56 protein-coding genes and 1 pseudogene (2 of these 57 cut by a window edge) are annotated in these 55,442 nt (G+C 58.4%); 31 read left to right on the forward strand and 26 right to left on the reverse strand.

Annotated elements, in window-relative coordinates; genetic code table 11:
* The 4 genes from odhB to lpdA all read left to right on the forward strand — a co-directional run.
* A protein-coding gene (odhB, locus tag AC4FIA_RS01115) for a 2-oxoglutarate dehydrogenase complex dihydrolipoyllysine-residue succinyltransferase (RefSeq protein ID WP_490364376.1) crosses the window boundary here: on the forward strand, positions 1-682 show its end. Its footprint begins 848 nt before the window's first position; 682 of the gene's 1,530 nt are visible here — the last part of the coding sequence; its start codon lies off the left edge, out of view; it ends in the stop codon at positions 680-682.
* 67 nt (positions 683-749) lie between these two features.
* The gene (locus AC4FIA_RS01120) at positions 750-1,259 is read left to right on the forward strand and encodes a hypothetical protein (RefSeq protein WP_490364377.1); all 510 of its coding nucleotides are present in this window, start codon (positions 750-752) and stop codon (positions 1,257-1,259) included.
* A complete protein-coding gene (locus AC4FIA_RS01125) occupies positions 1,256-1,651 on the forward strand; it encodes an MAPEG family protein (protein ID WP_490364378.1) in 396 nt (131 codons plus the stop codon). Before AC4FIA_RS01120 ends, AC4FIA_RS01125 begins: the two co-directional genes overlap by 4 nt.
* Before the next feature lie 86 nt (positions 1,652-1,737).
* On the forward strand, positions 1,738-3,126 hold the full coding sequence (gene lpdA / locus AC4FIA_RS01130; RefSeq protein ID WP_490364379.1) for a dihydrolipoyl dehydrogenase: 1,389 nt from the start codon (positions 1,738-1,740) through the stop codon (positions 3,124-3,126).
* A gap of 75 nt (positions 3,127-3,201) precedes the next feature.
* Here lpdA and AC4FIA_RS01135 read toward each other — a convergent pair whose 3' ends face one another.
* Positions 3,202-4,026 (reverse strand): intradiol ring-cleavage dioxygenase, encoded by an 825-nt coding sequence (locus AC4FIA_RS01135; protein ID WP_490364380.1) that lies wholly within the window; start codon positions 4,024-4,026, stop codon positions 3,202-3,204.
* A 309-nt stretch (positions 4,027-4,335) separates the two neighbouring features.
* Here AC4FIA_RS01135 and AC4FIA_RS01140 point away from each other — a divergent pair, with 309 nt between their 5' ends.
* Positions 4,336-5,676 (forward strand): reverse transcriptase family protein, encoded by a 1,341-nt coding sequence (locus AC4FIA_RS01140; RefSeq protein ID WP_490364381.1) that lies wholly within the window; start codon positions 4,336-4,338, stop codon positions 5,674-5,676.
* Between the two features lie 102 nt (positions 5,677-5,778).
* Here the strand turns inward: AC4FIA_RS01140 and AC4FIA_RS01145 are convergent, their stop codons facing one another.
* From AC4FIA_RS01145 to AC4FIA_RS01160, 4 genes are read right to left on the reverse strand one after another with little or no spacing between them, the layout of a single operon-like run.
* Entirely contained in the window at positions 5,779-6,381 is a 603-nt protein-coding gene (locus AC4FIA_RS01145; RefSeq protein ID WP_490364382.1) for a pyridoxamine 5'-phosphate oxidase family protein, read from the reverse strand.
* Positions 6,359-7,102 (reverse strand): lysophospholipid acyltransferase family protein, encoded by a 744-nt coding sequence (locus AC4FIA_RS01150; protein ID WP_490364383.1) that lies wholly within the window; start codon positions 7,100-7,102, stop codon positions 6,359-6,361. Before AC4FIA_RS01150 ends, AC4FIA_RS01145 begins: the two co-directional genes overlap by 23 nt.
* A complete protein-coding gene (locus AC4FIA_RS01155) occupies positions 7,102-7,995 on the reverse strand; it encodes a cell division protein FtsX (protein WP_490364384.1) in 894 nt (297 codons plus the stop codon). The genes AC4FIA_RS01150 and AC4FIA_RS01155 overlap by 1 nt, the downstream gene beginning before the upstream one ends.
* 8 nt (positions 7,996-8,003) lie before the next feature.
* Positions 8,004-8,681 carry a cell division ATP-binding protein FtsE gene (locus AC4FIA_RS01160; protein ID WP_103910459.1) on the reverse strand — a complete coding sequence of 226 codons (678 nt, stop codon included), beginning with the start codon at positions 8,679-8,681 and terminating at the stop codon, positions 8,004-8,006.
* Positions 8,682-8,862: 181 nt separating this feature from the next.
* On the opposite strand from AC4FIA_RS01160, the gene AC4FIA_RS01165 reads away from it, so the two are divergent.
* From AC4FIA_RS01165 to AC4FIA_RS01180, 4 genes are all read left to right on the forward strand, one after another.
* On the forward strand, positions 8,863-9,735 hold the full coding sequence (locus AC4FIA_RS01165) for a zinc-ribbon domain-containing protein (RefSeq protein WP_490364385.1): 873 nt from the start codon (positions 8,863-8,865) through the stop codon (positions 9,733-9,735).
* Between the two features lie 70 nt (positions 9,736-9,805).
* Positions 9,806-10,144, forward strand: coding sequence for an STAS domain-containing protein (locus tag AC4FIA_RS01170; protein ID WP_103910461.1), 339 nt, complete (start codon positions 9,806-9,808; stop codon positions 10,142-10,144).
* Positions 10,134-10,610: an ATP-binding protein gene (locus tag AC4FIA_RS01175; RefSeq protein ID WP_490364386.1), complete on the forward strand. Its 477-nt coding sequence runs from the start codon at positions 10,134-10,136 to the stop codon at positions 10,608-10,610. The genes AC4FIA_RS01170 and AC4FIA_RS01175 overlap by 11 nt, the downstream gene beginning before the upstream one ends.
* Before the next feature lie 229 nt (positions 10,611-10,839).
* A complete protein-coding gene (locus tag AC4FIA_RS01180) occupies positions 10,840-12,411 on the forward strand; it encodes a gamma-glutamyltransferase family protein (protein ID WP_490364387.1) in 1,572 nt (523 codons plus the stop codon).
* Positions 12,412-12,456: 45 nt separating this feature from the next.
* Here the strand turns inward: AC4FIA_RS01180 and AC4FIA_RS01185 are convergent, their stop codons facing one another.
* The 4 genes from AC4FIA_RS01185 to AC4FIA_RS01200 all read right to left on the reverse strand — a co-directional run bounded on the left by AC4FIA_RS01185 (position 12,457) and on the right by AC4FIA_RS01200 (position 15,995).
* Entirely contained in the window at positions 12,457-13,827 is a 1,371-nt protein-coding gene (locus AC4FIA_RS01185; RefSeq protein ID WP_490364388.1) for a glutamate--cysteine ligase, read from the reverse strand.
* A gap of 67 nt (positions 13,828-13,894) precedes the next feature.
* Positions 13,895-14,422, reverse strand: coding sequence for a hypothetical protein (locus AC4FIA_RS01190; protein ID WP_490364389.1), 528 nt, complete (start codon positions 14,420-14,422; stop codon positions 13,895-13,897).
* Complete coding sequence (locus AC4FIA_RS01195) at positions 14,413-15,270, reverse strand: GNAT family N-acetyltransferase (RefSeq protein WP_490364390.1); 858 nt, start codon at positions 15,268-15,270, stop codon at positions 14,413-14,415. The genes AC4FIA_RS01190 and AC4FIA_RS01195 overlap by 10 nt, the downstream gene beginning before the upstream one ends.
* Positions 15,270-15,995 carry a 16S rRNA (uracil(1498)-N(3))-methyltransferase gene (locus AC4FIA_RS01200; RefSeq protein WP_287476647.1) on the reverse strand — a complete coding sequence of 242 codons (726 nt, stop codon included), beginning with the start codon at positions 15,993-15,995 and terminating at the stop codon, positions 15,270-15,272. Before AC4FIA_RS01200 ends, AC4FIA_RS01195 begins: the two co-directional genes overlap by 1 nt.
* A 12-nt stretch (positions 15,996-16,007) precedes the next feature.
* Here AC4FIA_RS01200 and ubiA point away from each other — a divergent pair, with 12 nt between their 5' ends.
* The 4 genes from ubiA (at position 16,008) to AC4FIA_RS01220 (ending at position 20,613) form a co-directional block, all read left to right on the forward strand.
* Positions 16,008-16,967 (forward strand): 4-hydroxybenzoate octaprenyltransferase, encoded by a 960-nt coding sequence (gene ubiA / locus AC4FIA_RS01205; protein ID WP_490364391.1) that lies wholly within the window; start codon positions 16,008-16,010, stop codon positions 16,965-16,967.
* A 57-nt stretch (positions 16,968-17,024) separates the two neighbouring features.
* Positions 17,025-18,941, forward strand: a complete 1,917-nt coding sequence (locus AC4FIA_RS01210; protein WP_490364392.1) for an OmpA family protein — start codon at positions 17,025-17,027, stop codon at positions 18,939-18,941.
* Entirely contained in the window at positions 18,928-19,254 is a 327-nt protein-coding gene (locus AC4FIA_RS01215) for a hypothetical protein (RefSeq protein WP_103910470.1), read from the forward strand. Before AC4FIA_RS01210 ends, AC4FIA_RS01215 begins: the two co-directional genes overlap by 14 nt.
* Before the next feature lie 345 nt (positions 19,255-19,599).
* Entirely contained in the window at positions 19,600-20,613 is a 1,014-nt protein-coding gene (locus tag AC4FIA_RS01220; RefSeq protein ID WP_490364393.1) for a hypothetical protein, read from the forward strand.
* Between the two features lie 53 nt (positions 20,614-20,666).
* On the opposite strand, the pseudogene AC4FIA_RS01225 reads toward AC4FIA_RS01220, so the two are convergent.
* A pseudogene (locus tag AC4FIA_RS01225) lies at positions 20,667-20,795 on the reverse strand (HNH endonuclease); the annotation flags it as partial.
* A gap of 69 nt (positions 20,796-20,864) precedes the next feature.
* Between AC4FIA_RS01225 and AC4FIA_RS01230 the strand changes: the two are divergent.
* Complete coding sequence (locus AC4FIA_RS01230) at positions 20,865-22,061, forward strand: TIGR03862 family flavoprotein (protein ID WP_490364394.1); 1,197 nt, start codon at positions 20,865-20,867, stop codon at positions 22,059-22,061.
* Here AC4FIA_RS01230 and AC4FIA_RS01235 read toward each other — a convergent pair.
* From AC4FIA_RS01235 to leuS, 4 genes are read right to left on the reverse strand one after another with little or no spacing between them, the layout of a single operon-like run.
* Positions 22,058-22,648, reverse strand: coding sequence for a glutathione S-transferase family protein (locus AC4FIA_RS01235; RefSeq protein ID WP_490364395.1), 591 nt, complete (start codon positions 22,646-22,648; stop codon positions 22,058-22,060). The genes AC4FIA_RS01230 and AC4FIA_RS01235 overlap by 4 nt on opposite strands.
* A gap of 20 nt (positions 22,649-22,668) precedes the next feature.
* Positions 22,669-23,697 carry a DNA polymerase III subunit delta gene (gene holA, locus AC4FIA_RS01240; protein WP_490364396.1) on the reverse strand — a complete coding sequence of 343 codons (1,029 nt, stop codon included), beginning with the start codon at positions 23,695-23,697 and terminating at the stop codon, positions 22,669-22,671.
* Positions 23,694-24,182 carry an LPS assembly lipoprotein LptE gene (gene lptE / locus AC4FIA_RS01245; RefSeq protein ID WP_490364397.1) on the reverse strand — a complete coding sequence of 163 codons (489 nt, stop codon included), beginning with the start codon at positions 24,180-24,182 and terminating at the stop codon, positions 23,694-23,696. The genes holA and lptE overlap by 4 nt, the downstream gene beginning before the upstream one ends.
* Positions 24,169-26,742, reverse strand: a complete 2,574-nt coding sequence (gene leuS, locus AC4FIA_RS01250; RefSeq protein ID WP_490364398.1) for a leucine--tRNA ligase — start codon at positions 26,740-26,742, stop codon at positions 24,169-24,171. Before leuS ends, lptE begins: the two co-directional genes overlap by 14 nt.
* A 197-nt stretch (positions 26,743-26,939) precedes the next feature.
* Here leuS and AC4FIA_RS01255 point away from each other — a divergent pair, with 197 nt between their 5' ends.
* Positions 26,940-28,199: a glycosyltransferase family 4 protein gene (locus tag AC4FIA_RS01255; protein ID WP_490364399.1), complete on the forward strand. Its 1,260-nt coding sequence runs from the start codon at positions 26,940-26,942 to the stop codon at positions 28,197-28,199.
* Between the two features lie 11 nt (positions 28,200-28,210).
* On the opposite strand, the gene AC4FIA_RS01260 is transcribed toward AC4FIA_RS01255, so the two are convergent.
* Positions 28,211-28,645: a DUF3576 domain-containing protein gene (locus AC4FIA_RS01260; protein WP_488049456.1), complete on the reverse strand. Its 435-nt coding sequence runs from the start codon at positions 28,643-28,645 to the stop codon at positions 28,211-28,213.
* Positions 28,646-29,009: 364 nt separating this feature from the next.
* Here AC4FIA_RS01260 and AC4FIA_RS01265 point away from each other — a divergent pair, with 364 nt between their 5' ends.
* The 11 genes from AC4FIA_RS01265 to AC4FIA_RS01315 all read left to right on the forward strand — a co-directional run bounded on the left by AC4FIA_RS01265 (position 29,010) and on the right by AC4FIA_RS01315 (position 38,304).
* On the forward strand, positions 29,010-30,092 hold the full coding sequence (locus tag AC4FIA_RS01265; RefSeq protein ID WP_490364400.1) for a porin: 1,083 nt from the start codon (positions 29,010-29,012) through the stop codon (positions 30,090-30,092).
* A gap of 90 nt (positions 30,093-30,182) precedes the next feature.
* Positions 30,183-31,652: a tetratricopeptide repeat-containing sulfotransferase family protein gene (locus tag AC4FIA_RS01270; RefSeq protein WP_490364401.1), complete on the forward strand. Its 1,470-nt coding sequence runs from the start codon at positions 30,183-30,185 to the stop codon at positions 31,650-31,652.
* On the forward strand, positions 31,643-32,296 hold the full coding sequence (locus AC4FIA_RS01275; RefSeq protein ID WP_287476635.1) for a YggS family pyridoxal phosphate-dependent enzyme: 654 nt from the start codon (positions 31,643-31,645) through the stop codon (positions 32,294-32,296). The genes AC4FIA_RS01270 and AC4FIA_RS01275 overlap by 10 nt, the downstream gene beginning before the upstream one ends.
* Positions 32,297-32,385: 89 nt before the next feature.
* Positions 32,386-33,306 (forward strand): manganese-dependent inorganic pyrophosphatase, encoded by a 921-nt coding sequence (locus AC4FIA_RS01280; protein WP_490364402.1) that lies wholly within the window; start codon positions 32,386-32,388, stop codon positions 33,304-33,306.
* A 48-nt stretch (positions 33,307-33,354) separates the two neighbouring features.
* Positions 33,355-33,999: a phosphoglycolate phosphatase gene (gene gph / locus AC4FIA_RS01285; protein WP_490364403.1), complete on the forward strand. Its 645-nt coding sequence runs from the start codon at positions 33,355-33,357 to the stop codon at positions 33,997-33,999.
* Positions 33,999-34,283, forward strand: coding sequence for a DUF1294 domain-containing protein (locus tag AC4FIA_RS01290; protein WP_490364404.1), 285 nt, complete (start codon positions 33,999-34,001; stop codon positions 34,281-34,283). The genes gph and AC4FIA_RS01290 overlap by 1 nt, the downstream gene beginning before the upstream one ends.
* Before the next feature lie 57 nt (positions 34,284-34,340).
* Complete coding sequence (locus tag AC4FIA_RS01295; protein ID WP_490364405.1) at positions 34,341-35,213, forward strand: TIGR01459 family HAD-type hydrolase; 873 nt, start codon at positions 34,341-34,343, stop codon at positions 35,211-35,213.
* 102 nt (positions 35,214-35,315) lie between these two features.
* On the forward strand, positions 35,316-35,759 hold the full coding sequence (locus tag AC4FIA_RS01300) for a MaoC family dehydratase (RefSeq protein WP_103910485.1): 444 nt from the start codon (positions 35,316-35,318) through the stop codon (positions 35,757-35,759).
* 81 nt (positions 35,760-35,840) lie between these two features.
* A complete protein-coding gene (locus AC4FIA_RS01305; RefSeq protein ID WP_490364406.1) occupies positions 35,841-36,773 on the forward strand; it encodes a bifunctional riboflavin kinase/FAD synthetase in 933 nt (310 codons plus the stop codon).
* Positions 36,770-37,243 carry a YcgN family cysteine cluster protein gene (locus AC4FIA_RS01310; protein WP_490364407.1) on the forward strand — a complete coding sequence of 158 codons (474 nt, stop codon included), beginning with the start codon at positions 36,770-36,772 and terminating at the stop codon, positions 37,241-37,243. Before AC4FIA_RS01305 ends, AC4FIA_RS01310 begins: the two co-directional genes overlap by 4 nt.
* A gap of 17 nt (positions 37,244-37,260) precedes the next feature.
* Complete coding sequence (locus tag AC4FIA_RS01315) at positions 37,261-38,304, forward strand: threonine aldolase family protein (RefSeq protein ID WP_490364408.1); 1,044 nt, start codon at positions 37,261-37,263, stop codon at positions 38,302-38,304.
* A gap of 7 nt (positions 38,305-38,311) precedes the next feature.
* On the opposite strand, the gene hspQ is transcribed toward AC4FIA_RS01315, so the two are convergent.
* On the reverse strand, positions 38,312-38,638 hold the full coding sequence (hspQ, locus tag AC4FIA_RS01320) for a heat shock protein HspQ (protein ID WP_103910489.1): 327 nt from the start codon (positions 38,636-38,638) through the stop codon (positions 38,312-38,314).
* 279 nt (positions 38,639-38,917) lie between these two features.
* On the opposite strand from hspQ, the gene AC4FIA_RS01325 reads away from it, so the two are divergent.
* Positions 38,918-39,511 (forward strand): transglycosylase SLT domain-containing protein, encoded by a 594-nt coding sequence (locus AC4FIA_RS01325; protein ID WP_490364409.1) that lies wholly within the window; start codon positions 38,918-38,920, stop codon positions 39,509-39,511.
* Positions 39,512-39,945: 434 nt separating this feature from the next.
* On the opposite strand, the gene AC4FIA_RS01330 is transcribed toward AC4FIA_RS01325, so the two are convergent.
* The 4 genes from AC4FIA_RS01330 to AC4FIA_RS01345 form a co-directional block, all read right to left on the reverse strand.
* Positions 39,946-40,548, reverse strand: a complete 603-nt coding sequence (locus AC4FIA_RS01330; protein WP_490364410.1) for a LolA family protein — start codon at positions 40,546-40,548, stop codon at positions 39,946-39,948.
* Positions 40,549-40,717: 169 nt separating this feature from the next.
* A complete protein-coding gene (locus tag AC4FIA_RS01335; RefSeq protein WP_490364411.1) occupies positions 40,718-43,840 on the reverse strand; it encodes a DNA translocase FtsK in 3,123 nt (1,040 codons plus the stop codon).
* A gap of 35 nt (positions 43,841-43,875) precedes the next feature.
* Positions 43,876-45,054, reverse strand: coding sequence for an aminotransferase class I/II-fold pyridoxal phosphate-dependent enzyme (locus tag AC4FIA_RS01340; RefSeq protein WP_490364412.1), 1,179 nt, complete (start codon positions 45,052-45,054; stop codon positions 43,876-43,878).
* 147 nt (positions 45,055-45,201) lie between these two features.
* Complete coding sequence (locus AC4FIA_RS01345) at positions 45,202-46,533, reverse strand: amidase (RefSeq protein WP_490364413.1); 1,332 nt, start codon at positions 46,531-46,533, stop codon at positions 45,202-45,204.
* 63 nt (positions 46,534-46,596) lie between these two features.
* Between AC4FIA_RS01345 and AC4FIA_RS01350 the strand changes: the two genes are divergently transcribed.
* Positions 46,597-47,847, forward strand: coding sequence for a UbiH/UbiF/VisC/COQ6 family ubiquinone biosynthesis hydroxylase (locus AC4FIA_RS01350; protein ID WP_490364414.1), 1,251 nt, complete (start codon positions 46,597-46,599; stop codon positions 47,845-47,847).
* Here the strand turns inward: AC4FIA_RS01350 and AC4FIA_RS01355 are convergent.
* On the reverse strand, positions 47,844-48,320 hold the full coding sequence (locus AC4FIA_RS01355) for a transglycosylase SLT domain-containing protein (protein WP_490364415.1): 477 nt from the start codon (positions 48,318-48,320) through the stop codon (positions 47,844-47,846). The genes AC4FIA_RS01350 and AC4FIA_RS01355 overlap by 4 nt on opposite strands.
* A 130-nt stretch (positions 48,321-48,450) precedes the next feature.
* On the opposite strand from AC4FIA_RS01355, the gene AC4FIA_RS01360 reads away from it, so the two are divergent.
* From AC4FIA_RS01360 to AC4FIA_RS01370, 3 genes are read left to right on the forward strand one after another with little or no spacing between them, the layout of a single operon-like run.
* Positions 48,451-49,308, forward strand: coding sequence for an SDR family oxidoreductase (locus AC4FIA_RS01360; protein ID WP_490364416.1), 858 nt, complete (start codon positions 48,451-48,453; stop codon positions 49,306-49,308).
* Between the two features lie 47 nt (positions 49,309-49,355).
* Entirely contained in the window at positions 49,356-49,727 is a 372-nt protein-coding gene (locus tag AC4FIA_RS01365) for a hypothetical protein (RefSeq protein ID WP_490364417.1), read from the forward strand.
* A 50-nt stretch (positions 49,728-49,777) separates the two neighbouring features.
* The gene (locus tag AC4FIA_RS01370; RefSeq protein WP_490364418.1) at positions 49,778-50,608 is read left to right on the forward strand and encodes a DMT family transporter; all 831 of its coding nucleotides are present in this window, start codon (positions 49,778-49,780) and stop codon (positions 50,606-50,608) included.
* A 75-nt stretch (positions 50,609-50,683) separates the two neighbouring features.
* On the opposite strand, the gene dxs is transcribed toward AC4FIA_RS01370, so the two are convergent.
* The 5 genes from dxs to AC4FIA_RS01395 form a co-directional block, all read right to left on the reverse strand.
* Positions 50,684-52,609, reverse strand: a complete 1,926-nt coding sequence (gene dxs / locus AC4FIA_RS01375; RefSeq protein ID WP_490364419.1) for a 1-deoxy-D-xylulose-5-phosphate synthase — start codon at positions 52,607-52,609, stop codon at positions 50,684-50,686.
* 39 nt (positions 52,610-52,648) lie between these two features.
* A complete protein-coding gene (locus tag AC4FIA_RS01380; RefSeq protein ID WP_490364420.1) occupies positions 52,649-53,512 on the reverse strand; it encodes a polyprenyl synthetase family protein in 864 nt (287 codons plus the stop codon).
* Positions 53,513-53,518: 6 nt separating this feature from the next.
* Positions 53,519-53,764 (reverse strand): exodeoxyribonuclease VII small subunit, encoded by a 246-nt coding sequence (locus AC4FIA_RS01385; RefSeq protein ID WP_103910501.1) that lies wholly within the window; start codon positions 53,762-53,764, stop codon positions 53,519-53,521.
* Entirely contained in the window at positions 53,761-54,684 is a 924-nt protein-coding gene (locus AC4FIA_RS01390; protein ID WP_490364421.1) for a histone deacetylase family protein, read from the reverse strand. The genes AC4FIA_RS01385 and AC4FIA_RS01390 overlap by 4 nt, the downstream gene beginning before the upstream one ends.
* Positions 54,685-54,759: 75 nt before the next feature.
* Positions 54,760-55,442, reverse strand: partial view of an HNH endonuclease gene (locus AC4FIA_RS01395; RefSeq protein ID WP_490364422.1) — the 3' portion only. Its footprint extends 211 nt past the window's final position; only the last 683 of its 894 coding nucleotides appear in the window; its start codon lies beyond the right edge, outside the window; its stop codon occupies positions 54,760-54,762.

Genomic DNA, 55,442 nt, shown 5'->3' on the forward strand with positions numbered 1-55,442 from the left:
TAAGATGACCCGTCTGCGCCAGACCATCGCGCGCCGTCTGAAAGACGCTCAGAACACCGCGGCGATGCTGACCACCTACAACGAGGTCGACATGACCGAGGTGATGGCACTGCGCAACCAGTACAAAGACCAGTTCGAGAAGAAGCACGGCGCACGTCTGGGCTTTATGTCGTTCTTCACCAAGGCCTGCGTCCACGCGCTGAAAGAAGTGCCCGAAGTGAACGCCGAAATCGACGGCACAGACATCGTGTACAAGAACTTTGTCCACATGGGCATCGCGGCAGGTACACCGCAGGGTCTGGTTGTTCCGGTACTGCGTGACGTCGACCAGAAAAGCTTTGCCGACATCGAAAAAGAGATCGCTGAAAAGGGCAAACGCGCCCGTGACGGCAAACTGTCCATGGCAGAAATGCAGGGCGGCACCTTCACCATCTCGAACGGTGGTGTCTACGGCTCGCTCATGTCCTCGCCGATCCTGAACCCCCCGCAGTCCGGTATCCTCGGCATGCACAAAATTCAGGAACGCCCGATGGTCGTGAACGGTCAGATCGTGGCCCGCCCGATGATGTATCTGGCACTGTCCTACGACCACCGTATCGTCGACGGCAAAGGCGCCGTGACCTTCCTCGTGCGCGTCAAAGAAGCGCTGGAAGATCCTCGTCGCCTGCTGATGGATCTGTAATCTCGATCAAGCAGTCTTAAAACTCCACCCTCTCGCTTATGTGCGGGAGGGTATGAAAGGCGAAAGAATGGAAACCAGCGCGGCAGTTTTCAATCGGGTGCTCAAGCACGTCCTGATTGGCTACGCCTACGCTGTGGGCGTTGTGCTCGCTCTTTTCTACGCCCTTTCAGTATTCCAAAGTTTGTCCAGCTTTTCGCGTTTCTCCTATTCGGGGAATGTGCCTTACAGTGCCATCTTCGCGGGTGTGCTTTTTCTGTTTGCCCTAAGTGTTCTGGGAAACCTTTGGACCAGGAATAAATTTGCTCTAGTCTCCGCAGCGCCCGTGGTTCTTGTTGCCCTGCTGACAGGTCTTTGGGACCTTTGGACCTTAATCCAAAGCCCACCGCGCCCATCGATGGGCTTTGCAACCGAAACCAACTTGGACAGGTCCTTAGTAGAGCAGGTTCTCATGCCAACCGTTGAACAGCATCAAGCCAGCATCAAGCGCTCGATTTCGTTATTGATGTACGCAATTAGTGCAGTAGCGCTGTGGGCGGCTGCTTTGTTCATGCTTCGCAAACGCAAGGTCTTACAATGACCCCTGAACTTACGGCCCTGACGCTTGCTGCACTTCTTCAGTGCGTTCAGTTCGTCATCTTCGCGATCCCCGCAAATCTGGAATTGGGACCGGGCTATACAACGTCCGCCCGTGATCGTGCGCCATCGCGGGAAATGTCCGAAAAAACCGCCCGCCTTCAGCGCGCCATGAACAACCATTTCGAAGGCTTGATCCTGTTCACCATAGCGGTGCTGGTGATCACCTTTTCCGACAAGGGCAACGCCATCACAGCCGCATGTGCGCTGATATACCTCGTTGCCCGGGTGCTTTACGTGCCCGCTTACTATTTTGGCTGGCGTCCGGGCCGGTCACTTATCTGGATGACCGGCTTTGGGGCGACCGTGATCATGCTGATCATGGCCCTGCTCTGAGGCCATAAAAGACACGCTAATTCCTCGGGGGTGGGACCTGCCACAGGCGCAACCATCACCGCCCGTTCAACGAAAGGATAACCGTAATGGCACAATATGACGTCATCGTAATCGGCGCTGGCCCCGGTGGCTATGTGGCTGCGATCCGCTGCGCACAGCTGGGTCTGAAAACCGCTTGTGTGGAAGGCCGCGAAACGCTGGGTGGCACGTGCCTGAACGTGGGCTGTATTCCGTCCAAGGCGCTGCTGCACGCCACGCACCAGTTGCACGAGGCCGAGCATAACTTTGCCAAAATGGGCCTGAAGGGCAAATCCCCCTCTGTCGACTGGCCGCAGATGCAGGCGTACAAGGCCGACGTCATCGACGGCAACACCAAGGGCATCGAGTTCCTGTTCAAAAAGAACAAGATCGACTGGCTGAAGGGCTGGGGTTCGATCCCCGCGGCGGGCAAGGTCAAGGTGGGTGACGAAGTTCACGAAGCCAAGAACATCATCATCGCGACAGGCTCCGAAGTGGCGACCCTGCCGGGCGTCGAGATCGACGAAGAAACCGTTGTGTCTTCGACTGGCGCGCTGTCGCTGAAAAAGATCCCCAAGAAGATGATCGTCATCGGTGCCGGTGTCATCGGTCTGGAAATGGGCTCGGTCTATTCCCGTCTGGGCGCCGAAGTGACCGTGATCGAATACCTCGACACCATCACACCTACCATGGACGGCGAGGTTCAGAAAACCTTCCAGCGCATCCTGAAAAAGCAGGGCCTGAACTTTGTTCTGGGCGCAGCGGTTCAGGGCGTTGAGGCCATGAAGACCAAAGCCAAGGTCACCTACAAGCTGAAGAAAGACGACAGCGAACACACCGCTGATGCAGACGTTGTTCTGGTCGCAACAGGCCGCAAGCCCTACACCGACGGTCTGGGCCTTGAGGCACTGGGTGTCGAGCTAACAGATCGCGGCTTTGTCAAAACAGACGGCCACTGGAAAACCAGCGTCGACGGCATCTACGCCATCGGCGACGCGATCGAAGGCCCGATGCTGGCCCACAAAGCCGAAGACGAAGGCATGGCCGCCGCTGAAGTGATTGCAGGCAAAGCCGGTCACGTGAACTATGGCGTGATCCCGTCGGTCATCTACACAAGCCCCGAGGTATCCTCGGTCGGCAAAACCGAAGAAGAGCTGAAGAAAGAAGGCGTCGACTATAAAGTTGGCAAATTCTCGTTCATGGGCAACGGCCGTGCGAAAGCCAACTTTGCCGCCGACGGTTTCGTCAAGCTTCTGGCAGACAAGAAAACCGACCGCATCCTTGGTGCACACATCATCGGCCCGATGGCCGGCGATCTGATCCACGAAGTCTGCGTTGCCATGGAATTCGGCGCCTCGGCCGAGGATCTGGCCCTGACCTGCCACGCACACCCGACCTATTCGGAAGCTGTGCGTGAAGCGGCCCTGGCCTGCGGCGACGGACCGATCCACGCCTGATCTGCTGCGTAAGGCATGAAAAAACCGGCCGCCCCCAAAAGGGCGGCCGGTTTCCATTTAGCTAGGCAGGCAAGTTTAAGTTTTGCTAGGTACAAACACCTCTGCAGAATTCGTGCCATCTTGTGGACCAGCACCAGAAGGACCACCCGGAGGCGGGCCACCAGCCCCGCCCGGCATGCTTGCAGGCACAGACACCGCATCGGTCGCAACGCCGACAACCAGCGCAGCATCATAGTATTCCGGCTGCTCACGCACCGCAGCATAGGCACCCGATCCCGCCTCGGACGCGATCCAGTCATTGCTGTTGGTGGTGTCCCGCTTGGCTTCACGGTTGTTATAGGGCGCGACGGACTGGAACAGGTATTCTGACAGCGCGTCAGGAAAGAAAATCTGGCTGGTCAGAAGCGTCTTTTCATCCAGATACACCTTGTAATGGATGTGCGTCGTACGGCCCCGATACCAACCGGGGTAGATTGTCTGGAACGTCACGGTACCATCCGCCTTGGTCATCTGCGTGCCACGCAGGAACACTTGATCGGATGTGTCCAACACACCATCACTGCCCTGATTGGCATAACCTGAATAGTTGCCTTCCGCGTCGCAATGCCAGACATCAACGCGCGCGTTTTCGATCGGTTGGCAATCGGCTGTCACCACCTGCATCTGCAACCGCATCGGAATGCCCTGACGGTCTTCCGTAATGTCCGCACGCACCAGATTTTCGTCCAGATAATACGGACCTTCAGTGACCTCGGGCATGACCATGCACACGTTGGGCGTGATCAACCCGATGGCCTGTGCCTGGGCACGGGCGGATGACGGGAAAGCACCAATACCAAGTGATACGATCGGCGATGCGGCCAAGGCTCCAAGCACGTGGCGGCGGTTTACTAGGGACACGACGATAGCTCCTGTTTGCTGTCTGTCTTTAACAAACGTGCAACAGCAAACGTTCCGTCGGGAAAATGGGAAAAAAATTAACCACGCGCCAGAATACCCCTTTTGCACAAATACACCTGCGCACAGCTCATATACCCGCAATAAGAGAAACCACTTGGCTGCGCCCACAACCTCAAGCATATTTTCCAAAGCAGCGGCGGTTTTTGGATACCCTTCGCATCTACGCAAAGGGACGGGCGGGGCATCCCCGTCTATTAGGCTGACCTTAGCAAACACGGCACAACCGCATCTGGGCGTTGCCCAGTATGGGTGGTGCAGAACCGAGACAGGCAAAAACCGTTCGTTGCGCCCGATTTAAACGTTATGAATAAAAACGAATTATCACTCAAACTGACCCACAGCATCACCCGCGGTGAATGGTCGAAAGAATTCATAAAATCCAATCTCTTAAGGCGCCTCCCGCCCGCCGTTCACAAGCTGGTTCCAGCCATTTCAGAGGATCTTGTTACAGAACTCCCCGCCAGATATGCGCCAACCGAAAAATACGTTGCAGAACATCTGTTATATGACCGGAATTTCGACCGCATTTACCGCTATTGCGCCCGCAAAGGGATATGGCCCACTCCGGATTTAAGCCCACCCGCCATGGCCCCAATTTCAGCTTTTCAGCAAATCGATTTGCCACACATTCCCACATTATCCGCATTGGCCGAATTTCTATTCCTGACACCGGAACAGCTTGAATACCTCGCGGACCGAACTGGCCGGCACGAAGAACATGGCGATATGGCCGTTAACCATTATCACTATGTGTTGAAGCCAAAACAGACGTCAGGCTTTCGGTTAATAGAAGCCCCCAAAGAGCGTCTGAAAGCCATCCAACGTCACATCCTGCGCAGCATTCTGGACAAACTTCCGGCACATCCCGACACCTTCGGCTTTGTCAGGTCGCGCAACTGTCTTCAGGGCGCAAACCGACACGCTGGCGAACAGGTGGTCCTGCGCTTCGATCTGAAAAACTTCTTCCCCTCGATCAGCGCTGGCAGGATTTTCGGGGTGTTCAGATGTCTGGGATATCCCCACCATGTGGCTGTGTACCTGACCGCCCTCTCAACCACCAAAACTCCGGCCCGCGTGCTCGAGCGGCTCACTTATCCGGACCGTGGCCTCTACAATACACCCCACCTGCCCCAAGGCGCGCCTCTGTCCCCGGCCCTCGCCAACCACGCAGCTTTCGGTCTGGATCGCAGACTTGCAGGATTGGCGAAAAGGCTGAATGCCAACTATAGCCGCTATGCGGACGACCTGACCTTCTCGGGCGACCGCACCATCACATCCAACCTGCTGCGCCTTGTCCCACAGATCGTCAAAGACGAAGGCTTTGTCCTGAACACATCCAAAACCCGTGTGCAGCCGCAAACCACCCGCCAAACCGTGACTGGCATCGTCGTAAACAACCACCTGAACATCGACCGCAAAACGTTCGATCACTTCAAAGCCGTCATTCACGCCTGCCAAAAGGAAGGCGACCATCGCCTGTCCGACCCCGCCTTCCGCGCCTCCCTCGAAGGAAAAATCGCGTGGGTAGAGGCAATCAATCCCTCCCGCGGACAAAAATTGCGCAGCCTCCTGACAACCGGAAAGCGCTGAACACCTTTCCGGAAACCAGCCGCTTTCATCTGTCCCGAAATACTCCGGAGGTGCGGGGGCAGCGCCCCCGCTCCGGTCGCTTTGGCAAAGCCAAAGCGAAACCTACCACATCCGCTCTTTCGCGCTTTCCTCATAGGTCGCGTCATACTCGCGCCCACCAGCACGACCTTCGGTCATTTCCGCAATCAAATCCCCCGCCGTCGGCACGCCCTCAACAGGCTCCTGACCCCACAAACCTGACCGCATGATCGCCTTGGCGCACTGGAAATAAACCTCGCCGACGTCAATCACGATCACCGTAGCCGGATGCTTGCCGCGTTGCTCGAAGCTTTCCAACAACGCTGGGTCGTTCGAGACCACTGCCTGCCCGTTCACACGGACGACATTCTTCTCGCCTGTGATCATAAACATCAGCGAAATTCGCGGATCCCGAACCAGATTGCGCAGCGTGTCCAGCCGGTTGTTCCCGCGCCAGTCCGGTATCAGGATTGTTTTCGGATCGGCGATCCGCGCCACAGGGCCGTCATCGCCTCGCGGGCTCGCGTCTGTACCCTCTTCCGCCACGGTGCTGACAATGCAAAACCGCGATGCTTCGATCCAGCGGGTGTAAAGCGGTGTCAGGCGATCCGCGACTTTGCTCAGCGACGCGGGCGCTGGCTCTCCGTACAGGCTGTGAAGGTCTTCAAGCGTTGTAATTGTCCACATCAAATCCCGCCTCGCGCATCAAATTGTCTGAGGCCGTTTCGACCCTGACTTCCAGTTCAGAAAGAAATTCGTTCTTCCCCATACCGGACTCGATCCGAGGCAGGAATTCAACCACTGCCGTACCGGGTTTCTTGTAAATACCGCGCCGCGACCAGAAAAGGCCCGCGTTGGTCGCCACAGGCACGCAGTCCTGTCCCAGCTGATCGTACAGCACAGCAGAACCCACCTTATAGGGCATCTTCATACCCGGGGCGGTGCGTGTGCCTTGGGAATAGATGATCAACTGACCGGGGGCCGTCAGCCCCTTGGCCACGTCGGACACCATCTTACGGATTGCCTGACCACGCTTGCCGCGGTTCACAGGAACACAGCCGATGCGATAACCGTAGACGCCGATAAAGGGCACGAACATCAATTCGCGTTTCATGATGAACTTGCCCGACGGCACGGCGGCAAAGATCATCAGGATATCAAGGAATGACTGGTGTTTAGCGGCGATCAGCACCTCATCCGTTGGCGGTGTGCCCCGCACTTCGGCTTTGACGCCGGTCATCCAGCCCAAGGACCAGATCGCATAGCGGGCGTAGGTCATGCAGGCCGCCCGTGCGCCTTTGGGCGACACCACTGCCCAAGGGAAAAACGCAATCCCCATGACCGCCATCATAAGATAGACGTGGATTTCGTAGAACGCCGAACGCAGCCACTGAATTGCGTATTTCATCAGGCAAGATCCTCAAGCACCCGCTTGGCTGCGGATTTCGTTGCAAAGAAGGCCACAGCCGCTGCCAGTACAGGCACCACAAGTGGCCAAATCCAGTCGAACCCGCGAAAGCCCAACCCGGTCAAAACGCCGCCCGTATCGCCAGTGTCCGGCATCAGGGTGACCGCAATCATTCCCACAAGCGTCCCTGCCGCAGCACCACCCAATGCGCGCAGCGTGAAACGTCGCACAAAGGCCGCCGCGATATAGGCATCGGTCGCGCCCACCAGCCGCAAAACCGCAATGATCTGCGCATTCGCCGCCAGCGCCGCGTTGGCCGCCAGCGTCACCATGGCCGCCGTGGCCCCCATAATCAACAAAAGCGCAATCCAACCCAACCAGCGCAGCCCGCCCGCCGCCGCCAACAGCGGCTTGCGCCAACGGGCGTGGTCATCCAGCACCGCGCCGGGCACTTCTGCGGACAAACGCAATCGCAGACCGCCGGCGTCGAACCCTTCGTCGGTCTCGGACACAGCGATCAGCTGCGGCACGCGCAACGTCTCGATCGGCAGGTCTGGGCCGAACCACGGCTCTAGCAGGGCGCGCTGTTCGTCGTCGCTTAGAACTCGGGCGGATGCGACGCCCGGTGTGGTGTCCAAGACCGCTATGGCCGCGGCCACCTGCGCGTCCAGTTCTTCCGGCGCGGCCGAGATACGCAAAGTTGCGCCTTTGGCCAAGGCATCCGACCAGCGATCCGCCAGACGGTCCGCCGCCAACGATAAAGCCAACGCAAAGACCGCCAGAAAGGCCATCGCCGCCGCGCTGAACAGTGTCAGGCGAACGGTGTAGCCCGTGGGCGGAACAATCCTGTCGTGCGCCGCGTCACCGCGCAGAAGGCTGCGGATATCTTCCATCGAAACTCTCACAGATCCGCCCCCGCCAATTGCAAACGACGGTTCGAAATCCGCAACACACGCGCCTGCACCTGCGATTTGGCCGCGCGGATCAGACCCAGATCATGGGTCGCGATCATCACGGTTTTGCCCATGCGGTTCAGTTCGATCAACAGGCGCAACAGACGTTGGGACATTTCCCAATCAACGTTGCCTGTGGGCTCGTCCGCCAGAATGACATCCGGCGACATAATCACCGCCCGTGCCAGCGCGGCGCGTTGACGTTCACCACCGGACAGTTCCGGCGGCAGGGCATGGGCGCGGTTCGTCAACCCGACCCAGGACATGAGTTCGCCGATATCGGCCATCGCCTCGGCCGTGTCCTGATCCGACACTTGCAGCGGCAAAGCCACATTATCCAGCACCGACAGGTGATCCAGAAACTGGCAATCCTGATGTACCACACCAATCTTGCGCCGTGCCATGGCCACGTCATCACGGCCCAGCATGGCAACGTCTTCGCCAAAAATCCGTAAGTGGCCTGCCGTCGGGATCAACGCCCCGTAGCACAATTTCAATAGCGTGGTTTTGCCTGATCCGGAGGGACCGGTCAGAAAATGGAACGAGCCCGGCACAAGCTGCATCGAGATGTCGCTCAGCAGCTCTCCGCCGCCATAACTATAGGCTACGTTCTCAAACTCGATCACTTAAGCACCTGCTCTTTCGCCGCGCGATTTGCATCGGGCGTCCCGAATTCAGCACGTTGTGCCGCAGCAACGCGACATTTTCAATGTCACGCAAACCGAAATGGGACTTTTCCAGATGCATATGCATCCTTAAGGTAAGTGCAAATCAGGCAATAAGTGCCAGAAATGGCTGGGGACTATTATGCGGCTGACATGCCCGAACTGTGATGCACAATACGAAGTGCCGGCGGATGTGATCCCGGAAGGGGGGCGTGACGTCCAGTGTTCGAACTGTGGGCACACATGGTTTCAGATGCATCCTGATGACGAGGTTATGGTCGAACCGGAACCCGAGGTCGAAGAAACCCCTAATTGGGACCCCGAACCGGAACCGGACGAATACGACGAACCCGAAGAAGAAGCCGCAGCACCGGTGCGCCGTGGCCTCGATCCGTCAGTCGCCGACGTGCTGCGCGAAGAAGCCGAGCTTGAGACACGCCGCCGCGCGGAAGATGCCGGTGGACTTGAAAGCCAGCCGGACCTTGGCCTGATGGATCCGGACGAAGATGATCTGTCCCGCCGCCAGCGACAGGCACGCGAACGCATGCGCCGCATTCGCGGTGAAAGCGCCGCCGAGGAATATAACCAACCACCCGTTGTCGAAGCTGCATCCACCGCCGCAGCATCCGAAGCACTGGCCTCTGCCACGTCGCGCCGCGACCTGCTGCCTGACATCGACGAAATCAATTCGACTTTGCGCGCCTCGGACGACAGACAGCCCGGCGAAACGCCGCAAGGCAGCCCGGTCGAGGACGAAGACACATCCGGCGGCGGGTTCTTCCGTGGATTTGCCTATGTGGTTCTGCTGTTCGCGATTGGCGCGTTGGCCTATGTCTTTGCGCCGCAAATCAAGGAAAGTTTTCCGCAGGTTGCCCCAACGCTTGATGCCTATGTGGCCAAGGTGGACACAGGCCGTATCTGGCTCGATGACCAGATCGCTGCTCTGTTGCAAAAGCTGGATGGTCTCAGCTCCGAGGCCACGCCTGACGAACCCGCCCAAACTCCTGAAAACTAAGTTAGTCATGCAAACTGCTTGGTAACGAAGTGGTTCTATCCTGTGCCCGTACAGCAAGACGGAGCACGGAATGGACCTACAAAGCGAACAACTCGGCGAAACACTGGTCATTCGCGTCAACGCATCCCGTGTCGATGCGGCGGCGGCGATCCAGTTCAAGGACGGGATGCGCGAATTGACCCGTGAAGGGCCGGATAGATGCGTGCTGGATCTAGGACAGGTGGATTTTGTCGACTCAAGCGGCCTTGGCGCGATTGTCGCGTCGATGAAGCAACTGAATGACGGACAGAAACTTGATCTTGCCGCATTGAAACCCGCCGTAGACAAGGTGTTCCGCCTGACGCGGATGGACACCATCTTTGCCATCTACACCGACATGGCGACGGCCATGACCTACGATGCTGGCTGATACGGCGCTTATGGTGCAGGACGAAACCATCAAACCCCAAGAGCGCGGGTCGGCTTTCGAAACGGTTATGGAACCGGACTTCCTTGCCGTGCGGAACACGAGCCTGAAGATCGACAACCATCTTGCGGCCCATCAGCTACCAGCCGACGACCATCAAAATTGCAGCATCGCCCTGACCGAAGCGCTGAACAATATTGTCGAACACGGGTTTGCAAATTTGGACAGTGGCGAAATCCGGATCGATTTGACGGTTGGCGTCACGACCATTCGCGCGGTTCTGACCGATAACGGCCGCGCAATGCCGGGGTTCCAATTGCCAGAAGGGGCCGCACCAGACCCCATTGACCTGCCGGAAGGGGGATTCGGCTGGTTCATGATCAAGTCTCTTTCGCGGTCCCAAACCTACGAAAGATGTGGTGAAATGAATGTTTTGACACTGGAATTCTCTCGTGGACCTGAAAATTGAGCCACAAAATGCGTTTCGCCTCAAAAATGCCTTTGTCCTCACAAATTGGGAACAGATTGTTTGGGCAACCTTACCTTTGTAGCTGCATATAGCTTCCCTCGACGTCGTGTATAACAGCCCCCACCCAGTGCACGGCGTCGAGGACCACACTCCTCCCCCACATCCCTGACGATTGACCTCGAATTTCCCGCGTCTATCTTGATCGCGGAACTAGGGAGGTCCTCACAACATGCGCGATTTTCACAAACCCGGCCGCTCGGCCGTGTTCGCGACCAATGGCATGTGCGCCACGTCGCACCCGCTGGCCACAAAAGCCGCAGTCTCGATACTGGAAAGCGGCGGCAACGCCGTTGACGCCGCCATTGCTGGCGCGGTTCTTCTGGGGTTGTGCGAACCGCAAATGACGGGGATCGGCGGCGACTGTTTTGCACTGATCTCGAAACCCGGTGAAGATGTAGTTGCCGTCAACGGGTCGGGCCGCGCGGCGGCAGGCATGAACGCCGCAAGCCTGCGCGAAGCCGGTCATAAAACGGTCCCGCTTGGCACGCCCGATGCCGTCACCATCCCCGGTGCGATCGACGCGTTCTGCCACATGTCCGAAACTTGGGGTAAACTCGGGCTGGCCGACAGCCTTGCGCCTGCCATCCGTTATATGGACAGCGGTGTGCCCATCGCCCCGCGCGTAGCGTTTGACCTGCAATCGGGCTGCGAACGCCTGACGGGACATGGACGCACGCATTTCCTGCTGAACGGCAAAACACCCCAGACCGGCGATATCTTTGCCTTGCCCGGTCAGGCCGAGGTGCTGCGCCGGATCGCCAAAGACGGGCGCGATGCCTTCTACACCGGTGAGGTTGCCGAAGACATGGTTGCCTCGCTTCAAGCTGCGGGCGGCACCCACACGATGGACGATTTCGCTGCGGCGAAAACCACCGTCGCGGCCCCGATCAGCGGCACCTACAAAGACCGCGAACTGCTTGAGCATCCGCCGAACGGTCAGGGCGCGACCGCGATCCTGCTGCTGAACATCCTGTCGCAATTCGATCTGGCGTCGATGGACCCGTTCGGTACCCAGCGCGCCCATATCGAGGCCGAAGCCACAAAACTGGCCTACGACACCCGCAACCGCTTCATGAGCGATTTCGACTATATGACGCGGCTGGATCACATGACATCAATGGACACAGCCCGCGACCTTGCGGCGCTGATTGATCCGAACCGCGCGATGAAATCGGCAACCGAAATCTCGGAAGCGGTACATAAAGACACGATCTACATCACAGTGGTCGACAAAGACCGCATGGCCGTGTCGCTGATCTATTCGATCTTCCACAGCTTCGGCTCGGGCCTTGCGTCGGAAAAATTCGGCATCCTGTTTCACAACCGCGGCGCGGGCTTTTCGTTGGAAGAAGGCCACCCGAACGAAATGGCGCCAGGCAAACGCCCGATGCACACGATCATTCCGGGCCTTCTGCGCGGCGCGGGCCAGACCATGCCGTTCGGCGTCATGGGTGGGCAGTATCAGGCCAACGGCCACGGGCGCGTTGTGACCAACATGGTTGATTTCGGAATGGACCCCCAGTCCGCCTTGGATGCGCCCCGCTCTTTTGCCGAAGGCGACACGCTGTCGGTCGAGCGTGGCTATTCCGATGCGGTCCGTCAGGAACTGGCCGATAAGGGCCACAACGTCATCGTGCCCGACACTGCCATTGGCGGCGCGCAGGCGATTGTCATTCACGACAGTGGTTTGCTGGAAGGGGCGTCGGACCCGCGCAAAGACGGCTGCGCACTGGGCTATTGATCAAGGGCCAGCCGGACAGTGCGTTCGGCTGGCAGCCTTTTGATATCAGTAAGAATACTCAGAGTATATTTTGCTGATATCGCCATCCCATTCCCCGTTATACTTCGCCATCAGTTCATCCGCCGGCACCTGACCGGTTTCGATGGATTCCTTCAGCGCGTTCAGGAAGTGGGTTTCATCCGGCAGCAAGCCACCTGCGCCCTTCATGGCGCGGGCTTTCAGGCCAGCCTCGGAAATTTTCAGCACTTCGGCCGCCAGTTCGGACATTTTCACGCCGCCAGCCACCGCCTGCAGGCCATCAACCGATGCCGCCACGCGCAGTGCCTCGCGCGTTTCCGCATCGAGTGTTTTGGCAATGTCCCATGCCGCATCTAGCGCGGTCTGGTCATACATCAGCCCCACCCAGAACGCAGGCAACGCGCACAGACGACGCCACGGGCCACCATCGGCCCCGCGCATTTCGATGAATTTCTTCATCCGTGCTTCGGGGAAGATCGTGGTCAGGTGATCGGCCCAATCGGAAAGCGTGGGCTTTTCACCGGGCAATGCGGGCAGTTCGCCTTTCAGGAAGTCGCGGAAGGACTGGCCCAGCGCATCGATGTATTTGCCGTCGCGATAGACGAAGTACATCGGCACATCCAACGCGTACTGCACCCATGCCTCGAACCCAAAACCGTCTTCGAACACGAAGGGCAGCATGCCCGTGCGTGCCGCATCCAGATCGCGCCACACGCGGCTGCGCCACGATTTGTGGCCGTTGGGCTTGCCATCAAAGAAGGGCGAGTTCGCGAACAGGGCCACGGCCACCGGCTGCAACGCCAAAGCGACGCGCATCTTTTGCACCATGTCGGCCTCGGTCGAGAAATCGAGGTTCACCTGAACGGTGCAGGTCCGGTACATCATGGATTTGCCCATGGTGCCGACCTTGTCCATGTAATTGGTCATCAACCGGTAACGCCCTTTGGGCATCATCGGCATGTCTTCGTGGCTCCAGATCGGGGCGGCGCCAAGGCCGATGAACCCGACGTTCAGATCGTCGGCCACGTCTTTCACCTGCTTCAGGTGTTCGTTCACCTCGTCACAGGTCTGGTGGATCGTCTCAAGCGGGGCACCGGACAGTTCCAGCTGACCACCCGGTTCCAGCGACACGTTCGCGCCGTCTTTTTCCAGACCAATGATATGGCCAGCCTCGGAAATCGGGTTCCATCCATGGCGGTCGCGAAGACCTTCCAGAACGGCACGCACAGAACGGGGCCCGTCATAGGGCAGTGGTTCAAGTGTGTCTTTCAGATAGCCGAACTTTTCATGTTCGGTCCCGATGCGCCAATCCGCTTTGGGTTTACAGCCCTTTTCGAGATACTCGGCCAACTGGTCATGATGTTCGATGGGTCCGCCGCCGGACTGGGGAATAGACATCAGATCGCGCTCCGAGACTTCGTTCGTTAGTAGTAGTCCCAAGCCATGGTCAGAAATGGCCGAGGTGTCAATGCAGCCTATCGGGGGTAATTACCTCAGAAGGCCTGCGCCAGATCACAACAGGGTGTGCAGGTTTGCGCTCCATCTCGCGCAGCATCATTTCGGTTTTCAATCCGGGCAGCAGCGCAAAGGCATCAAACAGCGCGTCCGAGCCATCGGCATTCAGCGGAATTTCCAGTGGCGCACCGTCGTGGATCAGCACCCAATGGGCGGAAAACTGGCTAGGATCAAGGCGCAGTTCATGCAGATCGCCCAGATCAACCACACCGCCGGACAGCGGCCCGAAATAACGCACGCGGCCTTCGATGATTTCGACCATGCCGGGGCCTGCGCCCGTTTGCCGGAACCGTGCACGCTGGATACCGGCAAAGCCCAGAACCGCACCGGCGATTGCCACAATCCAGCCCAACGCGTTCAACAGCCAGCCGACACCGACCAGCGCCCAATAAAGGCCCAGCGCGATCAAGGCCAAACCGGCCAGCGCCTCGGACCAGCGTTTGATCGTGGCCTGTGCTTCGGGTCGGATCAGAGACATGCTGGCTCCTTCAGGATTGCGACGCGGAACGTGCCGATCTGCTCAAAGCCGATGGCCTCATATGCCCGCGATGCGGCGTCATTGTTGGAAAACAGGATTGCCCGTTTGGTGCCTTGGCTTGCTTCATAGTTAAGCATTTTGGAGACAACGGTACGCCCAAGACCACGATTTCGTAGCTCGGTCGGCACGTAAACGCTGCTAACTTGAACTGTATCGCCGACACGGGCATTCAGGCCAGCCATGGCTACGGGCAATCCACGTTCATCGCAAAGCAGCCACGTCCCATCCCCACGAATAGCCCGCTCGGCCCGAACCAGCGCATCTTTATCACTGTGGAGCGATCCGTCGCCGATACCCGTGTCCTGAAAATGTCCGACAAACCAACGCGCCAACAAATCGAAATCCCGCGCCTCTGGGCGGCGCAACGCACCCTGCTCGGGAATAAAGCCCGTTAAATCGCGCTGATATAAAGGCTCATCATGGTTCAGTTTATAAAGGTCCTCATCAGACAAGCCTAAAGCGCCCAATGCCATCTGAACTTCGGACGAGAGGCCCGTCATCACGGCGATCGGCTGGCCTGCCAAAACACGCGGCAGGTCGGTGCAAATCTGATCGTTCAAAGTATTGTCGGGAAACTGCACCATGGTGTTCTGGTTTTGCGTTAGCCCGAAAACACCCGCGATCTGCCCGTCCTTTTCCCACAGGTGATAAGTCGTCGCGTGGTCGTGCCCCTGCCCGCTTAACCCGTGCGCGGCAAGGTTCGACCGCAGAAACATCGCCGAGGCCGGTCGTTGCGCCAGAAACGCATCAAGCCGCGCCTCATCACCGGGTTGGGCGATCCGGTGCATCACCAGTCGCCATAGGTGGTTTGCCAAATCGTCAGCGCCGCAACCGCCGCCGTGTCCGCCCGCAGGATGCGCGGGCCAAGTCGGACAGGCACCGATTGCGCCATACCGTGCAGGCGCGACCGTTCCGCGTCGGAAAACCCGCCTTCCGGCCCGATCAGAATGCCCCAAGGCGCGTCTTTGGGTTGCGCCCCGAAATCGGCCTTTTGCACCTCACCTGCCAAAGCCTCGTCACAGAACATCAGCTGCGCGTCGTCAGACCAGTCGCGCAGCACTTGGCCGAGTTTGGCCAACGCCGCGACCTCGGGCACATACACCGCCCCGCATTGTTCCGCCGCCTCGACCGCATGGGCCTGAAGCCGGTCCTGCCGGATGCGTTCGGAATTGGTAAAATCGGTCTGCACAGGCACGATCCGGCGCACGCCCATTTCCACCGCCTTTTCGACGATAAAATCGGTTCGCGCCTTTTTAATCGGCGCAAAGTAGAGCGTCAGATCGGGCGGCATCCACTGCGGCTGCGACTGTTCGCGGCAGGCCAGAGTGCCCCCGCGTTTGCCCGCCTCGGCCACATCGGCCAGCCATTCGCCATCTGTGCCGTTAAAAAGCGCCACTTCATTGCCCACGGACAGCCGCATCACCCCGAAAAGGTAATGTGCCTGTTCCCGCGACAGCGGAACCTGTTGTGCCTCCCCAAGGGGGTGCTCTACAAAAAGCCTGATCCTTGCCATGGAGCGGAACTTATGTCCGACACATCAAAAGCGCCAGTGGGCCAAATCGCAGATGCCGTAAAAGACAACTGGGTTGACCGCTTTGCACCAAATCCGGTGAAGCCGTTTTTCCGTCTGTCCCGTCTGGACCGCCCGATTGGAACGTGGCTTTTGCTGCTGCCCTGCTGGTGGGGGTTGTTGCTGGCGATGATCTCAACCGGAACGGCCAGCTGGCATGACGCGTGGATTTTCATCGGCTGCGCATTCGGCGCGGTGCTGATGCGAGGTGCGGGCTGTACGTGGAACGACATCACCGACCGCGACTTTGATGGATCGGTGGAACGCACGGCGCTGCGCCCGATTCCGTCGGGTCAGGTGCCAGTGATCAAAGCCGTGGTGTGGACCGCGCTTCAGGCGTTTATCGCATTGGGCATCCTGCTGACTTTCAACAAAACCGCGATTCTGCTGGGCGTTGTGTCGCTGGTGCCGGTGGCGATCTACCCGTTTGCGAAGCGGTTCACATGGTGGCCGCAGGTCTTTCTGGGCATCGCGTTTAACTGGGGCGCTTTGCTGGCATGGACCGCACACACCGGTAGCCTGGGCTGGCCGCCGATCCTGCTGTATCTGGCGGGCATCGCGTGGACCCTGTTCTACGACACGATCTATGCCCACCAAGATACCGAGGACGACGCGCTGATCGGCATCAAATCCACCGCGCGGCTTTTCGGCGACGACTCGCCCCGCTACCTATCGTGGTTCCTTGTGGCGACGGTATCGCTGATGGCGATGGCCGTGATTGCCGCCGTGCCAGACGCCGAGATGATCACCATGCTGATCGCGATCTTCGGGCCTTGGTTGATGGGCTGGCACCTGTGGTGGCAGTTGGGCAGACTGGACACCGAAAACAACGACGTGTTGATCGGCCTCTTCCGGTCAAACCGAGATGCCGGATTGATCCCTGTGCTGATTTTCGCCGTCGCGCTGATGCTTTGATTGCGGAAACCTGCCCAAGGGCCTATCAGAAAGCGGTTAATTAATGTCGGGGCATCTATGCGTCTGTCTTCGCTTTTTATCGTAGTCGGTACTTTTCTGGCTGCCGCCGCTGTGTCTTTCATCGCCGCTTACTTTTCCGTCAGGCTGGTCGAAGAAAGTTCGATCGCAGGCGTAGAAAGCAGGCTGGCGGATGATGGCGTGACATGGGCCTCGGTTGATGCGAACGGCCTGCAGGTCTTTGTGATCGGCACCGCCCCGACCGAAGCCGAACGGTTCCGCGCCCTGTCGCTGGCCGGTACTGTAGTAGACGCCGCCCGTGTAATCGACGAGTTGCAAGTCGCCGACAGCGCCGCATTGGAGGCGCCCGATTTCTCCATCGAAATCCTACGCAACGATGAAAAGATTTCCCTGATCGGTCTGGTGCCCACCAACTACGAAATCGACAATTTCATCAAAATCGTCACCGATATTGCAGGCGGCGAAAACAACGTATCGAACCTGCTTGAAATGGCGAACTTCCCCACGCCCGACGGCTGGGATCGCGCCATTCGCTTTTCGACACGCGCGCTAGAAGAGCTTCCGCGTTCGAAAATCTCGATCAACGCCGAGGTTGTCGCCGTCAAAGCCATGACCGACAGCGCCGCAGCGAAAGACCGGATCGAAGGCCTGCTGACACGCAACGCGCCCGAAGAAATCAGCCTTGAGCTGGATCTCGAGGCCCCGCGCCCCGTGGTCACGCCCTTTGTGCTGCGCTTTACCAAGACCGCCGACGCCACAGGGTTCGACAGCTGCACCGCCAATACTGAGGCCGCCCGCGACCAAATTCTGGCCGCCGCCAAAGCCGCCGGTCTGGAAGCCGACGCAACATGCCAGATAGCACTTGGATCGCCGTCCAAGGAATGGGGCAAAGCCACCTCTGCCGCGATCAAAGCTGTGGGTGATCTGGGTGGTGGCGAAGTGACCTTCACCAACGCCGACATCGCGCTTTTGGCTTTGGAAGGCACGGATGCCGCGCTGTTCGACACGGTGGTCGGCAAACTGGAAAACGCGCTTCCCGAAGCCTTTGTTCTGGATGCGGTTCTGCCCGAAACACCCGATCCCGAAAAGGATCAGGGCCCGATCGAATTCGTCGCCACACGGTCGCCCGAGGGCAATGTGCAACTGCGCGGCCGCATCAACTCTGAAACCGCCCGCAGCACCGCCGAAAACTATGCCCGTGCGCGGTTCACGTCTTCTGACGTGACGGTCGGCACACGGGTTGATCCCGACCTTCCCGCGAACTGGTCCAGCCGTGTTCTGGCCGGGCTTGAGGTTCTGTCGATGCTGGCAAATGGTTCAATCGTTGTGACCCCCGAACAGATGCAGGTCACCGGCGATACAGGCGACCAGAACGCCGAGGCCAACATCGCAGGCGTGCTGGCCGATAAACTGGGCGCGGACAGCTTTGTTCTGAATCTAACCTACAAGGAAAAACTGGACCCGACGCTTGGCATCCCGACACCAGAAGAATGCGTAGCGCAGATCACCACCATCATCGGCGACCGCAAGATCACCTTTGAACCGGGTTCCGCGACACTCGATTTGTCGGCCAAGGACATTCTGGATGAACTGGCCGAGCTTCTGACGCTGTGCGGTGACATTCCGCTGGAAATTCAGGGCCACACCGACAGTCAGGGCCGCGAATTGATGAACGAACAGCTGTCGCAGGAACGGGCGCAATCGGTTCTGAACGCACTGCGTGACCGTCGCGTGTTCACGTCCAGCTATCGGGCCAAGGGCTATGGCGAGGTCAATCCAATCGCCACAAATGACACCGAAGAGGGTCGCGAAGCCAACCGCCGCATTGAATTCCGCTTGATTGAACAAGAATCGACGGAAAATGCTGATGAAACCGTTGAAGAAGGTGCATCAGATCAGGCAGAAGGTGTTACGGCGACTGACGCCGGTGAAGGATCGGACAGTGAACAGAACTGAATTTATCATCGCAACCGCGATTATCCTGTTTGTAGCGTTTTGCCTTGGTTGGTTCGCAAACTGGCTGGTGCACCGCTTCACACGTGTCAGTCAGGCCGACGTGAACGAGCTTGAGAAAATGAGCCAGGAACTGCACGAGGCCGAAGAAACCCGTGATCAGGCGATCACCTATCTTCAGCAGCGCGAAGCGGAACTGACCAACCAGCTGACCCAGACCGAAGCCGAACTGTCCGCCGCGATGGAAGGCCTGCGCGAAGCCCGCCACGAAGCCGAAGAACTGCGCAGCTACGTCGAGCGGATGCAGAACCACTAACTACCGCTTGCGCCGGCCACCGGCGCTGCGTTTGTGGAAATTCGGCGGGCGCTTAGCCACCCATTTCAGAAACCCTTCCATCCTCGGATGCGCCCGCAGCGCCTCGGGCGTGTTGAACTCGCGTGCGAGTTTTGAATTGGCTAAACAGTGCGCTGCTTCTTTGGAGCTCCCCGAACCTGCAGTGTACAGGCATGCATGCACAAAAAGTGCTTAACGCAAGCTAGCAGCCGAATTGATGACATCTGAGAAGTTTATTGAAAAGCTATCTGGGATTAGAATCAGCAATAAGGACATGAACGTTCGATCAATTTCTATTTTGAATTCTGTCAGCGCGTTCATTCACAAATGTTAAAACACTTCTTAATCTTAATAACTGCAGTAACTGTTTGTTCCGGAGTAGCTAGTGCTCAACAAAACGTCAGCATTCCAGACAAACACGTTCATTTATCAACAGCAGCGGACAATTTGACCCTTATTGAGAAAACTTTAGCGGTAATACGAGCTGTCTATGATGGAAAAAGCGACGAGGAACGAGAAGCCAACGCCCGGAACATCCAAGAAAACCTTGCTGCCCAACAAGAGATGGCTAGGTGGGCAGGAGATGTGGCAATCGCCGCAATAATCAGTTCTGGGCTTACTCTTATTGGCTTGATCGTTCTTATTTTTACTTTGGTTTACACGAAGCGAGCAGCTGAGAACGCGAAGAGCATGGTCGAACCTGCCAGAACTACTGCGGATGCCGCCATCCAAGCGGCTGAAATCGCTCAGCAAGGAAACATCCACGCTCAAAAGATGGGTTATCTCCAGACTCGTGCATACCTAAGTGTAAAGGATGTAAACGTCGAAAGGTTTGGCAGCCCTGAATACATCAGATTAAACTTCACCCTTATGAACACCGGCTTAAGCCCCGCTTACAATGTGCGAGCGCTTTATATGGCATTTGTAGATGGCTCTCGATCACTCGGAGAATGGACAAAGGCGGAGCGGCCAAATTACAAACAATTTCCATTGGCCAGTTCGATTGTACCGCGTGGCGAATATGGCTGCGGCCTTTCTGTTCACATCAAATCCGGAGTAGACGGTGACCTAGCCGAGCAGCCTAGCAAAAGAATTCAAGACGTAGAAATCGTAATTATCTATCAAACCGAGTTTCAAGCCGGGAAAAATGACTACTCAAGCGAGCTGACGTTAAGCATTGAAATCCCTAAGAAAATGTCAGGTCATTCGTCAAAAACATGTGTGATCGCAGAACACTCTCCACTCACTCAGTTTCGATCCCAATGGATGGACGGTGCAGTACGAGATATTCGTGATCGTGATCACCAGAATGTTTGGAAGCAATTCGAATTTTTTGAATAAATAGAATTTCAATATAGACCCAAAAATCCGACACGAAAAATTGAAACCGTACACCTATGAAGCAACACCGTCGACCCGCCCTTGCCTCCGCGCAGTCGCCGGATCAGGTGATGCAGGCTTTGCTTGGCATCTGCTGGGATCGGGCGCAGGCATAGCGGGCAAATCGGATCAGGATCGGACATCGCCCCCTCTTGTGTGCTAGGTCGTTCCGGCCCATGAGTCTGGCGCGGAACAGGGAAAGATCAAGCCGAATGACCTTGCAGGACATCACAACAGACGCGCTGGTGATCGGCGCCGGACCTGCGGGGTTGATGGCGGCGGATGCCTTGGCTGCGGCTGGATATTCGGTGCTGGTGGCCGATCAGAAACCGTCAGTTGCGCGGAAATTCCTGATGGCGGGCAAGTCCGGTTTGAACCTGACCAAGGCCGAGCCCTTTGACGCCTTCATGGCCCACTACGGCCCCCACGCCGATGTGCTGCGCCCGATGATCGAACGCTTCAGGCCCGAGGACGTAGCGAACTGGGCGCAAGGATTGGGTCAAGAGGTGTTCACCGGCTCGACGGGCCGTGTCTTTCCCAAGGTGATGAAGGCCTCTCCCCTGTTGCGCGCATGGTTGGCGCGGCTGGACGGGATGGGCGTGACGGTCAACGCCCGTTGGCGCTGGACCGGCTGGCAGGATGGCGCGGCGCTTTTCGACACGCCGGACGGCGCGGTGTCGGTGCGGGCCAAAGCCACCGTTCTGGCGATGGGCGGTGCGAGTTGGCGGCGGTTGGGATCGGATGGCGAGTGGGTCAATACGTTGAATAAAAAAGGTATACCTACAGTATCCTTCGGTCCGTCAAACGTCGGCCTGACCGTTCCATGGTCGTCCCACATGGCGAAAAATTTTGGCAGCCCGATCAAGAATGCACGGTTCCTCGCGGGCGATATGGAAAACCGTGGCGAGGCGGTGATCAGCGCCAAAGGGTTGGAAGGCGGCGGAATTTATCCGCTTGCCCCTGCCCTGCGCGAAGGCACGACGCTGCACATCGACCTGATGCCGGATGTAAGTGAAGACGCGATCGCCAAACGCCTGTCAAAACCCCGAGGCAAGGACAGCAAATCCAACGTCCTGCGAAAGGCGCTGCGGCTTGATCCGGCGAAACTGGCGCTGCTGATGGAATATGCTCGCCCCCTGCCCGATGCGCCACAGGACATCGCCAAGTTGGTCAAAGGCCTGCCTATAACCAACGCCACCCTGCGCCCGATGGATGAGGCAATCTCGACCTCGGGTGGGATTCCGTTTGAGGCGATGAATGATGGCCTGATGCTGACAGACATGCCCGGCGTGTTTGCCGCCGGCGAAATGCTGGATTGGGATGCGCCCACAGGCGGCTACCTGCTGACCGCCTGCTTTGCGACAGGCCTATGGGCGGGCCAGAACGCGGCCCGCTGGATCGCCGATTAGGGCATTGCCGCAGCCTTTTGATAGGCGGGGCGCTGCATCAACACCTTGGCGTTGGCTTTGATTTTATCCGGCAGCGGCGGGAATTTGGCCGCCAGCGCCCACGACCCACAGTGCAGCAGCAGAATGTCAGGGATGGTCAACATGTCGCCCGCCAGAAACGGCCCGTCGATTTCAGCCGCAATGCGCTGGATATTCCGGTCGAATTCGGGCTTCAGGCTTTCCTTCACCTCGGGCACGCGCTGATCCTTGGGCAGGACAAACGTATGTCGCGCCGCCGTCCACAAAAGCGCGTCCAGTTCATCGATGATACGGTTGGTCCACGCATCCTGACGCGCGCGGGCGATTGTGCCTGCCGGATGGGTCAGGCCGCCGTGTTTGTCGGCCAGATAGGTCATGATCGCGACGGAATCGCAGATCACGTCGTCGCCGTCTTTCAACGCGGGCACTTTTCCAAGGGGTGACACCGCGCGGATTTCATCACTGGCGGGCAGCGCGGGGATGTGGTCGTAGGCCAACCCCAGTTCTTCCATTGCCCACAAAACGCGAAAAGCACGGGTCTTGCGTGACCCGACAACCGTGTAGCCCATCGTTTCCTCCCTGATCGACGTCAGCGTTTCGCCAACATCGCCAATCGTATGAGCGAACGTTCGACCAAGGCCATAGCCGGTGCTTTCTGACCGGCGGAACGTAACGTCAAATCCGTATCTGTCAGGATTTTCAGCGCCTGTTCCAGCTTCATCATGCCCCAGCCCTGTGCCTGACGCAGCATCCGGTCGCGTCGCGGGCCAAAGATCGGCGGGCGCATGCGGGCGATTCCGGCAGCGGCCCCACCGGGATCAGAGGCGGCCATATGCAGCGCGCGGAAATGGCGGGTCGCCATGATGACAAGTGTCACGGCATTTGCGCCCTGCGCCTCGAGCCGTTGCATCACGGGGCCGATTTCTGTGGCACGGCCTTCGGCGACGACATGCAGGATGTCATCAACCTCGGCCTCGGTCGAGGTAGGCGCCATCAGCGCGACCTCATCCGGTGTCAGCGGCGTGTCATCGCCCAGTTTATACAGCGCGACCTTTTCAACGGTCTGACGGAAATCACCGGGGTCGAGTTCGCGCGACAGGGCCATGATCGCATCCATCGCCGCACGGTCCAGATTGGTGAGGCCGGATTTTTTCAGATCAGATTCGATTTCGTCCCGCGTGGGCGGATCGTTGTAGATGCCGACGGCATAGGCACTGGGATGCGCTTCGAACAGTTTGCGTAGCTTCGATGTGGCCTTGAGCATACCCGCGGTCACAATGATCTGTGCATCGCCCGGGGCCCAATCCTCCATTGCGTTTTTCACGGCGTCGGCGGCGGCCTGATCTGCTGCGCCTTCAACAAAGGCAACGCGCGGACCGGGGAAAAACCCCTGCGCCTTGATCGCATCAATCAACTGAGCGGGGTCCTTACGCAAATCGCCCGCTGGAATGCGGGTCAGGCGCATTTCCGCCTCACCTTCGGGGCCGACCAAAGCGGCGATGACCTGCTGGCGTTTCAAGGCCACGCGCATCGCATCTTCGCCGTAGATCAGCAGGGCCGCCTTATCGGGATCGGGCTTGGCGAAATAGGAAGATGCGTCGCGGGCTGACAGCTTCATGGCAGTTGGTCAGGTTCGATCAGCGTTAGTTGATCCACGATCTGGTCTGCCAGAATGGTCATCAAGCGTTCCATTGCGTCGCGTTGGGATGCAAAGGTGGATACGTTTGATCCGCTGGTGGAATAGCCCACAAAGCTGCTGACCACATGGCTATGCACGGATTGGCCCGTGGTTTGATCGATCAGGTCGTAGGCGACCTTGCCGTCCACATGGGAACGTGTGTTCGACCCAGTAGACGTAGAGCCGAGCGCGTTTTCATTGGTGGTCAGAACGGTTTTCAGCGAATAGCGCGGCGCAGTTGCGCGGCCCAGCCGTTCTTCCAGCCTGCGGTTCAGGATGTATTCGTTGCGTTCTGCGGGCTCTTCCAAGGCGATCGTGCCCAAAAGGGCGCTGCCGCTGCCTTGTGGGCCATAGGCGGGGGTGAACCCGCAACCGGCCAGCGCCAAGGCGCTGACCAGCAGTATCCGTCGGTTATACGACCACATTCACAATCCGCCCCGGCACAACGATGATCTTTTTCGGTGCAGCGCCATCCAGCGCTTTGACCACAGCATCGTTTGCGAGCGCCAGCTTTTCAACCTCGGCCTTGTCCAGATCTTTCGGAACCGAGATTTCGGCGCGGCGTTTGCCGTTGACCTGGATGGGCATGGTGACCTCATCGTCGATCAACATGGCGGGATCAGCCACAGGCCAGTCGGCATTGGCAATCAGGCCTTCGCCCCCCAGAAGCGACCAGATTTCTTCCGACAGGTGCGGTGTCATCGGGGCCATCAACTGGGCCAGCGCCTTGGCCGCCTGACGTTTCGCATCACCACCCGCCTTGGATTTGGACAGGGTGTTGGTGAAACCGTAAAGACGCGCGATGGCCGCGTTAAAGCCAAAGGTTTCGACGCCTTGGGTCACATCGTGGATCGCCTTGTGCATTTCGCGCAGCAGGTCCTTGTCGGCGTCATTCGCCGCTTCCTCATTTTGCGAGGCTTCCAGCGCAATACGGTAGACGCGGCCAAGGTGTTTGTTCGCAGCTTCCGCTCCAGAGGCCGTCCATTCCACATCGCGTTCGGGCGGGGAATCGGACAGGACGAACCAGCGGGCGGTGTCGGCACCGTATTCGCCGATGATCGCCACGGGATCGACCACGTTGTTTTTGGACTTCGACATCTTGGCCGACGGGATCACCTCGACCTCGGCACCGCCGTCTTTCAGGAACGCTTTCCCGTCTTTCAGCTCCACCTCTTCGGGGTAGTGATAGACGGGGCGACCATCATCGCCTTTGGTCTGGTAGATCGCGTGGGTCACCATGCCTTGGGTGAACAGCGCATTGAAAGGCTCGCTGGATTTCGCCGGCAGGTGGCCGGTCATCTGCATCGCCCGCGCGAAGAAGCGCGAATACAGCAGGTGCAGAATCGCGTGTTCGATGCCGCCGATGTATTGGTCGACGTTCATCCAGTATTCGGCCTCGGCCAGATCGGTCGGCGTGTTGGCACGCGGCGCGGTGAAGCGGGCAAAGTACCACGACGAATCCACAAAGGTATCCATCGTGTCGGTTTCACGCTGGGCGGGCTTGCCACAAGACGGGCAGGTGCAATCGCGCCATGTAGGGTGACGATCCAGCGGGTTGCCGGGGACGTCGAATGTGACGTCATCGGGCAGCTGAACGGGCAGGTTTTCTTTCTTTTCAGGCACCACGCCACAGTCATCACAATGAACAACCGGAATCGGGCAGCCCCAATAGCGCTGACGGGACAGGCCCCAGTCGCGCAGGCGGAACTTGGTTACGCCGTGGCCCACACCGTTGGCTTCGCAGAAATCAACGGCGGTATCGATGCCTTCGTTGCCTGTCTGCACCTCTTCTCCGGCAAAGCCTTTGACGTAGCGCACGGGATCGGGCTTGGAAGGCACATAGGCCGGACCGCCGTGTTCGGGCTTGGCAAAGCTGTCGTCAGGTGTGACCGGTTCGAACACGGACGCGACCGGCAGTTCGTATTTGCGTGCGAAATCAAGGTCACGCTGGTCGTGTGCGGGACAGCCAAAGATCGCGCCTGTGCCGTAGTCCATCAGAATGAAGTTGGCGATGTAAACGGGCAGTTCCCACGACGTATCAAACGGGTGACGCACGCGGATGCCTGTGTCAAAGCCGCGCTTTTCGGCCTTTTCCAGCTCTTCCTCGGACGTGCCCATACGGCGGCATTCGGCGCAGAATTCCGCAATCTCGGCGTTGTCCTTTTCCAGATCACGCGCCAGCGGGTGATCTGGCGAGATGCCGACAAACGACGCGCCCATCAGCGTATCGGGGCGTGTTGTGTACACCTCGATCCGGTCGTGCGCCTCGGGTCCGTCGATGGTCGAGAAGGCAAACTGCAGACCGCGCGATTTGCCGATCCAGTTCGCCTGCATCAGCTTTACCTTGGCAGGCCAGTTGTCCAGCGTGTCCAGCGCTTCCAGCAATTCGTTGGAATAGTCGGAAATCTTGAAGAACCACTGCGTCAGTTCGCGGCGTTCGACCAGCGCACCCGAGCGCCAACCGCGACCGTTTTCAACCTGCTCGTTCGCCAGAACCGTCATATCAACAGGGTCCCAGTTCACGACAGCGTTCTTGCGGTAGACCAGACCTTTTTCAAGAAAATCAAGGAACAACGCCTGTTGCTGGCCATAGTATTCCGGATCGCAGGTGGCGAACATGCGCGACCAGTCCAGACCAAAGCCAAGCGGTTTCATCTGGGCAACCATCGTGTCGATGTTGTTGTAGGTCCACGTTTTGGGGTGGCCATTCGATGCCATCGCCGCGTTTTCCGCAGGCATTCCGAAGGCGTCAAAGCCCATCGGGTGCAGAACGTTGTGGCCCGTCGCCAGCTTATAGCGCGCGATCACATCGCCCATGGTGTAGTTGCGGACGTGACCGATGTGGATGCGGCCCGACGGATAGGGGAACATCTCAAGCACATAATACTTGGGCTTGTCTTCAGAGCGCACGGCTTTGAAGGTTTCGGCCTGATCCCAGGCAGCTTGCCACTTTGGTTCGATCTCGGCGGGTGCGTAACGCGACATGGCTCTTCCTCTGCGACGCGAATTCAATGCGTTTTCGGGCTTGGGTGATAGGGCGGCTAGGGGGCGACGTCCAGTGCTAAGCCGTAAATGACGGGCTGACGCCAAAGCGACAGTCGGGATGAAATGCACAAAGGCGGTTTGGTTTTTTCAAATCTGCGTGCGAGATTGCGGCAAGGCAGGTCGCGAGTACACCAAAAATGAAGATCCTCTGTATCCATCAGAACTTTCCGGGACAGTACAAACATCTGGCCCCCGCGTTGGCTGCGCGCGGGGACGAGGTGATGGCGCTGACCCCCAAGGTGGACAAGGTCGGTGTTTGGAACGGTGTGCGGCTGATCCCTTATAAAGTGCAGGGTCAAAGCACCAAGGGCATACACCCGTGGCTACAGGATTTCGAAACCAAGCTGATCCGCGGCACATCGTGTCTGCGCGCCGCGTTGCAGTTGAAAAAGCAGGGGTACGAGCCGGATGTCATTCTGGCCCATCACGGTTGGGGCGAAAGCCTGTTTCTGAAAGATGTCTGGCCCGACGCGAAACTGGGGCTGTATTGCGAGCTGTATCATCAGACCGACGAGACGTTCACGCGCTTCGACCCTGAATTCTTTCCGAAACAGCCTGTTGCCGACACCCAGCGCATTCGCATGAAAAACCTGAACAACCGTCTGCACGAAGAGGTGATGGACGCAGGCATCAGCCCGACGCGCTTTCAGGCGGAAACCTTTCCCGGCCATTGGCAGGATCGTCTGACCGTTTCCCATGACGGGATCGACACGGATCAGGTGATTCCCGATCCGCAGGCAAGGCTGGAGGTCTCAGATGGCCGCATTCTGAGCCGTGATGATGAGGTGATCACCTTTATCAACCGCAACCTCGAACCCTATCGCGGTTATCACATCTTTATGCGCAGCTTGCCCGCATTGCTCGCGGCGCGGCCCAAGGCACAGGTTGTGCTGTTGGGTGGCGATGAGGTCAGCTATGGCGCCAAAGCGCCGGACGGTAAAACGTGGAAGCAGATCTATATTGATGAGGTACGCCCGCAGATTTCAGACGCCGACTGGGCCCGCGTACATTTCCTTGGCCGCGTCCCCTATCCGCGTTTTCTGTCGATGCTGCAGGTCAGCCGCGTGCATGTCTATCTGACCTATCCGTTTGTTCTTAGCTGGTCCTTGCTGGAAGCCATGAGCGCGGAATGCGCCATCGTGGCCAGCAGCACGGCACCGGTGAAAGAAGTGATCAAGGATGGCGAAACCGGCCTGCTGATAGATTTCTTCGACACAGAGGCTTTGACCAAAACCGTGGTTGATCTGCTAGAGAACGGTACACAACGTAGGAACTTGGGCGCAGCGGCGCGCGCGTTTGTTCAAGAAAACTATGATCTGAAGCAGATTTGCCTGCCCAGACAGCTTGCATGGGTCGACGCCCTTGCCGAAACGGCAGGGCGACGCCCCCAAGACTAAGTCAGTTTGGTTTAGAAGCGCGAGTCGCGGTCACGCAGCTGGCGTGCGCGGGTCAGAATGGCGTCTTCGATTGCGCGGGTTGTTGCCGTGCTGACAGGGCCGCTGCGGGTCATCAGCGCCACGTTCAACGAACGCGCATCCAGCGCAGGGTCCGAGACGTAGATTGTCGCGCGATAGGCACGGCCACCACCCGGGGGTGTGCCATAGCCTGTTGTGATAACACCGGTAAACGGATCGACCGATTCAATCGGCAGGAAATCAAGCGTTTCAAGCGCCGCATTCCAGATGTAGCGGTTGACCGAACCAACCTTTTCATCCGATCGCGGCTTGAAGATATCCCAGATCGTGGATGTGGGCGCGCCGGCCTCACCGTAAACTTCCTGATCCATGATTTCATCGGCAGAACGGGTATTTACAGGTTGCTGGGTGCCCCCACGCTGAAACATTCCGCATCCCGCGACGGAGACCAAAGCAAGTGTCAGACAAAGGCCTTTAGCAAAACGCTGCATTATGAATTTCCCCGCTCTCGCCGCAATTTTCCGGTCAAACCTTCCTTACAGTGGCTGCGGGGCTGCGACAAGATCAAGATGAAAAGGGCCGGAAACGTGAACAGCCCTAAGAATCTATAGAGTTGTTACACCACACAGAACGGCAGTCGCATTGCTTGTGGCAAATGTGCATCATCAAAAAGCTTGTTGGCCGCGGATTGTCCACGCGGGTTGCACCCTTAGCGGTCGAAGGCGCATAGATCATGCCATCAAGGCCGGGTATCCGGATTGGTACGTGCCTTACGAACACATGAGGGAAAAAATGAAAAAGATTCTTCTTGCTTCCACAGCGCTGGTCGCATCCGCTGGCTTCGCGTCGGCAGAGGTTTCCATCTCCGGTATGGCGGAAATGGGTATCTTCAACTCCGGTAGCGCCAACATCAACATCAACACCACCACTACGTTGACGGTATCGAGCGCGATCTCCACTCTGACATCGGTTACAACAACCGAAACAGAAGGCGATACACAGTTCTTCACAGACATCGACGTCACATTCAAAATGTCCGGCGAAACAGACGGTGGCATCTCCTTCGGTGCGACTGTTGATCTGGACGAGTCGGTTAACGGCAACGCGTTTGCTCCGGCAACTGAGGGTGGCGAAACAATCTTCGTTTCCTACGGTGGCGCGACCCTGACAATGGGCGACACAGACGGTGCTTTCGACGCAGCTATGCCTGAAGTTCTGATGGCTGGCGGCTCGATCAATGACGACGAAGAAAACGCTGGTTACAACGGTAACTCCGGCTTCGACGACAAAGGCGACGGTCAAGTTGCACGCTTCGACTACGCATTCGACGCGTTCACACTGTCCCTGTCCGCTGAGCAGCTGGACAACGGTGCTTCCGACGACAACATCATCGGTGTTGGCGTTAAGTACTCCGGCGACTTCAACGGCATCGCAATCACTGCAGGTCTGGGTTACCAGACAGGTGAAAACATGGCGTTCGCGCCCATGGCGACCCTGAACGGCGCAGGCTTCGCAATCGTATCTGACGCAGAAATCATCGGTGTTGGCGTAACAGCTGGCTTCGCGAACGGTTTCTCCGCAGGTCTGAACTACTCGTCCACAGATTATGACCTCGACGGCCTGGAAAATACCACGCACATGGGTCTGGGTCTGGGTTACGAAGCAAACGCTCTGGCAGTTGGCTTCAACTACGGCGCCTATGAAAACTTCGCAGGCATCGAAGACCATGACGTATCCGGCTATGGTCTGGCAGTTGCATACGATCTGGGTGGCGGTCTGTCGGCAAAAGCTGGTTACGGCTCCAGCACTGTAGAACTGGGTGACGACGAAGTTCAGTACGACTCCTTCTCCCTGGGTCTGGGCATGTCCTTCTAATCTCACCTGAGATTAGGACATCAGTTAAGAGCGGGCCTTGCGCCCGCTCTTTTCTTTTGGGACATGAAGGAAAAGAGTTTGGAGAGATAAATGTCACAGGACGTTGTCGCGCGCATCAAAGCGGAATACCGCAGTGCCCTTGAGAAATTGAACAATGGTTTTCCTGAGGAAGCCCGCCTGGGTTTCGCGAAGCTTTTGATGGAGCAACCAAACTCTCCAGAAATCCATTATCAGCTTTCACGCGTCGCATATGAAAAGGGTGAACGCACAAAGCAGTTTGAGTACTTAAAGAAAGCACTGGAACTCAAGCCAACTGAACCAGGTCTAGTCGAAACGCTAATCGACTTATTCGATGACCTAGGTGAATATGACCAGGCTCTAAAGGCACACGACCATCTTGCTCTGATTTCCCCCAACAAGAAGAAGGTTGCAACCAAGAAGGCAGCGTACCTTCAGCGACTGGGCCGCTTTGACGAGGCTCAAGAGCGCTTTCGAAAATTGATAAAAAATAGCCCGCTGTCCGGGAATCTTTACAAAACTTTCTATACTGGCATGAAGGTGCCAGAAAATGAGCCAACACTTAAAATTTTAGGAAAACTCCTCAAAAGTAAAAAAGCCGATAAACGTGAGCTCATGCAAGGCCACTACGCGATGGCCAAGGCGTTGGAAGACCAGAAAAAGTTCGATCAGGTATTCGATCACCTAAACGCGGCGAATGCTCTGCAAGCTGAACTGGCTCCGATCAAAGAAGAGAAACAGAACGTCATTAACGACGTGTTTTACGAAAAACAGCTGAAGGGCGACCTTAAGCCGATCAATTTTGAATCGCCCGTCACCCCTGTTTTTGTCACAGGCATGCCCCGCTCGGGTACAACGCTGACAGAACAAATCATCGCCGCTCATTCTAACGCCACAGCAGGTGGCGAGCTTGGGATTATTTTCAATCGGACGACAAACCTGCCGATTGCAAATAATGATCCGAAACCGCTGCACCTTTGCACGGAAGACGAGCTGCGCTTGTATGCCGAGACCTTCATCAAACTGATGCAGCGCGATACGGGTGCGAAGTCGGGTGTGATTACCGACAAGTCCATCCGCGCAGATGTGATTTACGGCTACCTCGCAACGTCAATGCCGCACGCCAAGTTTATCGTCGTACAGCGCGATGCGCGCGATATTGCGATCTCGATTTACAAAAACATGTTCAAGCTGGGCTCGCACCGATATGCGAACAGCCTGCCCGAAATCGCGAAAGCTATCAAAGCCTTCCGCAAGAACGTCGAGCATTGGAAAGAACGTATGCCCGAGCGGATTTATGAGGTTTACTACGACCAACTCGTGGCTGACCCCGAAAATCAGGCGCGGGCATTGATTGATGCGGCAGGACTTGAGTGGGAAGACGCTTGTCTCGAATTCCACAAGGCCAAGAACCGCGTGAAAACGCTGTCTGTCGCGCAGGTGCGCCAGCCGATCAACAAGGGTTCGTCTCAGGCGTGGAAGCGGTACGAGAAAGACCTTCAGCCGTTCATCGAAGAGTGGGGGGATGATCCGTGGGTCTAAGCGACATCAAGGATCGTATTGCCAAGGCCGAAGCCGAGGCTGGCCGTGCGGCTGGTTCGGTCGAACTGATCGCCGTGTCCAAAATCCAGCCGCTGGAACGGGTCGAGGCGGTTCTGGACGAAGGGCACCGTGTCTTCGGTGAAAACCGTGTGCAGGAAGCGCAGGGCAAATGGCCTGCGTTCAAGGAGCGCTATGACGGTGTGTCGGTGCACCTGCTGGGCCCGCTTCAAACCAACAAGGCGCGCGTCGCGATGGAACTGTTTGATGCGATCCATTCGGTGGACCGCCCGAAACTGGCCCACGCATTGGCGCGTCTTGCACAGGAACTGGGCCATTGCCCCGAGCTGTTCTTGCAGGTCAACACAGGCGAGGAAGAACAGAAGGCTGGCGTCATGCCCGCCGATGCGGATGCGTTCATCAAGGAATGCCGTGATCTGGATTTGCCGATCCGCGGGTTGATGTGCATCCCTCCTGTCGAGGAGACGCCGTCGCTGCATTTCTCGCTGTTGGCCAAGATCGCCGAACGCAACGGCATCACCGGCCTGAGCATGGGAATGTCCGGCGATTTCGAGCAGGCAATTGCCTTTGGCGCGACCCACGTGCGTGTCGGTTCTGCCATCTTTGGCGAACGTGTCTACGACTAACCGCCTGTGCTGCTTTGCAGCAGGTGACAGGCCGTAAAAGCAGGCCTATAAGGCCCGCGAAACCGTATTGATTGACAAGGAAACCTCCCATGACGATTCAGGTCTTCGGCCACAAATCGCCCGACACAGACTCTACTGGTAGCCCGATCATCTGGGCTTGGTATCTGAACCAGATCAAAGGCACAGCGGCCAAGCCGGTTCTACTGGGCGAGCCGAACACAGAAGCGGCGTTCATGCTGGAGCGTTGGGGTCTGGACAAACCCGAGATCATCGCAGACGTCGAAGACGGCGCACCGGTAGTCATCGTGGACACGAACAACCCTGCCGAACTGCCTGCGAACGTCAACAACGCCGACATCCAGGGCATCATCGACCACCACAAGCTGGTCGGCGGTCTGGAAACCAAAGGCCCGATCGAAATCCGCGTTGAGCCGCTGGCATGTACAGCAACCATCATGTGGAAAATGATCGGCAAGGATCTGGCGCAGGCACCCGAGGGTGTTAAAGGCGCGATGCTGACATGCATCCTGTCCGACACGCTGGAATTCCGTTCGCCGACCACCACACAGGAAGACAAGGCTGTTGCCCACGCGCTGGCCGACGATCTGGGTGTGAACATCGGTGAACTGGCGGCAGACATGTTTGCTGCGAAATCCGACGTTTCCGCGTTCTCGGATGCCGAGCTGATCCGCATGGACAGCAAGGAATACGAAGTCGACGGCACCAAGTTCCGCGTATCGGTTCTGGAAACCACGGCCCCTGACATCCCGCTGAACCGCAAGGACAGCCTGATGGAAACCATGAAGACTGTTCAGACCGAAGACGGCGTTGATCAGGTTCTGCTGTTCGTGGTCGACATCCTGAAAGAAGAGGCCACCCTGCTGGTGCCGAACGATCTGGTGAAGTCCGTGGCCGAGAAGAGCTTTGGCGCATCGGTCAGCGGCGACACGGTTGTGCTGCCGGGCATCATGAGCCGGAAGAAACAGATCATTCCGAACCTGAAGGTTTGATCGAACAAGGCGTCCTTCGGGGCGCCTTTTTCATATGCGGGGGGCATTATGGCGATAGTTGTATTTGATCTGGATGGCACGCTGATCGACAGCGCGCCGGATATTCGGGCGACCGCCAATGACGTTCTGTCCGCGATGGACGCCGCGCCCTTGGATCTGGCTGAAACGATCTCCTTTATCGGCAATGGCGCGGGTGTGTTTGTCCGCAAGATGCGCGAAGCCCGCCATCTGCCCGAGGCACGCGAAGCGGAAATGCTGCGTCTGTTTCTGGACGGGTACGAGAACGCCAAGGACCTGACCCAGCTGTATTCCGGTGTGCTTGATGCGCTGAAGGTGCTGCAAGGTCAGGGCCACGCGCTTGGCCTGTGCACCAACAAGCCCGAAGTGCCTGCGCGGGCCATTCTAAAGCACATGGGGCTAGAGCCGTTCTTTCCCGCTGTCATCGGCGGTGACAGCCTGCCTTTGCGCAAACCCGACCCTGCGCCGCTTTTGGCGACCTGCGATGCGCTTGGCGACGGGTCACGCATCTATGTGGGCGACAGCGAGGTGGATGCAGAAACCGCTGACCGCGCCGGCATCCCGTTTCTGCTGTTCGAAGGCGGTTATCGCAAAACGCCGGTGACTGATCTGCCCCATGCGGCCAGCTTCACCGATTTCGCCGCCCTGCCTGATCTGGTCGCGGCACACGCGTGATGGAACCTGTTCTGACGGCCCTAGGCTTTCTGGTTCTGATCAACATCGCGGCCTTCGCCGCCTTTGCCGAAGACAAACGACGGGCAGCCAAAGGGCTGTGGCGGATATCGGAAAGCAGCCTTTTGACACTCGCGCTGTTGGGCGGCTGGGGCGGTGCAAAACTGGCGCAGCGCAGGTTCCGGCATAAGACACGCAAGGAACCTTTTCGCACCGCACTGAATTTTATTCCTGCCGTGTGGGTCATCCTGCCGGGCGTGATTTGGTTTACAGGCTTTCGCCCGTGACTGGATTTTTCGCCTGCCACGCGTCATATCGAAGATAACAGAATTCAGAGGCCCATTATGACCCAGATCATCCAGTCCCTTTCCGAGGTATCCGACCGCTACGACGCTCTGTTCGTCGATCTGTGGGGCTGCGTGCACAACGGGATCGAGGCCTATCCGGACGCCGTCGCTGCACTTCAGGCGTTTCGGGCCAAGGGTGGTAAGGTCGTGCTACTGACCAATGCACCGCGCCCCCGTGACAGCGTGGAACGTCAGATCACCAAAATGGGCGTTCCGGATGATGCGTGGGACACCATCGCGACATCAGGCGATTCTGCGCGGGCTGCGATGTTCACTGGCGCTGTGGGTCAGAAAATCTGGTTCATGGGCGAAGATCACGACAAGTCCTTCTTCAAACCACTGGCGATCATCGACAACCCCGTCGATATCCAACAGATTCCGCTGGAAGAGGCCGAAGGCATCGTCTGCTGCGGCCCGTTTGATCCGCACGCCGACCCCGATGTGAACCGCCCTCAGTTCCTGTACGCCAAGCAAAAGGGTCTGAAGTTGCTTTGCGCCAACCCCGATATCGTCGTGGACCGTGGCGAGCGCCGTGAATGGTGCGCCGGTGCCCTGGCGCGGCTTTATACCGAGATGGGCGGCGAAAGCCTGTACTTCGGCAAACCGCACCCGCCGATCTATGATCTGGCGCGCCGTCGTCTGACGGAATTGGGCGTCGATGCATCGGATGCCGCGATTCTGGCGATCGGGGATGGGCCCCATACAGACGTTGATGGGGCCATGGGCGAAGACATCGACTCGCTTTTCATCACCGGCGGCTTAGCGTCGCAGGAGACGAAAACCGACGGCCAACCGGATGCGGAAGCCCTAAGCGATTATATCCAAAAGGAAAAAATCGCTCCGACCTTCTCAATCGGATTTTTGCGGTAATCATCTTTTCTCTTGATTTTCTGCGCCTGCAAAGTAATAAAGTTGCGCGAATAGCAAACATGCACGACTTTTATTACCGGACCGCTGAATATGGAGAGACCCATGCTCGATAATATGCCTCGCGGCACGATCTGCATCGAAGACATCGAGATGGGCATGACCCGTCATCTTCGTAAAGAGGTCACCGATAAAGACATCGAGATGTTTGCCGAGGTCTCGACCGACCACAATCCGGTGCATCTGGACGAAGACTATGCGCAGGACACGATCTTTGAAGGTCGTATTGCCCACGGCATGCTGACCGCTGGTCTGATTTCCGCTGTGATCGGTGAACAGCTTCCGGGTCATGGCACGATCTATATGGGTCAGACACTGAAGTTCCTTGGCCCTGTGCGCCCCGGTGATGTTGTCTACGCCGAGGTCAAAGTGATCGACATCGATCTGGCCAAGCGTCGCGTCAAGCTGGATTGCCACTGCTCGGTCAACGACAAGAAAGTGCTGATTGGCGAAGCGACTGTTCTGGCACCCAGCCGGAAATTCGACTGATCCCATCCTCCGCCGCGTTATTTCGGCCCAACAGGCGCAGGCTTCTTGCGCCTGCCTAAGGGGAAAGATAACCCTCGGTCCATGAGGATCATCCGCGACTATCAATTCGTTACCCCCGAAGACCGAGGCGCAAGCGCCGCTATCGGTAACTTTGACGGTGTACATATCGGCCACCAGTCCGTGATCGAGATCGCGCGCAAGGCTGATCCGTCGGCCCCGCTGGGCGTGGTGACGTTTGAACCGCACCCCCGCGAATATTTCGCCCCCGATGCCCCGCCCTTCCGCCTGATGAGCCCCAAGGCCCGCGCCACGCGGTTGGAAAAGCTTGGGGTCGAGCGGCTGTACGAGCTGAACTTCAACGCCGCCTTGGCCGCGTTGACCCCGCGCGAATTCGCTGAAAACGTGATCACCCGTGGACTGGGTCTAAAACACGTCGTGGTTGGTGCCGATTTCTGTTTCGGCAAGGGCCGATCCGGCACCGTTCAGGATTTGCAGACCTTTGGCGAAGAAATGGGGTTTGGTGTGACGATTGCAGAACTGCTGGAAGGCACCGAAGGTCAGGTATCATCCACCGCGATCCGCACAGCGCTGAGCGAAGGGCGCCCACGGGATGCGGCGGCGCAATTGGGCCACTGGCACCGGATCGAAGGCAAGGTGATCGGCGGCGAACAGCGCGGCCGTGAACTGGGCTATCCCACAGCGAACATGTCCATCGACGGGCTGCACCCGCCCAAGTTTGGCGTCTATGCCGTGTTGGTCGACGTTCTGGACGGCCCACACAAGGGCACCTACCACGGTGCAGCATCGCTGGGCGTGCGTCCGATGTTTGGCGAGAACCGTGCAAACCTTGAAACCTTCCTGTTCGATTTCTCGGGCGATCTGTATGGCTCGACCCTGTCCATCGGGCTGGTCGATTTCCTACGCCCCGAGGAAAAATTCGACGGGCGTCAGGCGCTGATTGACCAGATGGATGCAGACTGCCGTCAGGCGCGGGATATTCTGGGTGCGCTATGAGCGATGACCCGATCAAACGCGACGGCCTTTCCCCCCGTTTCTGGGAGAAGAAACACTATTCCAAGCTGAACAAAGCGGAATGGGAAGCGCTGTGCGACGGCTGTGGCAAATGCTGTCTGAACAAGCTGGAAGATCCGGACACAGGCGAAGTGGCCCTGACCCGCGTGGCGTGCCGCCTGTTCGACGACAGCACCTGCCGCTGTTCGCAATACGACATCCGCCACCAGTTCGTGCCGGAATGCATCGTGATGACCCCGCAGAACATCGAAGAGCACGCCTATTGGCTGCCGAAGACCTGCGCCTATTATCTGCTGTGGTCGGGACAGAAGCTTTATGATTGGCACCCGCTGATTTCTGGTACGCCTGAAAGCGTGCATGACGCAGGCGTCAGTATGCGCGATGCCACCGTTGCAGAATTTGAAGTTGATGATGACGACTGGGAAAATCACATTATCGACGAACCCATCTAAGACCTAAGGAACGCGCAATGTACTTTGCATCGGACAACGCCGGCCCCCTCCACCCCAAAGCGCTTGAGGCGCTGACACGTGCGAACGAAGGCTATGTTCCGGGCTATGGCGGCGATGATCTGACAGCCCGCGTCCAAGACCGCATCCGCGACCTGTTCGAAGCGCCCGACGCCGCCGTCTATCTGGTCGCAACAGGCACAGCCGCAAACAGCATCGCCCTAGCCAATTACTGCCAGCCGTTCCAGACGGTGTTCTGCACTCCGCTTGCCCATATCAACGTCGACGAATGCAACGCGCCCGAGTTTTACATGGGCGGCGGCAAGCTGACGTTGGTTCCGGGCAGCGACCGCATGACCCCAGACGCCCTGCGCGCCACCATCGAAGGCGAAGAGGTACGCGGCGTTCACGGCCCTCAGCGCGGCCCTGTCTCGATCACCCAGATCACCGAATACGGCAACCTTTATAGCCTTGAGGATTTGCACGCGCTGACGGCGGTGGCCAAAGACTATAACCTGCCCGTCCATCTGGACGGCGCGCGCTTTGCCAACGCCTGCATGGCGCTTGGCTGCACGCCAGCCGAAATGTCGTGGAAGGCCGGCGTCGATGTCGCCGTCTTTGGCGGCACCAAGAACGGTCTGATGGGCGTTGAAGCGGTGGTGATGTTCGATCCTGACAAAGCGTGGGAATTCGAACTGCGCCGCAAACGCGGGGGCCATCTGTTTTCGAAACATCGCTACCTGGCGGCACAGATGGACGCCTATCTGGACGACAATCTGTGGATGACACTTGCGCAGCAATCCAACACCAAAGCCGCCCATCTGGTCGAAGGCCTGAGTGATGCCGCAATCATCCGCAATGACCCCAAGGGTAACATGGTATTCTTTGATGTGCCCCGCCACCTGCATCAGAAACTGCAGGCCGCTGGCGCGAAGTATTACCTTTGGGAAGGTACGTTCGAAGGGGACGATCCGAACGAAATGCTGACAGGACGACTGGTCTGCGACTGGTCCATTTCAGCCGAGAATATCGACAAATTCACAAGTCTGGTAAAAGCGGGCTAAGGCCCGATCAGTTCAGCTGGAAATGGAGCTCGTAGGTGCCTTCGTTGAAGGCACCGAACATATCCGCCACGTCGGGATGTTCGACCGGTTCATTGGAATAGTCGGCGATCAGGTTCTGCTCAGAGACATAGGCCACGTAAAAGCTCTGATCGTTTTCCGCCAGAAGATGGTAGAACGGCTGCTCTTTTGTGGGGCGGCTGTCCTCGGGGATCGCCTCGTACCATTCTTCTGTATTCGCAAACTCTGGGTCCACGTCAAAAACCACCCCGCGGAAGGGGTGTTTCTTGTGTCGGACCACTTGGCCGAGGTTATATTTGGCGCGTTGCGAGTGCATAGACGATATCCCTAACGGGCTAATAATAACCTTTCAATCGCATTTTGTTCAACTTTTGGCCACATTTTGGTTGGAAACACTGTGTGGCCGATAGTCCGACAGTTAACTTTTTGTATCTTTTGACGTTTTTTAAGCGCTTTCGCGCGCGGCCCGTTTTGCCCACAAACAGAACCGCCACAATCCCGCTGATGCAACGAAATGTGTTTTCACCTTCGGGCGAATTCCGGTATATTGAATGCAATCAAAAAGCTGAAAGCAGCAAAAAATAGCGAGAGGCAAATGAGCAGAACTCTTCGCGCATTGGTGATTGTCCTTCTCGTCGCGTCCTGCGGCGGGGGTGGTGGCTCTACATCCGCGCCCAAAAACCTTGATGATGCCTGCGCAATCCTTGCGCAACGCCCGCATTATGTGCGCGCCTTCCGGGCCGCCGAACGCAAATGGGGCGTGCCGATGCACGTGCAGATGGCCACGATCTATCAAGAGTCGAAATTCATCGGCAACGCGCGTACGCCGTTCCAGTACAAACTGGGTGTGATCCCGACAGGGCGCCAAAGTTCGGCCTTTGGATACAGTCAGGCGCTGGATGGCACGTGGAAAGAATACCAACAGTCTGAAGGCGGCTCACGTTCGCGTCGCGACAACATTCAGGACGCGACGGACTTCATGGGTTGGTACATGGCACAAAGCCGCGACAGCCTCGGCATTTCGCTGCGTGACGCCCGCAACCAGTACCTTGCCTACCACGAAGGCCGCACCGGCTTTAAACGCGGCAGCTATAACAACAAGTCGTGGCTGCTGCGCGTGGCGAATGAAGTGGGGCAACGGTCCTTGATCTATGAGATCCAGTTGGCGGAATGCCGTCACGCCAGATAATCCAGTGGCGCGGCTGCGCCGCACAGGTTGGCTCGTCCTTCGGCCTATGGCCGGCGCCCTCGGTTTTGGCGCGCAGTCCTTAGGTATTTTCTTTCTTCAAATACCTTGGGGGAATTGGCCGAAGGCCAAAGGGGCAAAGCCCCCCTGATTCCTAGCCCGCATTGTCGTCGTCACTAACATCCTCCAACCACGCCACCGCAGTCCATGCTGCGCGGGTGACTTTCATGATGGCCTCCGTCTAGCTGTTTGTTCTGGGTATTATTTGGGGCTGAGTGATCTGCGGATTAGAGATATGTCAGCGCTAGACACTATCGACCCTGAGCGGAAACGGACTGGCCGCGCCGCCAATGTATTTCAGACGGAAAGCACGTACTGGAAACGCAAAAGGCGGAGTTGCCCCCGCCTTTGCAGTAATAACATCTTCCTGCAAGCGATCAGTTCAGCTTGTCGATCTCGTCGCGGATATTGAACAGGGATCTGGGCAGTGATTTCTTTTCCAAACCACCCAAAATCACCGTTGTTTGGCTTCCGCCGGAATCGGTGATGATCCACTGCCGCAGCTCGGTCGGGCTGTCGGTGAACTTCAGCTGGATCGAGCCGTATTCAGGATTGCGCGGGTCCTGCGCAGTGACAATCGTCGCAGTGCCGTCGTAGCCATGCGCGGTCACCATGTTGGCCTGCGCAAGGTTCACGTTCGCCGCCAGAATGATCGACAAAGGTGTCTGGTTCAGCGGATAGGTTTCCGCCGTTCCGTTGATTTTACGGTCAAGGATCACAACGGTGCCGTTGTTCGCCATCACCAGCGCCTTTTCAGGCGGGTTATAGTCGAACCGTGCACGACCCGGGCGCGACAGGGAAATCGTACCTGTCGAAATGGTGCCATCAGCGTTGATCTGCGTGAACGGGCTTTCTGCCGTTTTGATACCGTTTAAATAGTTGGAAATCGCATTCAGCGACAGCTTGTCGGCCATGGCCGAGCTTGCTGAGAAGACGACCAGTGATGCTGTCAGAGCCGCTTTAAGCAGGTGTTTAGGCATAGGTGGTTCGGTCCTTGGTTGTGTTCCTGTTCTTCATATAAGACCGACTTCGCACGTTGTCGCGGTGCTAAGCGATAACCAGCCGATTGTTGCCGGATAACACTGTGGGTCCAAATGAAAACGGGCCGCAAGACTGCGACCCGCTTAGGTATTCAACCGTTCCGGTGGCTTATTGTTCCGGCACCAGAATTTCGCGTTTGCCGACGTGGTTGGCCGACGACACGACGCCTTCGTCTTCCATCTGCTCGACCAGTCGGGCAGCTTTGTTATAGCCGATCGCCAGTTTCCGCTGGATGTAGGAGGTCGAGCATTTGCGGTCGCGGATCACGATGGCGACGGCCTGATCGTAAAGCGCATCTTCGCCGTCGGTGTTGCCACCTGTGTTCAGGCCAAGAACCGCGTCGATGTTGTCGGCTTTGTCGTCATCCGGACCCTGAACAACACCAGAGATATATTCCGGCGGGCCAAAGGCCTTGAGGTGGTTCACAACCTCTTCGACCTCTTCATCGGACACGAACGGGCCGTGGCAGCGGGTGATCTTTGCACCGCCCGCCATGTACAGCATATCGCCCATTCCCAAGAGCTGCTCCGCGCCCATTTCGCCAAGGATCGTACGGCTGTCGATTTTCGACGTGACCTGGAAGGAAATACGCGTCGGGAAGTTCGCCTTGATCGTACCGGTGATAACGTCAACGGACGGACGCTGGGTGGCCATGATCAGGTGGATACCGGAGGCACGGGCCATCTGCGCCAGACGCTGGATGCAGGCCTCGATCTCTTTGCCGGCGACCATCATCAGGTCGGCCATCTCGTCGACGATGACGACGATGTACGGCATTTTCTTGGGTTCGAATTCTTCGGTCTCGAAGATCGGATCACCGGTTTCATCGTCAAAGCCGGTCTGGACGGTGCGTTCGAACATCTGGTTCTTGCGCAGCGCTTCTTCGACGCGGCCGTTGTAGCCGTCGATGTTGCGCACGCCCATCTTGGACATTTTGCGATACCGGTCTTCCATTTCGCCGACGACCCACTTCAGCGCGACAACCGCCTTTTTCGGGTCGGTCACAACCGGCGACAGTAGGTGCGGGATGCCGTCGTAAACGGAGAGTTCCAGCATCTTCGGGTCGATCATGATCATCCGGCATTCATCCGGCGACAGCTTGTACAGCAGCGACAGGATCATGGTGTTGATCGCAACGGACTTACCCGAACCCGTGGTACCCGCAATCAGCAGGTGGGGCATCTTGGCAAGGTTGGCGACGACCGGATCACCGCCGATGTCCTTACCCAAAGCCAGCGGCAGCTTCTGGTTGCCATCGCCGTAATCACGCGACGACAGGATTTCGCGGAAGGACACCATTTCGCGGTTGTCATTCGGCAGTTCGATACCGATGACCGAACGACCCGGAACAGTGGACACACGCGCGGACAACGCCGACATGGAACGGGCGATATCGTCGGCAAGGCCGATCACGCGCGATGCTTTCAGGCCCGGAGCGGGTTCAAGTTCGTACATGGTGACAACGGGGCCCGGACGGACCGAGACGATTTCACCTTTGACGCCATAGTCATCCAGAACGGATTCCAGCATACGCGCGTTTTCTTCCAACGCCTCATCCGACAGATGGTGACGTTCGACATTTTCGGGGTTCGACAACAGCGACAACGGCGGCAGTTCGTATTCGACGGCATTGTCTTCGAACTTCAGCTGAGGAGAGGACTCTTCAATCGCGCGCTTGGACGGTTGCAGCGGTTTGCGGTTCAGCGGCTGAACCACCTTTTTCGGTTGCTGAACAGGCGTGGCTGCGCTGGGTTCTGCTGTGTAAGAGGTGATCGGTGTGACGTCTTCTTCGTCATCCATATCCTCAAAGATATTCGCATCTTCTTCGTAATCCGCCATCGGGGCGTGATCGTCGATGCGGTTATCCTGTGTCAGTTGCGCAGGTTCCTGTGCGATGTCCTGTTCAATGCGCTGCTTTTGCGCAGCCAAACGGTTGGTCGCAGCCTGAACAGCAGCGGACAAGGCGCTCATGCCGCCAGCGGCTGCAGGCGCGGCTGCCTCGACGGGCATGTCGGAGACCATCGGCGCTTCCATCTCGACCGGCGCATGGCCAGCCGTCAGGGGCGGTTCGGCGCGCAATGTTGCGTTGCGCGGAGTTGTGTTGGCGATCAGCGGATCAGGGCGACGGCCACGGCCCTTGGTCAACGGTGCTTCTGCCTCAATCCGGGCCTGAGGCGTGGTGCGTAGGCGGGCTTTTACAGCGTCGGAAATCTTGGCGCTGATGCGGTCGCTGGCAGGTGCTTCTATTTCCTGTTCCATCACCTGTTCAACCAGTTCCGGTTCCGGCAGCGGTTCCTGACGTTTGATCAGGGACGGCATGCGCGACAGGAAGCTTTGCTTTTCTTCGACGACAGGTTCGGGCGCGTACTGCTGACCAACGTAATCGGCGTACATATCCGGTTCGATTAGCGTGTCTTCGGGCGCAGCAGGCATTTCGGCGCGGCGGACACGCGATGCGACGGGCTGAGCGGCAGCCTCTTGCGCAGCGGCCCAAGCGGCGGCTTCTTCGGTCTCGATCCGGCGTTGTTCACGGCGGGTGCGGTGGGCTTCTTGCATGGACATGGCCCCATGCATTGCACCCGAAGCACCGCGGCCCAGAAGCTTGAGGATCGTGGCGTAGGTCATGATGACACCCACCACAAGGAAACGACCGATGCGGGACACTTCTTCGCGCGTGAAGCCCAATACGAATGCGCCCATGGCAAGAAGCGCAAGTCCCATCAGAACCATAGCGATTTTCAGCGAAATGGCGGCACCAAAGGGCAGAAGGCCCATAAACGTGCCCATCATCATGTCACCGAACAGACCACCCAGACCGAAACTGTGGCTCCATTCGGCACCGGCATTTTGACCCGAGGCATAAATCGCAGCCAGCGCCACCCAGATGGGGGCAAAGATTACACGGCCCGCAGCGCGTTCATCGCCCTTATGCAGGACAAGGCGCACGCCCCAGACAATCAGGACCAGCGAAATGGCCCAGCTGCCTGCGCCAACGATCATGAACAAAGGCGCTGCAATCGAGGCACCCAGACGGCCCATCCAGTTCTGAACGGGCGCATCGGTGGCAGAGATCCAGGACGGGTCGTCAGGCGAATAGGACGCGATCATCGCTGCGGCCATCAGCCCCAGCAGGATCAGCGCCAAGCCAATCAATTCCTTCCCGCGTTTTTCGATAGCGGCCTGTACGTCGCTGTCAAAAAGGGGGTCTCTTCCCCGTGCCTGATATGCCATGTTTCGCCTCTTTTATCGGTCTTTATTTTTATGGTTCAGTCGTACAGGCAGTCGCGCAAACGCGTCAGCCCGTCTTCTGTTTCTTTCGCGGGCGCAACCAACGCCACGCGGATGTATTGCTTGCCCGGATTGCCCGCAGCCGTGTCGCGGGACAGATACGCGCCGGGCAGCACCCGCACGCCTGTTTCTGTCCACAGCTTCAGCGCGGCCTCTTCGCCGTCGTTCACCGGCAACCACAGGAAAAAGCCTGCCTCGGGCGACTGGTAGCCCGGCACGTTGCCAAGGATGCGGTCCGCCAAGGCGAACTTTTCCTGATAAAGTGCGCGGTTTTCGATCACATGGACTTCGTCCGCCCAGACCTTTTCCGACACGCGCTGAATAGGTAACGGCAGCGGCGCGCCCGAGTAATTGCGCAGTTGCTGCATGCGGCTGATGCATTCAGGGCCGCCCGCGACAAAGCCCGAACGCAAACCCGGTAGGTTCGACCGTTTGGACAGCGAATGGAAGATCACCACGCGTTCAGGATCGGCACCCATGTCGCGCGCGACCTGAAGCGCGCCTGTCGGTGCTTCGTTGCGGTAAATCTCGGAATAGCATTCATCAGCCAGAATGCGGAAATCGTGTTTTTCGGCCAGCGCGATCAGGCGTTCCCAATAGTCACGGCTGGCAACGGCGCCCTGCGGGTTGGCGGGCGAACAGATGTAGGCCAGCGTGGTGCGATCCAGAACCTCGGCAGGCAGGCTTTCGTAGTCCGGCAGATGTCCGGTTTCGGCGGTGGCGGGCACAAAAACGGCCTCGGCCCCGACAGACGCGGCTGCAACCGCGTAGACCTGATAGAACGGGTTCGGTGTCAGAATGACAGGCTGTTTGCCGCGCTTTGTTTCGGGGCACAGCGCCATGGCGGCGTTGTACAGCCCTTCGCGCGTGCCGTTCAGCGGCATGATATCTGTTTCGGCATCGACCGTGACGCCATAGCGCCGCTTGATCCAGTCGCGGATCGCGGCACGCAGTTCATCTGTTCCGTTGTTCGGGGGGTAGCGGCCGAATTCCGCAACGGATTGCGCCAGAACATCACCCACCCAGTCAGGGAAGGAATGTTTGGGTTCACCAATGGTCATATGCTGAACAGGGCCACCCGCAGGATGGGTGTCCAATAGCGCACGAAGGCGCGGAAACGCGTATGCCGGAAGGTTCGAAAACCGCTCGGGGAACATGATTTACTGCCTCTGAATGCGGGAATTCTTTGTCCCGCTTTTGTTCAGAATACGAAATGACCTGCCCTTCGTCCAGAAAAAGCCTTTCGAATCCGGCACCTGTGGCAGGAAAATCGCAGCGTCAAATTTCTGTCGCGTGACGGCGGTTTATTCGCCCAGCGCGCGTTCAGCGGCGACAGCCACAGCCAGCAGGCTTTCTTCGCCATCCGCGCGGCCCATCAGCGATATCCCACAAGACGGCGTGCCGGTCGGCAGAGTGACCACGGCCAGCCCCATCAGGTTGCCCACGCGGGTATTGCGCAGGGTCAGCAGGTTTTCGGTGACGTAGTAATCGTTGTCCGACATCAAGCGGTCTACGTTCGGCGGCATGTTCGGCACCGTGGGGCACAGAACCGCGTCGAAACCAGCCATTTCCTGGGCCCAGACCTGACGGACTTGATCCAGCTGCAACCACGCAGCGACATAGTCAGATGCCTTATGCCCTGCCCCACCTTCGAACCGTTCGCGGATCGGCGGGAACATCACATCGCCTTTGGCCGTAATCTGATCGCCCCACGTACCCCAAGCCTCGGACGTATAGAGAATACCGGCATTATCCATCGGGCCCTGGATTTCGGGGCATGTGACATCGACGATCTCGGCCCCGGCCTTGCGCAGACGGTCCAGCGCATCTGCATAGGCCTTGGCTGGCGTGTCGCGCAGGTCGTCCATCACGATGGTTTGCAGCGCGCCAAAGCGGCGGCCTTTCAGCGACCCGCGCGGCAGGTCCATAGCCCCCTGCCCTTCTATCGCGGCCAGCATCAGCGCGGCGTCTTCTACCGATTGGCAAAGCGGGCCGATGGTGTCGAACTTGGCCGCCAAGGGCACAACGCCTGTCAGGGGAATACGGCCCGACGTGGTTTTCAGGCCAACCAGATCGTTCCAAGCGGACGGCACACGCACCGAACCGCCAGTGTCCGACCCGACAGCCGCTGCCGCCAAGCCAAAGGCAACCGAGGCCGCCGCTCCAGAGGAGGAGCCACCGGACACCGCATCTTCGTCGTTCACGCAGGGCGAAGTGGCGGTCACAGGGTTCAGGCCCAGACCGGAAAAGGCCAGTTCTGACATGTGCGTTTTGCCAAGGCACACCAACCCCAGCGCCGTCGCGTTGCGCAGCACCCACGCGTCGCGATCCGGTACACGGCCTTCCAGCAGTTTCGATCCTGCCTCGGTCGCGGTGCCTGCGCTATCGAACAGATCTTTCCAGCTGACAGGCACGCCGTCCAAAGGCGACAGGCGCGCACCACGGGCGGCGCGATCGGATGCTGCCGCAGCCTCGGCACGTGCGCGATCCGGCGTGACACGGGCATAGATACGGTCGCGCATCGGATGGTTGGCGATCTTATCCAGATAGGTTTCGCACAGTGCTGCGGGGTCGATTTCCCCCTTGGCAATGCCGCGTCCCAGATCGGCTGCTGTCATCTCTGTCCAATCGCCCATGGCCCTACCCTTTCGCCAAATCCGGTCGCAAATCACCTGCGCACGGTAGCGGCGTGGAACCGCATGGACAATGCCGCCAAAGCGCCCATATTGCAGACCATGAATTACGACTCGGATATTGCCATCGTTGGCGGTGGTTTGAACGGGACAGCCATGGCGCTGGCCCTTGTGCGGTCGGGCCTGAGCGTGACGCTGATCGACGCCGCCAGCCTGCCAACCCGCGCGGCCCCTGATTTCGACGGACGGTCCTATGCTTTGGCGCTGACATCGAAACGGATGCTGGCCGCTTTGGGCCTGTGGGATGGTCTGGCGGAAAATGCCCAGCCGATGAACCAGATCAAGGTGACGGACGGGCGGATCAACGACGGTCACGCGTTTCTTGGCCTCCATTTCGACGCAGCCGAGCTGGAAGAAGGCCCGATGGGCTATATGGTCGAAGACCGCCACCTGCGCCACGCCCTGCTGGACGCGGTCGAGGCCGAGCCGAACATCACGCATATGTCTGCGGCCCGTGTTGTCGCGCAGGAAGTGACGACAATTGCGGCCACCCTGACGCTGGAAGACGGCAAAACCGTCACCGCGCGTGTGATCATCGGCGCCGATGGCCGCCAGAGCGGGACAGCCGAACGCGCTGGCATCAGCCGAACGGGGTGGAGCTATGACCAGACCGCGCTGGTCTGCGCGATTGCGCACGAAAAACCGCACCAAGGCATCGCGCATCAGTTCTTTATGCCGTCCGGCCCCTTGGCGATCCTGCCGCTGAAAGGCAACCGATCGTCTATTGTCTGGAGCGAAAAGTCCGATCTGGCGCAGCAGATCAACGGGCTCTCGGACGAAAAATACCTGCAAATCCTGCGCCCGCGTTTCGGCGATTTTCTGGGCGAGATTTCGTTGGCAGGCGCACGGTTCACCTATCCGCTGAACCTGACGCTGGCGAATTCTGTTGTTAGTGATCGTCTGGTTCTGGTTGGTGATGCCGCCCACGGGATGCACCCCATCGCGGGTCAGGGTCTGAATGCAGGTCTGAAAGACATCGCCGTTCTGGCGCAAGTCATGGACGAGGCGAAACGCCGTGGCGAAGACATTGCCAGCCCGCTGGTCCTGGAACGCTATGCCGAATGGCGCAGCTTTGATGTGGCCACGCTGGCCGCCGCGACGGATGTGTTCAATCGCCTGTTCTCGAACGACAGCAGCCTTTTGCGGCTGGGCCGTGATCTGGGGATGAAAGCGGTGAACGCCATGCCGAACCTGCGGCGCGGTTTTATGCGCGAAGCGGCTGGCCTGACAGGCGAACTTCCAGCGTTGATGCGTTAACTGCGCAGGCCTGTTTCCACCAACATGCCCCTGCGCTTGGCTTCGTAATAGTAGCCACGCGCATACCAGCCCACAGCGGTGTCATAGTCGCCATCCGACAAAAGCCACGCGCCACGCAGGTACTTCACCGCGTATTTCAGGTTGGTTTCCGCATCCAGAAGGTCATTCGGCTGACCGCGAAAGCCCATGGTATGGGCGGTCGCTGGCAGGATCTGCATCAGGCCGTAATAGGGACCATTCCGCGCCTCGGGGCGATGGGTGCTTTCACGGATGATGACCTTATGAACCAGCGGGCGCGGCACCTGATATTCATCCGCATATTGGTTGATCAGCGCCCGTAACTCCTGCGTTTCGTTCGGATGCAGTGGCAGAGCAGAGGCCGCCTGAACAGGCTCGGCCTCGGGTCGCAAAATCGCACATCCCGCAAGTGGGATCAGCGCAATGCACAGTGTCAGCGTTCGGATCAGCCCCATGGTCCTGCCCTTTGGTTTTGCCCCTAGACAGCACAAATACACGCCCCACGCGAGGACGCTTTTGGATATATGATGGGATCGGCGCTGGTTTGCCTTGAAATCCCCCACCATGCGCAGCAGTTTGCCGATTATGACTGACGCACCTGTTCTTTTGTCCCTTGGACACGGCTTTTCCGCCCGCGCCCTGACCCGCCGCCTGTTGCCGCAAGGCTGGGAGGTGATCGGCACAACCCGCAGCCCCGACAAACTGGACGCGCTGCGCGCCACCGGTGTGACGCCGATCCTGTGGGATAAGGACGCTATTGAAGCCGTCCTGCCAAGGGCCACGCATCTGTTGATCTCGGCCGGTCCAACCGACGATGGCGACCCGTCACTGGCGCTGGTCGGCGACGCCATCCGCGCCCATGCGAGGGATCTGGAGTGGTGCGGATATCTGTCGACCACCGGCGTTTACGGCAACCATGACGGCGCTTGGGTCGATGAAACCGCTGGTATGACGCCCACGGGCAAACGCGGGCGCCTGCGGGTCGAGGCCGAGGCCGAATGGCTGGCCATCCCCGATCTGCCGCTGCACATTTTCCGACTTGCAGGCATCTACGGGCCTGGTCGTGGCCCGTTTGAAAAGGTGCGCGCCGGACGGGCGCAACAGGTGGTCAAAAAGGGCCAGGTGTTTTCGCGCATCCACGTCGATGATATCGCGCAGGTTCTTGAGGCCTCGATCAACCGCCCGAACCCCGGATCGGCCTATAATGTTTGTGACGATGACCCCGCCCCGCCGCAGGATGTGATCGCCTATGCGGCTGAATTGCTGGGCGTCCCCGCCCCGCCGGAAGTGCCCTATGAAGAGGCCGAAATGACGCCGATGGCGCGTAGTTTCTATGCCGACAACAAACGCATCTCGAACGACAAGATCAAAGACGAACTGGGTGTGAAACTGGAATATCCTGATTATCGGGTCGGCCTACGGGCGCTGCTTAAGACGCTATAAACCATGTCGTCCTTTTGCGCCGCGTCCAACCTAGTAGAGATTGAGCTATGACCTGGATCGCGACGCTATACGCGGTGGCCATTGCTGGCGTGATCGCCTTTCAGATTGCATTGATCGCTGGTGCGCCTTGGGGGCATCTGACGCAAGGCGGTCAGGTGCAGGGTGCTTTGCCGAAAAGCGGTCGGGTGATCGCGGTGATTTCAATTCCGATCAACCTATGCATGGCGCTGGCGATTATGTCAGCGGCAGGGTTCTGGCCCAACTGGCCGATGTGGACGAGCTGGAGTGCTTTGATCTTGCACGGGGTGTTGGCGGTTATGAACTGCATCACACCCAGCCGCGCGGAACGCAGGCTGTGGGCACCCGTTACCTTGATGATCCTTCTGTGTGCCGTCTTGATCGTGTTGGTGCCCCTGTGAGGCCTGATACCTCAATAGATGCCGGCGCCAACCTGCGCGGCAGTTTGTGGATGACCGCGGCCATGGCGGCCTTTGCGGTTGAGGATTCGTTGATCAAAGGTGCTGCCAAAACAGTACCGATTGGCGAGGTCCTGATCCTGTTCGGGCTGGGCGGTGTGCTGGTTTTTGCCTGTGTTGCGCTTTTGAACCGGGAACGTCTGTATACGCCCGATGTCATCTCTCGTCCGATGCGCATTCGGGTGCTATTCGAAATCACGGGTCGGCTGTTTTACGGATTGGCGATTGCGTTGACGCCTTTGTCGGCAGCGACGGTGATCCTGCAAGCGACGCCAATTGTGGTGGTCGCCAGCGCGGCGGTGGTGTTTGGCGAAAAGGTCGGTTGGCGCAGATGGACGGCGATCCTGATCGGGTTGGTCGGCGTGGTCGTTATCGTGCAGCCGGGGGGCGACAGTTTCTCTGCCCTGTCCATACTGGCCGTGCTGGGCATGATCGGCTTTGCAGGCCGCGATCTGGCCAGCCGTGCCGCACCCAAAACGATCAGCACGACGTTGCTGGGGCTTTACGGGTTTCTGGCAATTGTTGTTGCTGGTGCCATCTATGCGGTTTGGCGGGGCGAGGCGTTTGTGGTGCCCGATCTCCGCGCGATGGGTTTTGTGGTCGCTGCATCGCTGACCGGCGCAGGGGCCTATGCCTGTCTGATGAAAGCCATGCGCACCGGCGAAGTGTCGGCTGTCACGCCGTTCCGCTATACTCGGCTGATCTTTGGCATCGCTTTAGGCGTGTTTGTATTCGGCGAGGCGCTGAGCCTGCCGATGGTCATCGGATCGGGTCTGATCGTGATCTCGGGGCTGTTCATCCTGTTGCGAGGCAAAGCGCGGTAGGGGCTTTGCCCCCTTGGCCTGCGGCCAATTCCCCCAAGGTATTTGGGGAAAGAAAATACCTTGGGTGTTGCGAGGTCAGGCGCGTTTGTCCAGTGTGGCGATACCGAGGGTATCCAGCACTTTCGCTTCGATATCGGCCGCATTCAGGCCCGCTGTTGCGTACATATCGGCGGGGCTGGATTGGTCGATGAACGTATCGGGCAGAACCATCGAACGGAATTTCAAACCGGTGTCGAATGCGCCCTCTTCTGCCAGAAGCTGGGCCACATGGCTGCCGAAACCGCCAACGGCGCCTTCTTCGATGGTGATCAGCACGTCATGATCAGCGGCCAGTTGCAGGATCATGTCGCGATCCAACGGTTTGGCAAAGCGCGCGTCTGCGATGGTCGGCGTGATGCCTTTGGCGCGCAGAGCCTCGGACGCTTTTCTGACCTCGCCCAGACGGGTGCCGAAAGACAGAATGGCGACCTGTTTGCCCTCTTGCACGATGCGGCCTTTGCCGATTTCAAGGATTTCCGGCTGATCGGGCATGTCCACGCCTTCGCCTTCGCCGCGCGGGTAGCGGAAAGCGATGGGGCCGTCGTCATAGGCGGCGGCAGTGGCAACCATGTGTTTGAGCTCCGCCTCATCCGCAGCGGCCATCACGACCATGCCGGGCAGGTTTGCCATATAGGCGATGTCAAAGCTGCCAGCGTGGGTCGCGCCGTCTGCGCCGACCAGACCTGCACGGTCGATGGCAAAGCGGACAGGCAAACGCTGAATCGCCACATCGTGCACGACCTGATCATAGCCGCGCTGCAGGAAGGTCGAGTACATCGCGCAGAAGGGGCGCATGCCACCGGCGGCCAGTGCGGCAGCAAAGGTCACGCCGTGTTGTTCGGCGATGCCCACGTCAAAGACGCGCGACGGATAACGTTCGGCCATCAGGTTCAGACCCGTGCCATCGGGCATCGCGGCGGTGACGGCGCAGATGCGGCTGTCGACGGCGGCCAGATCGGTCAGGGTTTCGCCAAACACCTTGGTATAGCTGGGCGCGTTGGAGGGCGCTTTTTTCTGGGTGCCGGTCAGGACATCGAATTTCGCTGTGGCGTGACCTTTGTCACTGCGGGCCTCGGCGGGGGCATAGCCTTTGCCCTTTTTGGTCAGGACGTGCAGCAGGATCGGACCGTGGGCGCGGTCCTTGATGGCGCGCAGCACGGGCAGCAGTTGATCCATGTCGTGGCCATCAATCGGGCCGATGTAGGAAAAGCCCAAAGCCTCGAACATGGTGCCGCCCATGGCCATGCCTTTCAGCATGTCCTTGGCGCGCTTGGCGCCTTCGCGGAAGGGTTCGGGCAGGAAGGACACCGCGCCTTTGGCCGCGTCTTTCAGGGTGTGGAAGGGCTGTTGCGTGTACAACCCGCTGAGGTAGCTGGACAGTGCGCCTGTGGGCGGGGCAATCGACATTTCGTTATCGTTCAGAATAACGATCATGCGCTTTTTCAGATGGCCCGCGTTGTTCATCGCCTCATAGGCCATGCCTGCAGACATCGATCCGTCGCCGATAATCGCGATGGCATCACCGTGGCCTGTGTCACTGGCACCGCCCAGATCGCGAGCAACCGCAAAGCCCAGCGCCGCCGAGATCGAAGTCGAGCTATGGGCTGCGCCGAAGGGATCATAGGGGCTTTCGCTGCGCTTGGTGAAACCGGACAGACCGTCCTTCTGGCGGATGGTGCGGATACGGTCGCGGCGGCCCGTCAGGATTTTATGCGGATAGGACTGGTGCGAGACGTCCCAGATGATCTTGTCGCGCGGCGCATCGAAAATCGCGTGAAGCGCGACGGTCAGTTCGACCACACCCAGACCCGCGCCAAGGTGACCGCCCGTTTCCGACACAGCCGAAATGGTTTCTGCGCGCAGTTCGTTGGCGACGCGCACCAATTCGGCATCTGACAGACCTTTCAGGTCGGCAGGTGTGTGTACGCGATCCAACAACGGTGTGGCAGGACGATCAGTCATTCGGTCACAGCCCCTTAAACTACAGGCGGGTGGCAGGCTTTAGGTCTGACGCGCGATAACGAAGCGGGCCGCGTCAATCAAGCCTTGGGCCTTATTACCATACGGAGATAGTGCTTCGCACGCCTGTTCCACCAGATTTTCTGCGCGGCTTTTTGCCCCGTCGAGACCAAGAAGCGAAACAAACGTCGCCTTGCCGCGATCTGCGTCCTTGCCGACAGCCTTGCCCATCGCGGCCTCATCACCGGTGACATCCAGAATGTCGTCGGCAATCTGGAAGGCCAGACCAAGCGCATCTGCATAGGCGGTCAGGGGGGCGACGTCGGCCTGTGCAAGCCGTGCGCCGGCCTCGGCCGACCAGCGGATCAGGGCACCGGTCTTGCCGTTTTGCAGCGCGATGATTTCATCCAGTGTCAGCGGCTGATCCGCCGTTTCAGCGGCGATATCCAGCGCTTGGCCCAGAACCATGCCCTGTGCGCCAGCGGCCTTGGCCAAGGTCAGCGCCAGATCACTGCGGACAGCAGGATTGGGGTGACATTCCGGCGACAGGACCAGTTCGAACCCCAGCGTTTGCAGGGCATCGCCCACCAGAACCGCTGTGCCTTCGTCCCATTTCTTATGCACTGTGGGCAGACCGCGGCGCAGGTCATCGTCATCCATGGACGGCAGATCATCATGCACAAGGCTGTAGGCGTGGATCGCTTCAATCGCCAAGGCAGGCATCAGGGCGTTTTCGACACCATGGATACGCGCGCTTTCCATCACCAGATAGGCGCGCAGGCGTTTACCGCCGTTGGTGGCATAGGCCATGCCTTGGGTCACCGGCAGATCAGGGTAACGCGCAAACACCTCGGCAAAGCCCACGTCAACGCGGGCAGCGGCGTCTTTCAGACCGTCCTTGAACATCGGCTGTTACAGGCCTTCGACAGGTGTTGTCCCTGTGGGCTGACCCGAGGCATCCAGCGTGATCGCAGCCACTTTTTCTTCGGCCTCTTTCAGCTTTTCCTCGCAGCGCTTTTTCAACGCAGCGCCGCGTTCATACAGCTTGATCGAATCCTCAAGAGGAACGTCGCCGCGTTCCAACTGGCCGACCACCTGCTCTAGTTCGCGCATGGCCTGTTCAAAGCTCAGGTCAGTCACAGGGGTTTCAGCAGTCATTGCGCGGCCTCCATCAATTCTTCGACATGTGCGCGGCCCGATGCCGCGAGCGCCTGAAGATCATAGCCGCCTTCCAAAGTCGAGACCACACGCCCATCGCAATGTTCTGCCGCGATCTGGCACAATTCGCGGGTGATCCAGCGGAAATCGTCCGTGGTCCATTCCAGTTGCGCCAAGGGATCGTCCTGATGGGCGTCAAAACCGGCGGAAATGATGATCAGTTGCGGGTCGAATTCACGCAAACGGGGGAAGATCTTATTCATGTAGGTCTTGCGCATCACCTCGCCACCCGAGGCAGGGGCCAGCGGGACGTTCATGATGTTGTTGTGCGCGCCGCGTTCCTTGGGTTCGCCCGTGCCGGGCCAGAGCGGGGATTGATGGCTGGTGATCGCCAAAGCGCGTGCTTCGTTCCACAGCAGGTCTTGCGTGCCGTTGCCGTGGTGCACATCGAAATCGACGACCGCGACACGATCAAGGTTGTGGACATCCAGTGCGTGTTTTGCGGCCAGCGCTGCCGTGCCGAACAGACAGAAGCCCATCGGCATCGAGGATTCGGCGTGGTGGCCCGGCGGGCGTGTGGCGCAGAAAGCGTTTTTGACCTCGCCGCCCATGACCATATCGACGGCCTTCAGCGCGGCCCCAACCCCACGCAACGCCGCGTTCAATGATCCGGGCGACAGCCATGTGTCGCCGTCCAACTGATCAAAACCTTCGGCAGGAACGCGCCTGCGGATCATGTCGATATAGTCCTGTGGATGGCAGCGCAGCAGATCATCATCACTCGCCATAGGGGCCGTCACGCGGATCAACTCCAGGCCTTCGAGGGCATGCAAAAGATGCTCAAGCCGCGCGACCCGTTCGGGGTGGCCTTCGGGGGTGACGTGGGTCAGGCAATCAGCATGGGTCAAAAGCGCAGTCATGGCAGGTCCGTTCGATCAATCATTCGAACGATAGCAAAGGCCGAAGCAGGGGGATTGGCAACCCCTCCTCTCAGGCTAGCCTTTGAAGCAGTTGGCCCGATGCCATTCGATGTATTCCTGACGAGGAAAATCGCGTGCGTGTCGCGGCAGTCGAATTCGCCCATCGCTATTGATCATTCCGGCGACAGCATCTGCATTATTAACCTGCCGCGAAATCAAAATCTCGTAGTCGTTTTTTAGACTTATCAATCCTCGGTCAAACATCCAATGAACCGTGCCAGATAATGCCAGTCCATTCGAAACGATATCAGGTCCATCAGCCTCAACCGACATGATGTGAGCAGCTTCTACCTCGGCACGCCCACCACCGTTGATAAGTTTCAACCCCGTTATCGCACAGGTTTCGTCATAAGCGCGCAAAATCGTCTTGCGGAAATTTCGGTCACGCACTTTGCGAGAGGTAATTTGCTGCACTCTTTCTCGTGCCGAGGGCATTTCGAAGGGCGTTTTGCCCTCTGCAAAACCAGTTGCCGGCTCCAATTCATCAATTCTGGGCAGAAGTGGGTCGTCCAAACCCCGAGACACGATACGGGAAAAGTCGGAAGGAGAAATTGGGCGGACAGCCGCTTGGGCTCTACCAGAGATTTTTCCCGCTTCGTTTAGCAGACCTCGCTCTACCGGTCCTTCGAAGTCGTTGAAGGGTACATGGTTTCCAAACTCTAAAAATGAGTTGGGTTCTATGACGGCCAAAAATAGGT

This window comes from Thalassococcus sp., assembly GCF_982780845.1.

What these genes read in the sequence shown, in the direction of transcription:
- AC4FIA_RS01350 (WP_490364414.1), top strand. Translation starts at nt 46,597, where the DNA reads ATGGACAATGCCGCCAAAGCGCCCATATTGCAGACCATGAATTACGAC.
- hspQ (WP_103910489.1), bottom strand. Translation starts at nt 38,638, where the DNA reads ATGCACTCGCAACGCGCCAAATATAACCTCGGCCAAGTGGTCCGACAC.
- AC4FIA_RS01155 (WP_490364384.1), bottom strand. Translation starts at nt 7,995, where the DNA reads ATGGAAGATATCCGCAGCCTTCTGCGCGGTGACGCGGCGCACGACAGG.
- AC4FIA_RS01370 (WP_490364418.1), top strand. Translation starts at nt 49,778, where the DNA reads ATGACCGCGGCCATGGCGGCCTTTGCGGTTGAGGATTCGTTGATCAAA.
- AC4FIA_RS01150 (WP_490364383.1), bottom strand. Translation starts at nt 7,102, where the DNA reads ATGAAATACGCAATTCAGTGGCTGCGTTCGGCGTTCTACGAAATCCAC.
- AC4FIA_RS01220 (WP_490364393.1), top strand. Translation starts at nt 19,600, where the DNA reads ATGTTAAAACACTTCTTAATCTTAATAACTGCAGTAACTGTTTGTTCC.
- AC4FIA_RS01200 (WP_287476647.1), bottom strand. Translation starts at nt 15,995, where the DNA reads ATGGCAAGGATCAGGCTTTTTGTAGAGCACCCCCTTGGGGAGGCACAA.
- AC4FIA_RS01280 (WP_490364402.1), top strand. Translation starts at nt 32,386, where the DNA reads ATGACGATTCAGGTCTTCGGCCACAAATCGCCCGACACAGACTCTACT.
- AC4FIA_RS01210 (WP_490364392.1), top strand. Translation starts at nt 17,025, where the DNA reads ATGCGTCTGTCTTCGCTTTTTATCGTAGTCGGTACTTTTCTGGCTGCC.
- AC4FIA_RS01185 (WP_490364388.1), bottom strand. Translation starts at nt 13,827, where the DNA reads ATGTCTATTCCCCAGTCCGGCGGCGGACCCATCGAACATCATGACCAG.
- AC4FIA_RS01355 (WP_490364415.1), bottom strand. Translation starts at nt 48,320, where the DNA reads ATGGGGCTGATCCGAACGCTGACACTGTGCATTGCGCTGATCCCACTT.
- lpdA (WP_490364379.1), top strand. Translation starts at nt 1,738, where the DNA reads ATGGCACAATATGACGTCATCGTAATCGGCGCTGGCCCCGGTGGCTAT.
- AC4FIA_RS01180 (WP_490364387.1), top strand. Translation starts at nt 10,840, where the DNA reads ATGCGCGATTTTCACAAACCCGGCCGCTCGGCCGTGTTCGCGACCAAT.
- AC4FIA_RS01390 (WP_490364421.1), bottom strand. Translation starts at nt 54,684, where the DNA reads ATGACTGCGCTTTTGACCCATGCTGATTGCCTGACCCACGTCACCCCC.
- AC4FIA_RS01305 (WP_490364406.1), top strand. Translation starts at nt 35,841, where the DNA reads ATGAGGATCATCCGCGACTATCAATTCGTTACCCCCGAAGACCGAGGC.
- AC4FIA_RS01300 (WP_103910485.1), top strand. Translation starts at nt 35,316, where the DNA reads ATGCTCGATAATATGCCTCGCGGCACGATCTGCATCGAAGACATCGAG.
- AC4FIA_RS01120 (WP_490364377.1), top strand. Translation starts at nt 750, where the DNA reads ATGGAAACCAGCGCGGCAGTTTTCAATCGGGTGCTCAAGCACGTCCTG.
- gph (WP_490364403.1), top strand. Translation starts at nt 33,355, where the DNA reads ATGGCGATAGTTGTATTTGATCTGGATGGCACGCTGATCGACAGCGCG.
- AC4FIA_RS01360 (WP_490364416.1), top strand. Translation starts at nt 48,451, where the DNA reads ATGACTGACGCACCTGTTCTTTTGTCCCTTGGACACGGCTTTTCCGCC.
- AC4FIA_RS01290 (WP_490364404.1), top strand. Translation starts at nt 33,999, where the DNA reads ATGGAACCTGTTCTGACGGCCCTAGGCTTTCTGGTTCTGATCAACATC.
- AC4FIA_RS01325 (WP_490364409.1), top strand. Translation starts at nt 38,918, where the DNA reads ATGAGCAGAACTCTTCGCGCATTGGTGATTGTCCTTCTCGTCGCGTCC.
- AC4FIA_RS01330 (WP_490364410.1), bottom strand. Translation starts at nt 40,548, where the DNA reads ATGCCTAAACACCTGCTTAAAGCGGCTCTGACAGCATCACTGGTCGTC.
- AC4FIA_RS01235 (WP_490364395.1), bottom strand. Translation starts at nt 22,648, where the DNA reads ATGGGCTACACGGTTGTCGGGTCACGCAAGACCCGTGCTTTTCGCGTT.
- AC4FIA_RS01385 (WP_103910501.1), bottom strand. Translation starts at nt 53,764, where the DNA reads ATGACTGCTGAAACCCCTGTGACTGACCTGAGCTTTGAACAGGCCATG.
- AC4FIA_RS01165 (WP_490364385.1), top strand. Translation starts at nt 8,863, where the DNA reads ATGCGGCTGACATGCCCGAACTGTGATGCACAATACGAAGTGCCGGCG.
- AC4FIA_RS01265 (WP_490364400.1), top strand. Translation starts at nt 29,010, where the DNA reads ATGAAAAAGATTCTTCTTGCTTCCACAGCGCTGGTCGCATCCGCTGGC.
- holA (WP_490364396.1), bottom strand. Translation starts at nt 23,697, where the DNA reads ATGAAGCTGTCAGCCCGCGACGCATCTTCCTATTTCGCCAAGCCCGAT.
- ubiA (WP_490364391.1), top strand. Translation starts at nt 16,008, where the DNA reads ATGTCCGACACATCAAAAGCGCCAGTGGGCCAAATCGCAGATGCCGTA.
- AC4FIA_RS01255 (WP_490364399.1), top strand. Translation starts at nt 26,940, where the DNA reads ATGAAGATCCTCTGTATCCATCAGAACTTTCCGGGACAGTACAAACAT.
- AC4FIA_RS01295 (WP_490364405.1), top strand. Translation starts at nt 34,341, where the DNA reads ATGACCCAGATCATCCAGTCCCTTTCCGAGGTATCCGACCGCTACGAC.
- AC4FIA_RS01315 (WP_490364408.1), top strand. Translation starts at nt 37,261, where the DNA reads ATGTACTTTGCATCGGACAACGCCGGCCCCCTCCACCCCAAAGCGCTT.
- dxs (WP_490364419.1), bottom strand. Translation starts at nt 52,609, where the DNA reads ATGACTGATCGTCCTGCCACACCGTTGTTGGATCGCGTACACACACCT.
- AC4FIA_RS01340 (WP_490364412.1), bottom strand. Translation starts at nt 45,054, where the DNA reads ATGTTCCCCGAGCGGTTTTCGAACCTTCCGGCATACGCGTTTCCGCGC.
- AC4FIA_RS01195 (WP_490364390.1), bottom strand. Translation starts at nt 15,270, where the DNA reads ATGCACCGGATCGCCCAACCCGGTGATGAGGCGCGGCTTGATGCGTTT.
- AC4FIA_RS01145 (WP_490364382.1), bottom strand. Translation starts at nt 6,381, where the DNA reads ATGTGGACAATTACAACGCTTGAAGACCTTCACAGCCTGTACGGAGAG.
- AC4FIA_RS01380 (WP_490364420.1), bottom strand. Translation starts at nt 53,512, where the DNA reads ATGTTCAAGGACGGTCTGAAAGACGCCGCTGCCCGCGTTGACGTGGGC.
- AC4FIA_RS01125 (WP_490364378.1), top strand. Translation starts at nt 1,256, where the DNA reads ATGACCCCTGAACTTACGGCCCTGACGCTTGCTGCACTTCTTCAGTGC.
- AC4FIA_RS01190 (WP_490364389.1), bottom strand. Translation starts at nt 14,422, where the DNA reads ATGTCTCTGATCCGACCCGAAGCACAGGCCACGATCAAACGCTGGTCC.
- lptE (WP_490364397.1), bottom strand. Translation starts at nt 24,182, where the DNA reads ATGTGGTCGTATAACCGACGGATACTGCTGGTCAGCGCCTTGGCGCTG.
- AC4FIA_RS01170 (WP_103910461.1), top strand. Translation starts at nt 9,806, where the DNA reads ATGGACCTACAAAGCGAACAACTCGGCGAAACACTGGTCATTCGCGTC.
- AC4FIA_RS01175 (WP_490364386.1), top strand. Translation starts at nt 10,134, where the DNA reads ATGCTGGCTGATACGGCGCTTATGGTGCAGGACGAAACCATCAAACCC.
- AC4FIA_RS01260 (WP_488049456.1), bottom strand. Translation starts at nt 28,645, where the DNA reads ATGTTTCAGCGTGGGGGCACCCAGCAACCTGTAAATACCCGTTCTGCC.
- AC4FIA_RS01335 (WP_490364411.1), bottom strand. Translation starts at nt 43,840, where the DNA reads ATGGCATATCAGGCACGGGGAAGAGACCCCCTTTTTGACAGCGACGTA.
- AC4FIA_RS01345 (WP_490364413.1), bottom strand. Translation starts at nt 46,533, where the DNA reads ATGGGCGATTGGACAGAGATGACAGCAGCCGATCTGGGACGCGGCATT.
- AC4FIA_RS01230 (WP_490364394.1), top strand. Translation starts at nt 20,865, where the DNA reads ATGACCTTGCAGGACATCACAACAGACGCGCTGGTGATCGGCGCCGGA.
- AC4FIA_RS01310 (WP_490364407.1), top strand. Translation starts at nt 36,770, where the DNA reads ATGAGCGATGACCCGATCAAACGCGACGGCCTTTCCCCCCGTTTCTGG.
- AC4FIA_RS01365 (WP_490364417.1), top strand. Translation starts at nt 49,356, where the DNA reads ATGACCTGGATCGCGACGCTATACGCGGTGGCCATTGCTGGCGTGATC.
- AC4FIA_RS01270 (WP_490364401.1), top strand. Translation starts at nt 30,183, where the DNA reads ATGTCACAGGACGTTGTCGCGCGCATCAAAGCGGAATACCGCAGTGCC.
- leuS (WP_490364398.1), bottom strand. Translation starts at nt 26,742, where the DNA reads ATGTCGCGTTACGCACCCGCCGAGATCGAACCAAAGTGGCAAGCTGCC.